Origin of the sequence: Frankia sp. KB5 (assembly GCF_002099325.1) — a bacterium.
In the GTDB taxonomy this organism is placed as follows: Bacteria; Actinomycetota; Actinomycetes; order Frankiales; family Frankiaceae; genus Frankia; species Frankia casuarinae.
On record NZ_MRUJ01000029.1, the window covers coordinates 1 to 57,671 of the forward strand.

At 68.5% G+C, this 57,671-nt stretch carries 63 protein-coding genes and 4 tRNA genes (1 of these 67 running past the window's edge); 9 read left to right on the forward strand and 58 right to left on the reverse strand.

All coding sequences use genetic code 11. From position 1 onward, the window contains the following. Positions 1–65: 65 nt before the first annotated feature. From truA to rpsL, 36 genes are all read right to left on the reverse strand, one after another. Positions 66–896 carry a tRNA pseudouridine(38-40) synthase TruA gene (gene truA, locus KBI5_RS03370; protein ID WP_035940875.1) on the reverse strand — a complete coding sequence of 277 codons (831 nt, stop codon included), beginning with the start codon at positions 894–896 and terminating at the stop codon, positions 66–68. 208 nt (positions 897–1,104) lie between these two features. After that, positions 1,105–1,725 carry a 50S ribosomal protein L17 gene (rplQ, locus tag KBI5_RS03375; RefSeq protein ID WP_085014284.1) on the reverse strand — a complete coding sequence of 207 codons (621 nt, stop codon included), beginning with the start codon at positions 1,723–1,725 and terminating at the stop codon, positions 1,105–1,107. Between the two features lie 132 nt (positions 1,726–1,857). Then, entirely contained in the window at positions 1,858–2,907 is a 1,050-nt protein-coding gene (locus KBI5_RS03380; RefSeq protein WP_085014285.1) for a DNA-directed RNA polymerase subunit alpha, read from the reverse strand. A 175-nt stretch (positions 2,908–3,082) separates the two neighbouring features. Continuing rightward, a complete protein-coding gene (rpsD, locus tag KBI5_RS03385) occupies positions 3,083–3,712 on the reverse strand; it encodes a 30S ribosomal protein S4 (protein ID WP_011435062.1) in 630 nt (209 codons plus the stop codon). Positions 3,713–3,807: 95 nt separating this feature from the next. After that, the gene (gene rpsK, locus KBI5_RS03390; RefSeq protein ID WP_011435061.1) at positions 3,808–4,212 is read right to left on the reverse strand and encodes a 30S ribosomal protein S11; all 405 of its coding nucleotides are present in this window, start codon (positions 4,210–4,212) and stop codon (positions 3,808–3,810) included. A 78-nt stretch (positions 4,213–4,290) separates the two neighbouring features. Further along, positions 4,291–4,671, reverse strand: a complete 381-nt coding sequence (gene rpsM, locus KBI5_RS03395) for a 30S ribosomal protein S13 (RefSeq protein ID WP_011435060.1) — start codon at positions 4,669–4,671, stop codon at positions 4,291–4,293. A gap of 200 nt (positions 4,672–4,871) precedes the next feature. Then, entirely contained in the window at positions 4,872–4,985 is a 114-nt protein-coding gene (gene rpmJ, locus KBI5_RS03400; protein ID WP_003956441.1) for a 50S ribosomal protein L36, read from the reverse strand. Positions 4,986–5,064: 79 nt separating this feature from the next. Next, a complete protein-coding gene (infA, locus tag KBI5_RS03405) occupies positions 5,065–5,286 on the reverse strand; it encodes a translation initiation factor IF-1 (RefSeq protein ID WP_085014286.1) in 222 nt (73 codons plus the stop codon). 300 nt (positions 5,287–5,586) lie between these two features. Next, positions 5,587–6,423: a type I methionyl aminopeptidase gene (gene map / locus KBI5_RS03410; RefSeq protein WP_085014287.1), complete on the reverse strand. Its 837-nt coding sequence runs from the start codon at positions 6,421–6,423 to the stop codon at positions 5,587–5,589. A 141-nt stretch (positions 6,424–6,564) separates the two neighbouring features. Further along, on the reverse strand, positions 6,565–7,218 hold the full coding sequence (locus KBI5_RS03415) for an adenylate kinase (protein WP_085014288.1): 654 nt from the start codon (positions 7,216–7,218) through the stop codon (positions 6,565–6,567). Next, positions 7,218–8,510, reverse strand: a complete 1,293-nt coding sequence (gene secY, locus KBI5_RS03420; protein ID WP_085014289.1) for a preprotein translocase subunit SecY — start codon at positions 8,508–8,510, stop codon at positions 7,218–7,220. The genes KBI5_RS03415 and secY overlap by 1 nt, the downstream gene beginning before the upstream one ends. A 261-nt stretch (positions 8,511–8,771) precedes the next feature. Continuing rightward, entirely contained in the window at positions 8,772–9,302 is a 531-nt protein-coding gene (rplO, locus tag KBI5_RS03425) for a 50S ribosomal protein L15 (protein WP_241882641.1), read from the reverse strand. Between the two features lie 2 nt (positions 9,303–9,304). Continuing rightward, positions 9,305–9,490, reverse strand: coding sequence for a 50S ribosomal protein L30 (gene rpmD / locus KBI5_RS03430; RefSeq protein ID WP_011435055.1), 186 nt, complete (start codon positions 9,488–9,490; stop codon positions 9,305–9,307). Then, positions 9,490–10,098: a 30S ribosomal protein S5 gene (rpsE, locus tag KBI5_RS03435; protein ID WP_085014290.1), complete on the reverse strand. Its 609-nt coding sequence runs from the start codon at positions 10,096–10,098 to the stop codon at positions 9,490–9,492. Before rpsE ends, rpmD begins: the two co-directional genes overlap by 1 nt. Positions 10,099–10,169: 71 nt before the next feature. Beyond that, the gene (rplR, locus tag KBI5_RS03440; protein ID WP_085014291.1) at positions 10,170–10,544 is read right to left on the reverse strand and encodes a 50S ribosomal protein L18; all 375 of its coding nucleotides are present in this window, start codon (positions 10,542–10,544) and stop codon (positions 10,170–10,172) included. 10 nt (positions 10,545–10,554) lie between these two features. Further along, complete coding sequence (rplF, locus tag KBI5_RS03445; protein WP_011435052.1) at positions 10,555–11,091, reverse strand: 50S ribosomal protein L6; 537 nt, start codon at positions 11,089–11,091, stop codon at positions 10,555–10,557. Between the two features lie 12 nt (positions 11,092–11,103). Continuing rightward, on the reverse strand, positions 11,104–11,514 hold the full coding sequence (gene rpsH / locus KBI5_RS03450; protein WP_011435051.1) for a 30S ribosomal protein S8: 411 nt from the start codon (positions 11,512–11,514) through the stop codon (positions 11,104–11,106). A 153-nt stretch (positions 11,515–11,667) separates the two neighbouring features. Then, entirely contained in the window at positions 11,668–11,853 is a 186-nt protein-coding gene (locus tag KBI5_RS03455; RefSeq protein WP_011435050.1) for a type Z 30S ribosomal protein S14, read from the reverse strand. A 4-nt stretch (positions 11,854–11,857) separates the two neighbouring features. Continuing rightward, the gene (gene rplE / locus KBI5_RS03460) at positions 11,858–12,457 is read right to left on the reverse strand and encodes a 50S ribosomal protein L5 (RefSeq protein WP_011435049.1); all 600 of its coding nucleotides are present in this window, start codon (positions 12,455–12,457) and stop codon (positions 11,858–11,860) included. A gap of 41 nt (positions 12,458–12,498) precedes the next feature. Further along, on the reverse strand, positions 12,499–12,825 hold the full coding sequence (gene rplX, locus KBI5_RS03465) for a 50S ribosomal protein L24 (protein WP_116289835.1): 327 nt from the start codon (positions 12,823–12,825) through the stop codon (positions 12,499–12,501). 2 nt (positions 12,826–12,827) lie between these two features. Then, the gene (gene rplN / locus KBI5_RS03470) at positions 12,828–13,196 is read right to left on the reverse strand and encodes a 50S ribosomal protein L14 (RefSeq protein WP_009740518.1); all 369 of its coding nucleotides are present in this window, start codon (positions 13,194–13,196) and stop codon (positions 12,828–12,830) included. A gap of 59 nt (positions 13,197–13,255) precedes the next feature. Next, a complete protein-coding gene (gene rpsQ, locus KBI5_RS03475; RefSeq protein ID WP_011435047.1) occupies positions 13,256–13,564 on the reverse strand; it encodes a 30S ribosomal protein S17 in 309 nt (102 codons plus the stop codon). A gap of 5 nt (positions 13,565–13,569) precedes the next feature. Further along, positions 13,570–13,836 (reverse strand): 50S ribosomal protein L29, encoded by a 267-nt coding sequence (gene rpmC, locus KBI5_RS03480; protein WP_011435046.1) that lies wholly within the window; start codon positions 13,834–13,836, stop codon positions 13,570–13,572. Next, positions 13,836–14,252: a 50S ribosomal protein L16 gene (rplP, locus tag KBI5_RS03485; protein WP_085014292.1), complete on the reverse strand. Its 417-nt coding sequence runs from the start codon at positions 14,250–14,252 to the stop codon at positions 13,836–13,838. Before rplP ends, rpmC begins: the two co-directional genes overlap by 1 nt. Positions 14,253–14,254: 2 nt before the next feature. Continuing rightward, a complete protein-coding gene (gene rpsC, locus KBI5_RS03490) occupies positions 14,255–15,202 on the reverse strand; it encodes a 30S ribosomal protein S3 (protein WP_085014293.1) in 948 nt (315 codons plus the stop codon). Beyond that, on the reverse strand, positions 15,202–15,627 hold the full coding sequence (gene rplV / locus KBI5_RS03495; RefSeq protein ID WP_011435044.1) for a 50S ribosomal protein L22: 426 nt from the start codon (positions 15,625–15,627) through the stop codon (positions 15,202–15,204). The genes rpsC and rplV overlap by 1 nt, the downstream gene beginning before the upstream one ends. Then, entirely contained in the window at positions 15,620–15,901 is a 282-nt protein-coding gene (gene rpsS, locus KBI5_RS03500) for a 30S ribosomal protein S19 (protein ID WP_011435043.1), read from the reverse strand. Before rpsS ends, rplV begins: the two co-directional genes overlap by 8 nt. Before the next feature lie 93 nt (positions 15,902–15,994). Beyond that, positions 15,995–16,828, reverse strand: coding sequence for a 50S ribosomal protein L2 (gene rplB, locus KBI5_RS03505; protein ID WP_085014294.1), 834 nt, complete (start codon positions 16,826–16,828; stop codon positions 15,995–15,997). A gap of 46 nt (positions 16,829–16,874) precedes the next feature. Then, entirely contained in the window at positions 16,875–17,171 is a 297-nt protein-coding gene (rplW, locus tag KBI5_RS03510; protein ID WP_011435041.1) for a 50S ribosomal protein L23, read from the reverse strand. Beyond that, on the reverse strand, positions 17,168–17,905 hold the full coding sequence (gene rplD, locus KBI5_RS03515; RefSeq protein WP_085014295.1) for a 50S ribosomal protein L4: 738 nt from the start codon (positions 17,903–17,905) through the stop codon (positions 17,168–17,170). The genes rplW and rplD overlap by 4 nt, the downstream gene beginning before the upstream one ends. Continuing rightward, a complete protein-coding gene (gene rplC / locus KBI5_RS03520) occupies positions 17,902–18,609 on the reverse strand; it encodes a 50S ribosomal protein L3 (protein WP_085014296.1) in 708 nt (235 codons plus the stop codon). Before rplC ends, rplD begins: the two co-directional genes overlap by 4 nt. Positions 18,610–18,626: 17 nt before the next feature. Further along, positions 18,627–18,935 carry a 30S ribosomal protein S10 gene (rpsJ, locus tag KBI5_RS03525; protein ID WP_007514815.1) on the reverse strand — a complete coding sequence of 103 codons (309 nt, stop codon included), beginning with the start codon at positions 18,933–18,935 and terminating at the stop codon, positions 18,627–18,629. 298 nt (positions 18,936–19,233) lie between these two features. Next, complete coding sequence (gene tuf, locus KBI5_RS03530) at positions 19,234–20,427, reverse strand: elongation factor Tu (protein WP_011435038.1); 1,194 nt, start codon at positions 20,425–20,427, stop codon at positions 19,234–19,236. A 73-nt stretch (positions 20,428–20,500) separates the two neighbouring features. After that, complete coding sequence (gene fusA, locus KBI5_RS03535) at positions 20,501–22,597, reverse strand: elongation factor G (protein WP_085014297.1); 2,097 nt, start codon at positions 22,595–22,597, stop codon at positions 20,501–20,503. Positions 22,598–22,603: 6 nt separating this feature from the next. Beyond that, positions 22,604–23,074: a 30S ribosomal protein S7 gene (gene rpsG, locus KBI5_RS03540; RefSeq protein ID WP_011435036.1), complete on the reverse strand. Its 471-nt coding sequence runs from the start codon at positions 23,072–23,074 to the stop codon at positions 22,604–22,606. Continuing rightward, positions 23,074–23,448 carry a 30S ribosomal protein S12 gene (gene rpsL, locus KBI5_RS03545; RefSeq protein ID WP_085014298.1) on the reverse strand — a complete coding sequence of 125 codons (375 nt, stop codon included), beginning with the start codon at positions 23,446–23,448 and terminating at the stop codon, positions 23,074–23,076. The genes rpsG and rpsL overlap by 1 nt, the downstream gene beginning before the upstream one ends. A 553-nt stretch (positions 23,449–24,001) precedes the next feature. Between rpsL and mug the strand changes: the two genes are divergently transcribed. After that, positions 24,002–24,589, forward strand: coding sequence for a G/U mismatch-specific DNA glycosylase (gene mug, locus KBI5_RS03550; protein WP_085014299.1), 588 nt, complete (start codon positions 24,002–24,004; stop codon positions 24,587–24,589). On the opposite strand, the gene KBI5_RS03555 is transcribed toward mug, so the two are convergent. The 10 genes from KBI5_RS03555 to KBI5_RS03600 form a co-directional block, all read right to left on the reverse strand. Then, a complete protein-coding gene (locus KBI5_RS03555; protein ID WP_085014327.1) occupies positions 24,566–25,510 on the reverse strand; it encodes an RNA pseudouridine synthase in 945 nt (314 codons plus the stop codon). The two genes, mug and KBI5_RS03555, sit on opposite strands and share 24 nt — an antisense overlap. Positions 25,511–25,858: 348 nt before the next feature. After that, positions 25,859–29,746, reverse strand: a complete 3,888-nt coding sequence (locus KBI5_RS03560) for a DNA-directed RNA polymerase subunit beta' (RefSeq protein WP_085014300.1) — start codon at positions 29,744–29,746, stop codon at positions 25,859–25,861. A 105-nt stretch (positions 29,747–29,851) separates the two neighbouring features. After that, positions 29,852–33,277: a DNA-directed RNA polymerase subunit beta gene (rpoB, locus tag KBI5_RS03565; protein ID WP_085014301.1), complete on the reverse strand. Its 3,426-nt coding sequence runs from the start codon at positions 33,275–33,277 to the stop codon at positions 29,852–29,854. A gap of 883 nt (positions 33,278–34,160) precedes the next feature. Further along, positions 34,161–34,553: a 50S ribosomal protein L7/L12 gene (gene rplL, locus KBI5_RS03570; RefSeq protein ID WP_011435031.1), complete on the reverse strand. Its 393-nt coding sequence runs from the start codon at positions 34,551–34,553 to the stop codon at positions 34,161–34,163. 103 nt (positions 34,554–34,656) lie between these two features. Continuing rightward, positions 34,657–35,220, reverse strand: a complete 564-nt coding sequence (gene rplJ, locus KBI5_RS03575) for a 50S ribosomal protein L10 (RefSeq protein WP_011435030.1) — start codon at positions 35,218–35,220, stop codon at positions 34,657–34,659. 386 nt (positions 35,221–35,606) lie between these two features. Next, positions 35,607–36,323: a 50S ribosomal protein L1 gene (gene rplA / locus KBI5_RS03580; RefSeq protein ID WP_085014302.1), complete on the reverse strand. Its 717-nt coding sequence runs from the start codon at positions 36,321–36,323 to the stop codon at positions 35,607–35,609. 137 nt (positions 36,324–36,460) lie between these two features. Next, positions 36,461–36,895 (reverse strand): 50S ribosomal protein L11, encoded by a 435-nt coding sequence (gene rplK, locus KBI5_RS03585; protein WP_011435028.1) that lies wholly within the window; start codon positions 36,893–36,895, stop codon positions 36,461–36,463. Positions 36,896–36,930: 35 nt separating this feature from the next. Continuing rightward, the gene (nusG, locus tag KBI5_RS03590; RefSeq protein ID WP_085014303.1) at positions 36,931–37,746 is read right to left on the reverse strand and encodes a transcription termination/antitermination protein NusG; all 816 of its coding nucleotides are present in this window, start codon (positions 37,744–37,746) and stop codon (positions 36,931–36,933) included. Positions 37,747–37,901: 155 nt separating this feature from the next. Then, complete coding sequence (secE, locus tag KBI5_RS27535) at positions 37,902–38,150, reverse strand: preprotein translocase subunit SecE (RefSeq protein ID WP_011435026.1); 249 nt, start codon at positions 38,148–38,150, stop codon at positions 37,902–37,904. Positions 38,151–38,211: 61 nt separating this feature from the next. Next, positions 38,212–38,284, reverse strand: a tRNA-Trp gene (locus KBI5_RS03600). Between the two features lie 311 nt (positions 38,285–38,595). Here KBI5_RS03600 and KBI5_RS03605 point away from each other — a divergent pair. Further along, positions 38,596–39,804 (forward strand): pyridoxal phosphate-dependent aminotransferase, encoded by a 1,209-nt coding sequence (locus tag KBI5_RS03605; RefSeq protein ID WP_011435025.1) that lies wholly within the window; start codon positions 38,596–38,598, stop codon positions 39,802–39,804. A gap of 44 nt (positions 39,805–39,848) precedes the next feature. Here KBI5_RS03605 and KBI5_RS03610 read toward each other — a convergent pair whose 3' ends face one another. The 5 genes from KBI5_RS03610 to KBI5_RS03630 all read right to left on the reverse strand — a co-directional run bounded on the left by KBI5_RS03610 (position 39,849) and on the right by KBI5_RS03630 (position 41,589). Further along, a complete protein-coding gene (locus KBI5_RS03610; protein ID WP_011435024.1) occupies positions 39,849–40,277 on the reverse strand; it encodes a MaoC family dehydratase in 429 nt (142 codons plus the stop codon). Between the two features lie 109 nt (positions 40,278–40,386). Then, positions 40,387–40,848, reverse strand: a complete 462-nt coding sequence (locus KBI5_RS03615; protein ID WP_011435023.1) for a MaoC family dehydratase N-terminal domain-containing protein — start codon at positions 40,846–40,848, stop codon at positions 40,387–40,389. Between the two features lie 230 nt (positions 40,849–41,078). Then, positions 41,079–41,210 carry a 50S ribosomal protein L33 gene (rpmG, locus tag KBI5_RS03620; RefSeq protein WP_070131962.1) on the reverse strand — a complete coding sequence of 44 codons (132 nt, stop codon included), beginning with the start codon at positions 41,208–41,210 and terminating at the stop codon, positions 41,079–41,081. A 127-nt stretch (positions 41,211–41,337) separates the two neighbouring features. Continuing rightward, positions 41,338–41,414 (reverse strand) — tRNA-Met (locus KBI5_RS03625). Positions 41,415–41,513: 99 nt separating this feature from the next. Continuing rightward, a tRNA-Thr gene (locus tag KBI5_RS03630) sits at positions 41,514–41,589 on the reverse strand. A gap of 417 nt (positions 41,590–42,006) precedes the next feature. Between KBI5_RS03630 and KBI5_RS03635 the strand changes: the two genes are divergently transcribed. Next, on the forward strand, positions 42,007–43,497 hold the full coding sequence (locus tag KBI5_RS03635; protein WP_085014304.1) for a GH25 family lysozyme: 1,491 nt from the start codon (positions 42,007–42,009) through the stop codon (positions 43,495–43,497). A 178-nt stretch (positions 43,498–43,675) separates the two neighbouring features. Beyond that, positions 43,676–44,233, forward strand: coding sequence for a hypothetical protein (locus KBI5_RS03640; RefSeq protein ID WP_085014328.1), 558 nt, complete (start codon positions 43,676–43,678; stop codon positions 44,231–44,233). Between the two features lie 33 nt (positions 44,234–44,266). Here the strand turns inward: KBI5_RS03640 and KBI5_RS03645 are convergent, their stop codons facing one another. After that, on the reverse strand, positions 44,267–44,719 hold the full coding sequence (locus KBI5_RS03645; RefSeq protein WP_085014305.1) for a gamma-glutamylcyclotransferase family protein: 453 nt from the start codon (positions 44,717–44,719) through the stop codon (positions 44,267–44,269). A gap of 91 nt (positions 44,720–44,810) precedes the next feature. Here KBI5_RS03645 and pyrE point away from each other — a divergent pair, with 91 nt between their 5' ends. Further along, entirely contained in the window at positions 44,811–45,347 is a 537-nt protein-coding gene (gene pyrE / locus KBI5_RS03650; protein WP_011435019.1) for an orotate phosphoribosyltransferase, read from the forward strand. 110 nt (positions 45,348–45,457) lie between these two features. Here pyrE and KBI5_RS03655 read toward each other — a convergent pair. Continuing rightward, positions 45,458–45,542, reverse strand: a tRNA-Tyr gene (locus KBI5_RS03655). A gap of 186 nt (positions 45,543–45,728) precedes the next feature. Between KBI5_RS03655 and KBI5_RS03660 the strand changes: the two genes are divergently transcribed. Continuing rightward, on the forward strand, positions 45,729–46,217 hold the full coding sequence (locus tag KBI5_RS03660; protein WP_085014306.1) for a YajQ family cyclic di-GMP-binding protein: 489 nt from the start codon (positions 45,729–45,731) through the stop codon (positions 46,215–46,217). Positions 46,218–46,431: 214 nt separating this feature from the next. On the opposite strand, the gene htpX is transcribed toward KBI5_RS03660, so the two are convergent. Both htpX and KBI5_RS03670 read right to left on the reverse strand, forming a co-directional pair. Next, positions 46,432–47,304, reverse strand: a complete 873-nt coding sequence (gene htpX / locus KBI5_RS03665; protein ID WP_085014307.1) for a zinc metalloprotease HtpX — start codon at positions 47,302–47,304, stop codon at positions 46,432–46,434. A 40-nt stretch (positions 47,305–47,344) separates the two neighbouring features. Continuing rightward, the gene (locus tag KBI5_RS03670) at positions 47,345–48,421 is read right to left on the reverse strand and encodes a DUF2520 domain-containing protein (protein ID WP_085014329.1); all 1,077 of its coding nucleotides are present in this window, start codon (positions 48,419–48,421) and stop codon (positions 47,345–47,347) included. A gap of 561 nt (positions 48,422–48,982) precedes the next feature. Between KBI5_RS03670 and KBI5_RS03675 the strand changes: the two genes are divergently transcribed. The 3 genes from KBI5_RS03675 (at position 48,983) to KBI5_RS03685 (ending at position 53,531) form a co-directional block, all read left to right on the forward strand. Then, on the forward strand, positions 48,983–50,869 hold the full coding sequence (locus KBI5_RS03675; RefSeq protein ID WP_085014330.1) for a 2-oxoacid:acceptor oxidoreductase subunit alpha: 1,887 nt from the start codon (positions 48,983–48,985) through the stop codon (positions 50,867–50,869). Then, positions 50,866–51,927 carry a 2-oxoacid:ferredoxin oxidoreductase subunit beta gene (locus KBI5_RS03680; protein ID WP_085014308.1) on the forward strand — a complete coding sequence of 354 codons (1,062 nt, stop codon included), beginning with the start codon at positions 50,866–50,868 and terminating at the stop codon, positions 51,925–51,927. The genes KBI5_RS03675 and KBI5_RS03680 overlap by 4 nt, the downstream gene beginning before the upstream one ends. Before the next feature lie 407 nt (positions 51,928–52,334). Beyond that, a complete protein-coding gene (locus tag KBI5_RS03685; protein WP_116289834.1) occupies positions 52,335–53,531 on the forward strand; it encodes a hypothetical protein in 1,197 nt (398 codons plus the stop codon). Between the two features lie 89 nt (positions 53,532–53,620). On the opposite strand, the gene KBI5_RS03690 is transcribed toward KBI5_RS03685, so the two are convergent. The 3 genes in view from KBI5_RS03690 to KBI5_RS03700 are tightly spaced (at most 41 nt apart) and all read right to left on the reverse strand, a layout consistent with a single transcriptional unit that may run on beyond the window. Then, a complete protein-coding gene (locus tag KBI5_RS03690; RefSeq protein ID WP_085014310.1) occupies positions 53,621–54,637 on the reverse strand; it encodes a polyprenyl synthetase family protein in 1,017 nt (338 codons plus the stop codon). Positions 54,638–54,644: 7 nt separating this feature from the next. After that, positions 54,645–56,180 (reverse strand): NADH-quinone oxidoreductase subunit NuoN, encoded by a 1,536-nt coding sequence (gene nuoN / locus KBI5_RS03695; protein ID WP_198537493.1) that lies wholly within the window; start codon positions 56,178–56,180, stop codon positions 54,645–54,647. 41 nt (positions 56,181–56,221) lie between these two features. Continuing rightward, positions 56,222–57,671, reverse strand: the 3' portion of a protein-coding gene (locus tag KBI5_RS03700) for an NADH-quinone oxidoreductase subunit M (protein WP_085014312.1). Its footprint extends 209 nt past the window's final position; only the last 1,450 of its 1,659 coding nucleotides appear in the window; the start codon falls outside the window, past its right edge; its stop codon occupies positions 56,222–56,224.

The following is a 57,671-nucleotide window of genomic DNA, read 5'->3' on the forward strand; positions in this document are numbered from 1 at the left end:
CCACTGACTCACCGGCGACCACTGACTCACCGGCGACCACTGACTCACCGGCGACCGGGGCCCCCTCAACCGGACGGCGTGGGGGGAATCCGGACGGCCCGGGTGACCTCGGCCCGGGCGGCCAGCTCAGGATCGGGCGGGTAACGCACGTCCACCAGCGTCAGGCCGTGTGCCGGCGCCACGGTGACGGCGGGGTCCCGGACACCTCGGTGCAGCACCGCCGCGGGCCATTGGGGCGGCTTGCGGCCCTCCCCGACGGCGAGCAGGGCGCCGACCAGCGCCCGGACCATGGAGTGGCAGAAGGCGTCGGCCTCGACGTCGGCCACGACGACCCCCTCAGGCCGGCGGAGCACATCGAGGCGCAGCAGCGTACGGACGGTCGTCGCGCCTTCCCGGCGCCGGCAGAACGCGGCGAAGTCATGCTCGCCGACCAGGAACAGCGCCGCCGCCGCCATCGCGGGCACGTCGAGCGGACGAGGCCAGGCCAGGGTGTCGAAGCGCCGCAGGGGTTCGGCTCCATACGGAGCGTCGGTGATCCGATAGACGTAGCGGCGGGAGAGCGCGGAGAATCTGGCGTCGAAGCCGGGCGGTGCCGGGGCGAGCCCGATGATCCGCACGGCCCGGTCCAGGACACCGTTCAGCCGCCGCGCGAGGCCGCCGAGCGGCACGTCGTCCGGGAGATCAACGTGCGCTACCTGACCGACGGCGTGGACACCCGAATCGGTCCGTCCGGCGACGGTGAGCCGTACCGCCGGCAACCGCGCCACCCGCATGAGGGCGTCCTCCACATCGCCCTGCACGGTGCGTTGGCCGGGCTGGCGGGCCCATCCCGCGAACGGCGTCCCGTCATAAGAGAGGTCCAGCCGCAGCCGAACCAGCCCGTCGGTCATCATCATCACCGGCGGGCAGCCGCCTCGCGACCCGCGGGACGACGTCCCGCGGAAACTCCCGGATCGGACATCTGCCTCTCCCCCGTGCAAGCGACGACGCGGCGGTGCGGCGGCACTAAAACGAAAGCCCGCCGCCCATGATGGGCGGCGGGCCTGCGCGGATCTACTCCAGGACGCGAGATTCGGCCAAAGATTTCGGCCTTCGGCCCGGATCTCAGTTTGCGGAGTTCTGCTCCCCGGCGCCGGAGTCGTCCCCGATGCCGGAGTCGTCCGTCTGCGCGGTCGTCGGCTTGCCGGCGGCCCCTTCGGCGGGGGTCTCCGCCGGCTCCGCGGCCTCGACTGCCACAGCAGCCGCGGTTGGCGACTCCTGGGCCAGCTCCTCCGCAGCCTCCACGGTGGCACCGGTGGGCTTGCGACGAGCCTCGAAACGGGTGCCCCGCGCCCGCTCGGCCTCACTGACGGCCTGCTGGCCGACGGTCAGCGCCTCGACCAGCTCGATCCGGGCCAGCGGGGCGTTGTCACCCTTCCGGTTGCCGATCTTGACGATCCGGGTGTAGCCACCGTTCCGGTTCGCGTAGCGCGGACCGATCTCGGTGAACAGGGTGTGCACGACCGAGTTGTCGCGTACCTGGCGCATGACACGCCGGCGGGCGTGCAGGTCCCCCCGCTTGGCGWAGGTCACCAAACGCTCGGCGTACGGACGCAGCCGCTTGGCCTTCGCCTCGGTGGTGGTGATGCCGCCGTGCTCGAACAGCGCGGTGGCGAGGTTGGCCAGCAGCAGCCGCTCATGTGCGGGGCTGCCGCCGAGCCGGGCGCCCTTGGTTGGCGTGGGCATGATGAGTGCTCCTCGTTCCTTTCACTGTCCTGCTGGTCACCGGCCTAGCCAGGCTGCCCGCCCGAAGGACGCGGCTCTCGCCACCGGAGGGTCGCCGAGGGCCCCCGCCGGAAGCGGAGGCCCTCGTGGAGATCAGTACTGCTCGGTCTCGATGAACTCCGCGCCGTCGTCGGACGGGTCGGAGAACGACGGGCTGTACGCGTCGGTGCCGTAGGTGTCCACCGCCTGGCGCGGGTCGAACCCGGGCGGGGAGTCCTTGAGCTGCAGGCCCATCGCGCCCAGCTTCGTCTTGACCTCATCGATCGACTTCTGCCCGAAGTTACGGATGTCGAGCAGGTCGGCCTCGCTACGGGAGACCAGCTCGCCGATCGTGTGGATGCCCTCGCGCTTGAGGCAGTTGTAGGAGCGGACGGTCAGGTCCATCTCCTCGATGGGCAGCGCAAGGTCGGCCGCCAGCGCCGCGTCCGCGGCGGACGGGCCGATGTCGACGCCCTCCGCCTCGGCGTTGAGCTCCTGAGCCAGCCCGAACAGGCCGACCAGGGTCTTGCCGGCGCTGGCCATCGCATCTCGCGGGGAGATCGACGGCTTGGTCTCGACGTCAACGATGAGCCGGTCGAAGTCGGTCCGCTGCTCGACGCGGGTCGCCTCGACCTTGTAGGTCACCTTCAGCACCGGCGAGTAGATCGAGTCGATCGGGATCCGCCCGATCTCCTGGCCGGCCTGCTTGTTCTGGGCCGCGCTGACATACCCGCGCCCCCGCTCGACGGTCAGCTCGATCTCAAGCTTGCCCTTGTCGTTCAGAGTGGCGAGCCGCAACTCGGGGTTGTGCACCTCGACGCCCGCCGGCGGGGCGATGTCCGCCGCCGTGACCTCGCCGGGGCCCTGCTTGCGCAGGTACATCACGGTCGGCTCGTCGTTGTCGGAGCTGACGACCAGTTCCTTGAGGTTCAGGATCAGGTCGGTCACGTCCTCCTTGACGCCGGGCACGGTGGAGAACTCGTGCAGCACGCCGTCGATGCGGATGCTGGTGACCGAGGCACCTGGGATGGAGGACAGCAGGGTCCGGCRCAACGAGTTACCGAGGGTGTAGCCGAAGCCCGGCTCCAGCGGCTCGATCACGAAGCGTGAACGGAACTCGGAGATCGGGTCTTCGATGAGGGTGGGACGCTGAGCGATCAGCATGAGAACGTCCTTCCGACCACGGCGACCGCCATATGACGCCGTGTGGTGCGGGCCCCCTGACGGGAGCCGGTGGGCGGAACATCGGTCCATTCCACCCACGGGTGGTGTCCGGGCGGAGGCCCGCCCGGACTCCAGTGTGCTCCGCCCCTGGCTGCGGGGACGACGCCGGTAGATTTTACTTGGAGTAAAGCTCGACGATCAGCTGTTCCTGCACCTGGGTATCGATCACCTGCCGCGCCGGCAGYGAGTGCACCAGGATCCGCAGCTGGCTCGGGATCACCTCCAGCCAGGCTGGAACGGCCCGACCCTGACCCGCGGTCTCCCGGGCCACGATGAACGGGGTGAGCTCCCGGGCCTTCGGCGCGATCTCGACGATGTCGTTCTCGCTGATCCGATAGCTGGGGATGTCGACCTTGCGGCCGTTCACCTGGACGTGGCCGTGCCGGACAGCCTGACGGGCGGCGTCCCGCGAGGGTGCGAAGCCACCCCGGTACACGACGTTGTCGAGCCGCGACTCAAGGATCTTCAGCAGCTCGTCACCGGTCTTGCCGGCCCGGCGATTCGCCTCGTCGTAGTAGCCCCGGAACTGCTTCTCCAGCACGCCGTAGATCCGGGCGCACTTCTGCTTCTCGCGCTTCTGCAGCAGGTACTCGGAGTCCTTGGTGCGGCCACGGCCGTGCTCGCCCGGCGGGTAGGGCCGGATCTCGATCGGGCACTTCGGGGTGTCGCACTTGCTGCCCTTGAGGAACAGCTTGGTCTTCTCGCGGCGGCAACGCTTGCAGTCCGCGCCGGTGTAACGGGCCATCTAATCCTTCTCTCTCGTTTCCTGGCGCGAACTCGAACACGACGCCACGACACCGGCCGGCGTGGAGCCCCGGCCACGGCCGCCTCGCCGCATGGTCACACCCTGCGCCGCTTGGGCGGGCGGCAACCGTTGTGCGGGGTCGGGGTGACGTCCTGGATCGCACCGACCTCGAGCCCCGCGGCCTGCAGGGAACGGATCGCGGTCTCCCGGCCGGAACCCGGGCCCTTCACGAAGACGTCGACCTTGCGCATCCCGTGCTCCTGCGCCTTGCGGGCCGCGTTCTCGGCCGCCATCTGGGCGGCGAAGGGCGTGGACTTGCGGGAGCCCTTGAAGCCGACATGACCCGCCGAAGCCCAGGAGATCACGTTCCCGGACGGGTCGGTGATGGAGACGATCGTGTTGTTGAACGTGCTCTTGATGTGAGCGTGTCCGTGGGCGACGTTCTTCTTTTCCTTGCGCCGGACCTTCTTGGCGCCGGCTGCGCGCGTCTTGGGAGGCATATTCGCGTGTGGTCTCCGTGTACGAGGTCGTCGATCAGTGGTCGGCGGCGGACCCGAACGGTCYGCCGGGGACCCTGACTACTTCTTGCCAGCCTTCTTCTTGCCGGCGATGGCGCGGCGCGGGCCCTTGCGGGTGCGCGCGTTGGTGTGCGTGCGCTGGCCGTGGACGGGCAGGTTACGCCGGTGACGGAGCCCCTGGTAGCACCCGATCTCCATCTTGCGGCGGATGTCCTGCTTGATCTCCCGGTTGAGGTCACCCTCGACCCGGTAGTTCGCGTCGATCCAGTCGCGCAGCCTGACGATCTCTTCCTCGCTCAGATCACGAACACGCGTGTCCGGGTTGACCGCGGTGGCGGCGAGGGTGTCTCGGGAGCGGCTGCGGCCGATTCCGAAGATGTAGGTCAGAGCGATCTCAACCCGCTTCTCGCGGGGAAGGTCGACGCCGGAGAGGCGTGCCATGAACGGATGTTTCCTTCCTGCGGCCGGAGGTCTCGGGCGATGCCGTCCCGGCCGGCGCCGGGCCGGGCGGGCCCCGGCCTCCGACCGGGGGTGGGTCGTCCCGAAGAGGACGCCTGGCATCGCTTGGATGCGGTGGGCCRCATCTCGGCGGGCGGCACGTGCTGTGCCACCCGCCGGGATGAGGCGCACCCGTCAGGACATCAGCCCTGACGCTGCTTGTGACGAAGGTTGTCGCAGATGACCATGACTCGCCCGTGGCGACGGATCACCTTGCACTTGTCGCAGATCTTCTTGACGCTGGGCTTGACCTTCACGGCTGTTGCGGACCTCCTGCGCAGCCGCGGGCCGCGCGTGGCGATTGAGTGGAGCTACGGGCGAGTGAGAAAAGATCGACTACTTGTAGCGGTAGACGATGCGGYCGCGGGACAGGTCGTAGGGCGAGAGCTCGACCACGACGCGGTCCTCCGGCAGGATCCGGATGTAGTGCTGGCGCATCTTCCCGCTGATGTGGGCGAGAACACGATGACCGTTCTGGAGCTCCACCCGGAACATCGCGTTCGGGAGYGGCTCCACCACACGGCCTTCGATCTCGATGGCCCCGTCCTTCTTCGGCATGTCCTCCGCTGTCCTGACGTCGACTATGGGACGGCGGCTCGGCCGCGACCGGTCGGCCCCCCGAAATGTCCGGAAAAGCCCAGGTCAGAGGCTTGAACTACCCCGAGAGGAGCCCGAACCCACCAACCACACTGCCACCGACCGCAACTGCCATGGACAGGACTGCTATCGACACGGTGGAGYACACCGGCGTGAGAAGACCGCCAGCTAAAGAGTGTACGCTGCGACCCCCGTCAAGGGTCAACACGACCCCCGTCAAGGGCCGACGCGACCGACGCGACCTCAGCCGGTTCAGCCGGTTCAGGACGGGGCGTCAGCCGGCTGCCCGCAGACGACCCCGAGCTCGGCGAGTTTCGCCGCTCCGCCGTCCGGCGCCGTTAGCACCCACGGCCCACGGGGAGTGATTGCCACCGAGTGCTCGGTGTGGGCGGCGAGGCTGCCGTCGCGGGTCACGACGGTCCAGTCGTCGGGGAGCACGGCCGTGTCCGGCGACCCCATAGTGATCATAGGCTCGATGGCCAGCGCAAGGCCCTCGATCAGCCGGATGCCACGGCCAGGCCGGCCGTGGTTGAGCACGTGGGGGGGCTGGTGCATCTCGCTGCCGATGCCGTGGCCGCCGTAGTGGTCGACGATCCCGTAGCCATGTGGACGGACATGCCGCTCGACGGCGGCGCTGATGTCGGTGAGCTTTCCGCCGAGCTGGGCTGCGGCGAGGCCCGCCCACAGCGCGCCCTCGCACGTGTCGATCATCGCGAGAACCTCCGGGGCGACCTCACCGACCGGCACGGTGATCGCGGCGTCCCCGTGCCAGCCGTCCACGATCGCCCCGCAGTCGATCGAGATGATATCGCCCTCGCGCAGCACCCGCTTGCGGGTGGGGATGGCGTGCACTACCTCGTTGTTGACCGAGCTGCAGATCGAGGCCGGATACGGCGGCTGGGCATAGCCCTTGAAGGACGGGATACCGCCGTCGTCCCGGATCGTCTTCTCGGCAAGGGCGTCCAGCTCGGCCGTGGTGACCCCGGGGACGACCGCGTCACGCAGCCGCGCCAGCGTCTTCGCGACGAGCAGGCCAGCAACCCGCATCTTGGCAATCTCTGCCGCCGTCTTGATCTGGACGTGCTCTMGTCGCGCCACGCTCGTCGCCCYGGTCCGTGTTCGTGTTGTGTCCGTTTCCGATGCTAGCCGCCGACCCCGCAGGACGTGCTCCAACGATCTTCCGCGAAAAGCACGGGAGTCACGTTCGGCCTGGTCCGCGCCCGGACCAGGCCGACGGGTTCAGTCGCCGTAGTGCCGCAGGGCGTCGAGCGCGCGGTCGGTGACGTTATCCACCGGTCCGGTGGCGTCGATACCGATCAGGATGCCCTTTTCGGCGTAGTAGGCCACCAGCGGCGCCGTCTGGTCCGCGTAGACCTCGAGCCGATGGCGGACCGTCTCCGACCGATCGTCGTCGCGCTGGAACAGCTCGCCACCACACCGGTCACAGACGCCTTCGACCGACGGCGGGTCGAAGTCGATGTRCCAGATGTGACCGCAGTTCCGACAGGTGCGCCGACCGGACAGCCGGCGCACCACCTCGTCGTCGTCGACGACGAGCTCGAGCACCACGTCCAGACGGGTCCCCATGCCATCGAGCATCTGCCCGAGCACCTCGGCCTGCGGGACGTTACGAGGAAAACCATCGAGCAGGAATCCCTTGACCGCGTCGTCCTCGGCCAAGCGGTTGCGGACCATACCGATGGTGATCTCGTCCGGTACGAGATCACCGGCATCCATGAAGGTCTTGGCCTTGACGCCCAGTTCGGTTCCCTGTCGCACGTTCGCCCGGAAGATGTCCCCGGTGGAGATCTTAGGGATCGACCGCGCCTGGGCAATGAACGCGGCCTGGGTGCCCTTTCCGGCACCGGGCGGCCCGACCAGTACGAGGCGCACTACCGGAGGAAACCTTCGTAATTGCGGAGCATGAGCTGGCTTTCGATCTGCTTCACGGTTTCCAGCCCAACCCCCACCATGATCAGGACCGACGTGCCCGCGAAGGGGAACGGCTGGTCCTTGGTCAGGTTCAACAGTGCCAACGGAAGGACCGTGATCACGCCAAGGAACAGCGATCCCGGGAGCGTGATCCGGTCGAGTACATGTTTGAGGTACTCCGCCGTCGGGTTCCCCGGCCTGATCCCGGGGATGAACCCACCATACTTCTTCATGTTGTCCGCGACCTCCGTTGGGTTGAAGGTGATCGCAACATAAAAATAGGTGAAGAAGATGATGAGTGCGAAGTATGTCACCAGATAGAGTGGATGGTCTCCCCTGGAGAGATATCTTTGCTCGAAGTCCTGGAAGCTCCGGTTGCTCCATACCTGCCCGGCGAGTTGAGGGAGCTGCAGCAGCGAGGACGCGAAGATGACGGGGATGATCCCAGCCTGGTTGACCTTGATCGGCAGGTAGGTCGACGTCCCGCCGTACATCCGCCGCCCGATCAGGCGTTTGGCGTACTGGACCGGGATGCGACGCTGAGACTGCTCGACGAACACGACGAACAYGACGATCGCGAGACCGAGCAGGAGCACCAGGCTAAACACCACACCGCCGGCGACCTGGAGGATGCGTCCGCCCTCGGAGGGAAGCCTTGCCGCGATCGAGGTGAAGATCAGCAGCGACATGCCGTTACCGACCCCCCGGGTGGTGATCAACTCACCCATCCACATGATGACCGAGGTACCCGCCGTCATCGTGATGACAATCGTCGCGATCCGGAACAGGCTCGTGTCCGGGATGATGGCGGCYGAACAGCTGGGGAACAGCCGGCCGCTGCGGGCCAGCGCCACGATGCCGGTGGCCTGCAGAAGACCGAGGGCGATCGTCAGGTACCGGGTGTACTGCGTAAGCTTCTGCTCGCCCGAGCTGCCCTCCTTCTTCAGCTGCTCCAGCCGAGGGATCACCACAACGAGCAACTGAATGATGATACTCGATGTGATGTACGGCATGATGCCAAGCGCGAAGATGGACAGCTGCAGCAGAGCCCCACCACTGAACAGGTTGATCAGCGAGTAGACGTTGCTGCTGTCGGCACTCGCCGAGTCCAGGCAGGTGTTCACTGCGGACGTCGAGACACCCGGCGACGGCATGACGCTGCCGAACCGGAACAGCATCACGATACCGACGGTGAACAGCAGCTTCTTGCGCAGGTCAGGCGTGCGGAATGCCCGCGTGAAGGCGGTGAGCACGGCTCCTCCTGCTGGGATTGYGGACCGACGGGAAGTGGACATCCTGCCCGGTGCGGATCGCCTCCCCCGGCCGGTCGCCGAGGTCGGTTAGGCGACTGTAACAGGACACCCGGCCCACTCGTCCCGACATCACCATGGGTAAGCGATGGTGGACGGCAAGAGACGGCTGACGCCGAGGCGCACGGCCGTCTGGCGAGGGGTCCGGACGGGCGGGGCCGGGGTGGGAGCGGGGTGACATGGCCCACACCCCCACCCATGCTCTCAGCTCTGTGTGACGCTCCCGCCGGCAGCGGCGATCTTCTCCTTCGCGGAGGCCGAAAACGCGTCCGCGCTCACGTGCAGCGCGACGTTGATGTCACYGTTGCCCAGCACCTTCACCGGCGACTTGYCCCGCACCGCGCCCCTGGCCGCGAGGTCGGCCTTGGTGACCTCACCACCCTGCGGGAACAGTTCCGCGAGGGTGGCGACGTTCACGACCTGGTACTCGACGCGGAACCGGTTGCGGAAGCCCTTCAGCTTGGGCAGGCGCATGTGCAGGGGCATCTGGCCACCCTCGAACCGGGCGGGCACCTGCTTGCGGGCCTTCGAGCCCTTGGTGCCCCGTCCGGCGGTCTTGCCCTTGGAACCCTCACCGCGACCGACGCGGATCTTGGACTTATGGGCGCCGGGGGCTGGCCGGAGGTGGTGCACCTTCAGACCGCGGCCACGGACGACCGGCGCCGAGCCGGCCTCGGTGCCCACGCCGGTGGCGCCGGTGTCGTCACCGGCGTCGGTCTTCGTCAGTTCGGCCATGGCTAGGAGTCCACCTCCTCGACCCGGACAAGATGGGTCACAGTTCTAATCATCCCGCGAATCTCGGGACGATCATCACGGACGGTCGTCGCGTTGATCTTCCGCAGACCAAGGGTACGCAGCGTGGCCCGCTGGTTCGAGGTACCACCGATCCCCGACCGGATCTGCGTGATGCGCAGCTTGGCCATCAGACGCTGGCTCCCGCCGCACGGGCGCGCAGCATGGCCGGCGGAGCGACATCCTCCAGCGGCAGGCCGCGACGGGCGGCAATCTCCTCGGGACGCATCAGGCCACGCAGAGCGGCGACCGTCGCGTGCACGATGTTGATCGGATTCGATGAGCCGAGCGACTTCGAGAGCACGTCGTRCACACCGGCGCACTCCAGCACGGCACGGACCGGACCACCGGCGATGACCCCGGTACCGGGCGAGGCGGGCTTGAGCAGCACGACGCCGGCCGCCTCCTCGCCCTGCACCGGGTGCGGAATCGTCGAACCGATCCGGGGCACCTTGAAGAAGTGCTTCTTGGCTTMTTCGACGCCCTTGGCGATGGCGGCCGGAACCTCCTTGGCCTTGCCATAGCCGACGCCCACGGTCCCGTCCGCGTCACCGACCACAACGAGCGCCGTGAAGCTGAACCGGCGTCCGCCCTTGACAACCTTCGCCACGCGGTTGATCGCGACAACCCGCTCGACGTAGGCGTTCTTCTCCTGCGCCGGGCCGCTGCCCGACCGGTCCCGGCGTTCCCGACGGTCCGAGCCGCCGGAGCCGCCGCCGCGGCGCTGCTGGCCTGGCATCTACAACATCTCCCTGTTCTGGCTGTACTGGCGGTAAAGGCTGGACTGACTGTAAAGGCTGGGGGCAGTCATCAGAAGTCCAGCCCGTTCCCCCGCGCCGCGTCCGCGAGCGCGGCGATGCGGCCGGAGTAGGTCCGCCCGCCGCGGTCAAACACGACCGCGGCGATCCCGGCCGCCTTCGCGCGCTCGGCGACCAGGGCGCCGACCTTGCGGGCCTRCTCGGTCTTGTCCCCCTCGCCGCCGCGCAGCGACACGTCCAGGGTGGACGCCGACGCCAGCGTGTGGCCGGCGACGTCGTCGATGACCTGGGCGTAGATGTGCCGCGAGGACCGGGTGACGACGAGCCGTGGGCGAGACGGGGTGCCCGCCACCTTCTTGCGCACCCGGACGTGCCGACGGAGCTTCGCGGTCCGTCGACGCGAGCTGGCGCCGAGGCTCACTGCCATGATCTATCTCCTACTTCCCGGTCTTCCCGACCTTGCGGCGGACGACCTCGCCCTGGTAGCGCACGCCCTTGCCCTTGTACGGGTCAGGCTTGCGCAGCCCGCGGATCTTCGCGGAGACCTCACCGACCAGCTGCTTGTCGATCCCGTGGACCACGAAGCGGGTCGGGGTCTGCACCTCGAAGCGGATGCCCTCCGGGGCCTTGACCGGCACCGGGTGGCTGTACCCGAGGGCGAACTCCAGGTCGGAGCCCTTGGCCTGGACACGGTAACCGACGCCGACGATCTCCAGGGTCTTCGAGTATCCGGCGGTGACGCCGGTGACCATGTTGGAGACCAGGGTGCGAGTCAGGCCGTGCAGCGACCGGGAGCGACGCTCATCGTCGGGCCGGGTCACGAGGAGCCGACCGTCCTCCGTGTTCACCACGATCGGCTCGGCCACGACGTGGCTCAGGGTCCCTTTGGGCCCCTTGACGGTGATGGTGGCTCCCTCGACGGTGATATCGACACCGCTGGGGACGGGAATGGGCAGGCGCCCGATCCGTGACATCGCTCGCCCTCCTTACCAGATGTAGGCGAGGACTTCCCCGCCCACGCCCCGCTTGCCCGCCTGCTTGTCGGTCAGCAAACCCGACGAGGTGGAGATGATGGCGACGCCCAGGCCCCCGAGGACCTTCGGGAGGTTCGTCGCCTTGGCATAGACCCGCAGACCCGGCTTGCTGATGCGCTTGATCCCGGCGATCGAGCGTTCCCGGTTGGGGCCGTACTTCAGATCGATGACCAGGGTGTGGCCGACGCCGCCAGCCGAGGTCGCGTCCTCGACGTGCCAGCCGGAGATGTATCCCTCCTGCTGGAGGATCTCGGCGATGTGCGTCTTGATCTTGCTGTGGGGCATCACCACGCGGTCGTGGTACGCCCGGCTGGCGTTACGGACACGCGTGAGCATGTCCGCAATCGGATCGGTCATCGTCATGGCTTGACGCCTTTCTCACGGCGGTTCCCGCCAGTGCCGAGGTCGTCCTCGGYCGCCGGGCCTACCGCGATCGGGTGGAGGTGCGGTGGTGGTGCGGTGGAACCGTGCTGCCGGTGCCGCCGTTCCGGCCCCGGTCCGGGGCGCGGTACCGGCCTACCAGGAGCTCTTGGTGACGCCGGGCAGCTCGCCGCGGTGCGCCATCTGCCGCAGGCATACCCGGCAGAGCCCGAAGCCCCGGTACACCGAGCGGGAGCGGCCGCAGCGCTGGCATCGGGTGTAACCCCGGACCGCGTACTTCGGCTTACGGTTCGACTTCTCGATCAGTGCTTTCTTGGCCATCTCTCTAGTTCTCCCGGAAGGGGAAGCCCAGCGCCCGCAGGAGCGCCCGGCCCTCGTCGTCGGTGGTCGCGGTGGTGACGACCGTGATGTCCATGCCCCGAACCCGATCGATCCGGTCGATGTCGATCTCGTGGAAGATCGACTGCTCGGTCACCCCGAAGGTGTAGTTGCCGGCACCGTCGAACTGCTTCGGCGACAGCCCGCGGAAGTCACGGATACGCGGCAGCGCGATGGTGACGAGGCGGTCGAGGAACTCCCACATCCGGTCACCACGCAACGTCACCTTGGCGCCGATCGGCATCCCTTCGCGCAGCTTGAACTGGGCGATGGACTTCTTCGCGCGCCGGACCGCGGGCTTCTGGCCGGTGATGGCCGCAAGATCCCGCACAGCGCCATCGATCAGCTTCGCGTCCCGGGCGGCGTCTCCGACCCCCATGTTGACGACGACCTTGACGACGCCGGGGATCTGCATGACGTTGCGGTAGGAGAACTGCTCCCGCAGCGCCGGGGCGATCTCGTCGCGGTACCGCTGCTTGAGCCGTGGGACCGGGCGAGCGCCAATAGGCCGGCCTTCGATGGTCCGGCCCTCGGTGGTCACAGTCATGGTCTAATCTCGTTTCCCAACTGCTCGACTGCTCGCTCGGCCTACAGCTCGGTACCGGTGCGCCGCGAGACACRCACCTTGGTGCCGTCGTCGTTGATGCGGTAACCGATCCGGGTCGGCTTCCCGTCAGACGGGTCGACGATCATCACGTTGCTCACGTGGATCGGCGCCTCCTGGGTGATGATGCCCCCGGACTGCGAGCCGCGTGTGCCCTGCTGGACGCGGGTGTGCCGGGTGATCCGGTTCGCGCCCTCGACGAGGACCTTGTTCTGCTCCGGATAGGCGCGGATGACCTTACCCTTGAGCCCACGGTCCTTGCCGGTGATGATCTGGACCGTGTCGCCTTTCTTGATCTTCAAAGTGGCCACGGTCACAGCACCTCCGGCGCCAGCGAGATGATCTTCATGAACTTCTTGTCACGCAGCTCCCGGCCGACCGGCCCGAAGATGCGGGTGCCCCGAGGGTCACCACCGTCCCGGATGAGCACCGCCGCGTTCTCGTCGAAGCGGATGTAGGAGCCGTCCGGCCGCCGGCGCTCCTTGGTGGTACGCACCACGACCGCCTTGACCACGTCGCCGCGCTTCACGCCGGCGCCGGGCAGGGCGTCCTTCACCGTGCCGACGATGATGTCGCCGATCCCCGCGTAACGACGCCCAGAGCCGCCGAGCACCCGGATGCAGAGAATCTCCCGCGCTCCGGTGTTGTCGGCGACCCGAAGTCGCGACTCCTGCTGAATCACTTTCCGCTCCTGATCACCCGGTCCTGCCCGGCCCCGGCGTCCGGGCCAGAACTACTTCACTACTTCGCCTTCTCCAAGACCTGAACGATCCGCCACCGCTTGGTCGCCGACAACGGCCGCGTTTCCATCAGCAGGACGCGGTCGCCGACACCGGTGGTGCCGCTCTCGTCGTGCGCCTTGACCTTCTTGGTACGACGGATCGTCTTGCCGTACAGCGGGTGCTGCACCCGGTCCTCGACCGCGACCACGACGGTCTTGGTCATCTTGTCGCTGACCACGAGGCCCTCGCGGACCTTGCGGAATCCGCGGGCGGGAGCCGCCGCGTCCGTGCTCTGCGAAGCCTCCTGGGAGGCCGTCTCGTCTGTCACTGTCCTCACGCCCGTTCCGACTGCGTCGCGTCATCGTCCGCCGCGCCGGCCGCCACCGCCGGATCGTCGGTGATACCCARCTCCCGTTCGCGCATGACGGTGTAGATCCGGGCGATATCGCGCCGCACGGCCTGCAGCCGGCGGTTGTTCGACAGCTGCCCGGTCGCCGCCTGGAACCGGAGGTTGAACAGCTCCTCCTTGGCCTCCCGAAGCTTGTCGACGAGCTCCTCGCCCGACAGGCTCCGCAGCTCGTCCGCGGTAGCGATAGCCATTACGCACCACCTTCACGGACCACGAAACGGCACTTCATCGGCAGCTTGTGGATAGCCCGCCGCATCGCCTCGCGGGCCACCGGCTCCGCGAYCCCGGACAGCTCGAACAGGACCCGGCCCGGCTTGACGTTCGCGACCCACCACTCGGGCGAGCCCTTACCAGAACCCATCCGGGTCTCGGCCGGCTTCTTGGTCAGCGGACGGTCCGGGTAGATGTTGATCCAGACCTTTCCACCACGACGGATGTGCCGGGTCATCGCGATACGGGCCGACTCGATCTGCCGGTTCGTCACGTAGGCCGACTCCAAGGCCTGGATCCCGTACTCACCGAACGTGACCCGGGTTCCGCCCTTGGCGGCACCGGTCCGCCCGGGGTGGTGCTGCTTGCGGTGCGCGACCTTCCGGGGAATCAGCATGTCTATTCCTCCGCCTTCTCCGGAGTGTTCGCCACGGCCGCCTCGGCCGGCGCACTCGCCGCCTCGGCCGGCGCACTCGCCGCCGCGGTGGCGGGCTCCGCGACGGGTGCCGTCGGCTCGGTCGCCGCGRCCTCGCCCGCCGGAGTCTCAGCCGGGGCGTTCCCGCCGCCACCACCACGGCCCCGGCGCTCGCCGCGGGCCGCCGCCCGGCCCGCTTCGGTCCCGCCCTGGGTCGTGCCGGACGAGCCGGAACGCGGCCCGCGGCGCGGGCGCTCCCGGCGGGTCTGGCGCTGCAGCGCCTCCTGCGCCTCACGCTCGGCCCGGCTCTGGACGATGTCGCCCTTGTAGATCCAGACCTTCACGCCGATGCGGCCGAAGTTCGTCCGAGCCTCATAGAAGCCGTAGTCGATGTCCGCGCGAAGGGTGTGCAACGGCACCCGACCCTCGCGGTAGAACTCCGACCGGCTCATCTCGGCGCCGCCGAGACGACCCGAGCACTGCACCCGGATCCCCTTCGCGCCGCCCTTCATCGCGGTCTGCATGGCCTTGCGCATCGCCCGGCGGAAGCTGACCCGGCTGGAGAGCTGCTCGGCCACCCCTTGGGCGACGAGTTGGGCGTCGACCTCGGGGTTCTTCACCTCGAGGATGTTGAGCTGCACCTGCTTGCCGGTGAGCTTTTCCAGGTCGCCACGGATGCGGTCGGCCTCGGCGCCACGGCGACCGATGACGATGCCCGGGCGCGCGGTGTGGATGTCCACCCGCAGCCGCCCCTGGGTCCGCTCGATGTCGACCCGGCTGATGCCGGCCCGCTCCATGCCCCGCGACATCATCTTACGGATCTTCACGTCCTCGCCGACGTACGCCTTGTACTGCTTGTCGGCGTACCAACGGGAGGTGAACTCCGAGGTGATGCCAAGCCGGAACCCGTGCGGGTTGACCTTCTGCCCCACTACCGGGCCCTCCTTGTCGTCTTCGCGCCCCGGCCGGCCGCGGAGACCGGCTCCCGGCTCTCCACCACGACGGTGATGTGGCTGGTGCGCTTGCGGATCCGGTAGGCCCGGCCCTGAGCTCGGGGCCGGATGCGCTTGAGCGTCGGCCCCTCGTCCACGTAGACCTCGCCGACCCACAGGGTGGCCGGATCGAGGCTGTGGTTGTTCTCGGCGTTCGCCGCAGCGCTGGCGACAACCTTGTACACGTCCTCGCTGGCCGCCTGCGGAGCGAACCGGAGGATGTCCAGCGCCTCGCCGACCGAGCGCCCGCGCACCAGGTCGACGACCCGGCGGGCCTTCGTCGGCGAGACCCGGACATAGCGGGCCGAGGCCTTCGCCCCGGGAAGACCGGCCCGGGTCAGGCCGTCAACGAGATCGTCAGCCACGGCGTGACCTCCGGTCCTCCTTGACGTGGCCACGGAAGGTCCGGGTCGGGGCGAACTCGCCGAGCTTGTGCCCGACCATGCCCTCGGTGATGAAGACCGGGACGTGCTTGCGGCCGTCGTGCACGGCGATCGTGTGCCCCAGCATGTCGGGGATCACGGTCGACCGGCGCGACCAGGTCTTGATGACGTGCTTGGTGCCCTTGGAGTTCTGCAGATCCACCTTCTTGAGCAGGTGGTCGTCGACGAACGGGCCCTTTTTCAGACTGCGTGGCATGGCTGTGTCTCCTCCTTCCTGCTCAGATCCGATGGGTACGGCTGGTCGGCGGCGCGCTGGTGGCCGACGCGGCCCGGGGCCTGGAGATCACCATTACCGCCGCCTGTTCTGCTTGCGACGACGCACAATGAGCGCGTCGGACGACTTGSGGGTCGCCCGGGTCCGCCCCTCCGGACGGCCCTTGGGATTGACGGGGTGACGACCGCCGGAGGTCTTACCCTCACCACCACCGTGCGGGTGGTCGACCGGGTTCATCGCGACACCGCGCACGGTGGGTCTGCGACCCTTCCAGCGCATCCGGCCGGCCTTACCCCAGTTGATGTTGCTCTGCTCCGCGTTGCCGACCTCGCCGACCGTCGCGCGGCAGCGCACATCCACGTTGCGGATCTCACCGGAGGGCATCCGCAGCTGAGCGTAGGGGCCGTCCTTCGCGACGAGCTGCACACTCGTGCCGGCGCTACGGGCGATCTTCGCACCACCGCCGGGACGCAGCTCGATGGCGTGCACCACCGTGCCGGTCGGGATGTTGCGCAGCGGCAGCGCGTTGCCGGGCTTGATGTCGGCGCCCACGCCGGAACTGACCGTGTCGCCCTGCCTGAGCTTGACCGGCGCGAGGATGTAGCGCTTCTCGCCGTCGAGGTAGTGCAGCAGCGCGATCCGGGCGGTGCGGTTGGGGTCGTACTCGATGTGCGCGACCTTGGCCGGCACCCCGTCCTTGTCCCGCCGGAAGTCGATGACCCGGTACGCCCGCTTGTGCCCGCCGCCCTGGTGCCGGGTGGTGATCCGGCCGTGGACGTTGCGCCCGCCCTTGGAGTGCAGCGGGCGGACCAGCGACTTCTCCGGGTGGTCACGAGTGATCTCGACGAAGTCGGCCACGCTCGCACCACGACGCCCCGGCGTCGTCGGCTTGTACCTACGAATACCCATGGCTTCCTACCGTCCTGGACCCACCGCCGCCGCGGAGCGCACGCGCTCAGGCACCGGGGCCTCCGAAGATCTCGATCGTGTCACCGGGAGCCAGGCTCACCAGGGCCCGCTTGGAGGCGGACCGGTGTCCCCAGCCGTGCTTGGTCCGCTTGCGCTTGCCCTGCCGGTTGATGGTGTTCACCCGCAGGACCCGCACATTGAAGATCTGCTGGACCGCGAGCTTGATCTGGGTCTTGTTCGCGTCCGGACGCACGATGAAGGTGTAGACGTTCTCGTCGAGCAGGCCGTAGCTCTTCTCGGAGACGACCGGCCGCAGGATCACGTCACGCGGGTCGGGAATCACTTGTTCTCCTCCGCCCCGGCCACACCTTCGGTGCCCGCGGCAGCCTCGGTCCCGGCGGTGGAGGTTGCCGGACGGGTGTCACGAGCAAGGAACGCGGCCAGCGCATCCTCGATGAAGACCACGTCGTCGCTCACCAGCACGTCATAGGTATTGAGCTGGCCCGGGTCGAGCAGGTGCACCGCCGCGACGTTGCGCAGGCTCTTCCAGGTCAGCTCGTCCGAACGGCTCGCCACCACCAGCACCCGGCGGGTGTCGGCGATCGTCCGCAGCGCGGTGACCGCGCTCTTCGTCGACGGCGTCTCGCCGGAGACCAGCGAGGACACCACGTGCACCCGGTTGTTGYGGGCCCGGTCGGACAGCGCGCCGCGCAGCGCGGCGGCCTTCATCTTCTTCGGGGTCCGCTGGTCGTATCTGCGCGGTGTGGGGCCGTGTACGGTGCCACCGCCGGTGAACTGCGGAGCCCGCAGCGATCCCTGCCGGGCCCGGCCGGTGCCCTTCTGCCGATACGGCTTGCGGCCACCGCCGCGGACCTCGCCGCGGGTCTTCGTGTCGTGCGTGCCCTGGCGGGCCGCCGCGAGCTGCGCCACCACGACCTGGTGGATCAGCGGGATGTTGAGCGGCACGTCGAACACGCCACCGGGCAGCTCGACGCTGCCGCCTTCGCCCCCGTTCGGCGCGTGCACCGCGACGGTGCGCGCGGTGACGCTCGGGTCGGATGTGGCCACCCGGCTCATGCCGAGACCTCCTCACCGGTACCGGCCAGCTCGGCCGCCGGGGCGATGGCCTCGGGCGCCGGGCGCTTGGCCGCGCTGCGCACGAGGACCAGACCACCATCCGGGCCGGGCACCGCACCCCTGACCAGCAGATAGCCACGCTCGGTGTCGACGGCGTGGATCGTCAGCCCCGAGGTCGTGGTGCGCACGTGACCCATCCGGCCGGCCATGCGCAGGCCCTTGAACACGCGACCGGGCGTGGCGCAGCCGCCGACCGACCCCGGCGAGCGGTGCTTGCGCTCGACGCCGTGCCCCGCGCCCAGACCCTTGAACCCGTGACGCTTCATGACACCGGCGAACCCCTTGCCCTTCGAGGTGCCGGTGACGTCAACGACGGTCCCGGCGGAGAACACCTCGCCGGTCAGCTCCTGGCCGGGCCGGTAGTTGCCGGCATCGGCGGTCCGCAGCTCGACGAGGTGGCGCCGGGGCGTCACCCCGCTGGTGGCGAAGTGGYCGCGGGCGGGTTTGTTGATCTTACGCGGGTCGACCTCGCCGTAACCGAGCTGAACGGCCGAGTAGCCGTCCGAGTCAGGCGTCTTGACCTGCGTGACGACGTTGGGTCCGGCCTTGATGACGGTGACCGGCACGACGCGGTTGTTCGCGTCCCATACCTGGGTCATCCCGAGCTTGGTGCCCAGGAGCCCTCTGTAGTTGCGGATGAGCATGACTGCGCCGGCCCCTCTTACAGCTTGATCTCGATATCGACGCCGGCGGGCAGGTCGAGGCGCATAAGCGAGTCGACCGTCTTGGGCGTCGGGTCAAGAATGTCGATCAGCCGCTTGTGCGTCCGCATCTCGAAGTGCTCGCGGCTGTCCTTGTACTTGTGCGGCGACCGGATGACGCAGTAGATGTTCTTCTCCGTCGGCAGCGGCACCGGTCCCGCGACCTGCGCGCCCGTCCGCGTCACCGTCTCGACGATCTTCCGCGCCGAGCTGTCGATGACCTCGTGGTCATAGGCCTTGAGCCGGATGCGGATCTTCTGTGCCGCCATGGTGGGCTTCGCCTGTCCTGTCTGTCTCGTCCGGCCGGTATCGCTACCGGGTCACCGCCCGTAGATCCTCACCGCCGGCCGCGCGGCGAGCCTGGCGCCCCGCCGCCGGCGGAAAGAACCTGCCGGTTGTACCGCTGTCTCGTGCCGGTCCCGCTCGACGTGTCGACCGGGACCGGGCTGCGTCCCTTGCCGGCGGCCGGTTGTCCTCGGCAGCCGAGTCTCGCGAGAGCCTTGCCTGGTCAGGCAGCGCAGTGGGCGGTGGGTCCGTACACACGCCCGGACCCACCGCCCACGGCTACTACTTGAGAACCTTCGTAACCTGGCCCGCGCCGACGGTCCGGCCACCCTCGCGGATGGCGAAGCGCAGACCCTCCTCCATGGCGATCGGCTGGATCAGCTCGACCGTCATCTCGGTGTTGTCCCCCGGCATGACCATCTCCGTGCCCTCGGGGAGGGTCACGACGCCGGTCACGTCGGTGGTGCGGAAGTAAAACTGCGGGCGGTAGTTCTTGAAGAACGGCGTGTGCCGTCCGCCCTCATCCTTGTTGAGGATGTAGACGCGAGCCTCGAACACCGTGTGCGGGGTGATCGACTTCGGCTTGACGATGACCTGGCCGCGCTCGACGTCCTCCCGCTTGATACCGCGCAGGAGCAGACCGACGTTGTCGCCGGCACGCCCCTCGTCGAGCAGCTTGCGGAACATCTCGACACCGGTCACGGTGGTGGAGGTGGTCTCCGGCTTGATACCGACGATCTCCACGGTCTCGTTGACCTTGACGATTCCGCGCTCGACGCGACCGGTGACCACGGTGCCACGACCGGTGATCGTGAAGACGTCCTCGATCGGCATGAGGAACGGCCGGTCGATGTCACGCTGCGGCTCGGGGATCGACTCGTCGACCGCCGCCATGAGCTCGAGGAGCTTGGCGCCCCACTCCTTGTCGCCCTCCAGCGCCTTGAGCGCGGAGACCCGGACGACCGGAACGTCGTCGCCCGGGAACTCGTACGAGCTCAGCAGCTCCCGGACCTCCAGCTCGACGAGCTCGAGGATCTCCTCGTCGTCGACCATGTCGGCCTTGTTCAGGGCGACGACAATGTAGGGCACGCCGACCTGGCGGGCGAGGAGCACGTGCTCCTTCGTCTGCGGCATCGGGCCGTCGGTGGCGGACACGACCAGGATCGCGCCGTCCATCTGAGCGGCACCGGTGATCATGTTCTTGATGTAGTCAGCGTGTCCCGGGCAGTCGACGTGCGCATAGTGCCGGGTGTCGGTCTGGTACTCGACGTGGGCGATCGAGATCGTGATGCCGCGGGCCTTCTCCTCCGGCGCCTTGTCGATCTGGTCGAACGGCGTGAAGGGGTTGAGGTCTGGGTAGGCGTCGTGCAGGACCTTGGTGATCGCCGCGGTCAGGGTCGTCTTGCCGTGGTCGATGTGACCAATGGTGCCGATATTGACGTGCGGCTTCGTCCGCTCGAACTTCTGCTTCGCCACGGGTGTCCCTCCAAGGACGGGTGGTGTCGTGCTGTGTAGTCAGGTAGGGGTATTGCTCACGCCGTGAGGGCGCTCACTCTCCCCGGGCCTTGGCGATGATCTCCTTGGCGACGTTCGCGGGAACCTCGGCGTAGGAGTCGAACTGCATGGAGTAGCTCGCCCGGCCGGAGGTCTTCGAGCGAAGATCACCAACGTAGCCGAACATCTCCGACAGTGGCACCAGCGCCCGTACGATCCGGGAGCCCCCCCGCTCCTCCATCGCCTGGATCTGCCCACGGCGGGAGTTCAGGTCGCCGATCACGTCACCCATGTGGTCCTCGGGGGTGGTGACCTCGACGGCCATCAGGGGCTCGAGCAGCACCGGGTCGGCCTTGCGGGCCGCGTCCTTGAACGCCATCGAACCGGCGATCTTGAATGCGAGTTCGGACGAGTCGACGTCATGGAAYTGGCCGTCGAGCAGGGTGACCTTGACGTCCACCAGCGGATAGCCRGCGAGCACGCCGAACTCCATGGCCTCCTGGCAGCCCGCATCCACCGAGGGGATGTACTCCCGGGGGATGCGACCACCCGTGACCTTGTTCTCGAACTCGTAGCCACCGCCGTCGCCGCCGGAGGGCTCCAGGTTGATGATCACCCGGGCGTACTGGCCGGATCCACCCGTCTGCTTCTTGTGGGTGTAGTCGACCTTCTCCACCTTGCGGCGGATCGTCTCCCGGTAGGCCACCTGCGGCTTGCCGACGTTCGCCTCGACACCGAACTCGCGGCGCATCCGGTCGACCAGCACATCCAAGTGCAGCTCGCCCATGCCGGCGATGATCGTCTGACCGGTCTCCTCGTCGGTGCGGACCTGGAAGGTCGGGTCCTCCTCGGCGAGCCGCTGGATGGCGGTGCCCAGCTTCTGCTGGTCGGCCTTGGTCTTCGGCTCGATCGCGACGTGGATGACCGGCGCCGGGAACGTCATCGACTCCAGGATCACCGGGGCGTTCGGGTCGCAGAGCGTGTCACCCGTGGTGGTGTTCTTCAGCCCCACCACGGCCACGATCTGTCCCGCGCCGACGCCCTCCCGGTCCTCCCGGTGGTTGGCGTGCATCTGCAGGATGCGGCCGACACGCTCCTTGCGGTCCTTCGTCGAGTTCAGCACCGGCGAACCACCAGTCAGCTTGCCGGAGTACACCCGGATGTAGGTCAGCTTACCCACGTACGGGTCACTCATGATCTTGAAGGCGAGCGCGGAAAACGGCTCGTCCTCGCTCGGCTCCCGGCGGACCTCGGTCTCCTCGTCACCGACCGCATGGCCGACGGTGACGCCGATGTCCAGCGGGTTCGGCAGGAAGTCGACGACGGCGTCGAGCATGGGCTGGACGCCCTTGTTCTTGAACGCCGAACCGCACAGCACCGGGTTGACCTTGCTCGCCAGGGTCGCGCGGCGCAGGGCTGCGACGAGCTGCTCCGTGGAGGGCTCCTCACCCTCGAGGTAGAGCTCCATGAGCTCGTCGTCGTTCTCAGCGACGGTCTCGAGGAGCTTGTCGCGCCACTCCTGCGCGGCCTCAAGGTGATCCCGCGGGATGTCGACGGTCTCGTAAGAGGCGCCCTTGTCCTCGGTCTTCCAGAGGAGGCCCTTCATGCGGACCAGGTCGATGACACCGCGGAAGTCGGCCTCCACGCCCCACGGGAGCTGGATCACGGCCGGCGTCGCGTCGAGCCGGTCGATCATCATCTCCACGCAGCGGTGGAACTCGGCACCGACCCGGTCCATCTTGTTGACGAAGGCGATACGCGGGACGTTGTAACGGTCGGCCTGCTTCCAGACCGTCTCGCTCTGCGGCTCGACTCCGGCGACCGCGTCGAAGACCGCGACCGCACCGTCAAGGACCCGCAGCGAGCGCTCCACCTCGACGGTGAAGTCGACATGGCCGGGGGTATCGATGATGTTGATGGTGTGGTCGCGCCAGAGACAGGTGGTGGCCGCGGAGGTGATGGTGATCCCCCGCTCCTGCTCCTGCTCCATCCAGTCCATCGTGGCGCCGCCCTCGTGGACCTCACCGATCTTGTAGTTCACACCGGTGTAGAAGAGGATGCGCTCGGTGGTGGTGGTCTTGCCCGCGTCGATGTGGGCCATGATCCCGATGTTGCGGGTCCCGGCCAGCAAGGAACGTACGTCAGATGGCATGTCGGATCACCAGCGGTAGTGGGCGAAGGCCTTGTTGGACTCCGCCATCTTGTGGGTGTCCTCCCGGCGCTTCACGCTGGCGCCGAGGCCGTTGCTTGCGTCGATGAGCTCGTTCATCAGCCGCTCGGTCATCGTCTTCTCGCGACGAGCCCGGGAGTAGCCGACGATCCAGCGCAGCGCGAGGGTAGTGCTCCGGCCGGCGCGAACCTCGACCGGAACCTGGTAGGTGGCACCACCCACCCGGCGGCTGCGCACCTCCAGCGTCGGCTTGACGTTGTCCAGCGCACGCTTGAGCGTGACGACCGGGTCGTTGCCGGTCTTGTTCTTCGCACCCTCGAGTGCGCCGTACACGATGCGCTCCGCGACCGACTTCTTACCGCTCAACAGCACCTTGTTCACCAGCGCGGTCACCAGCGGCGACCCGTACACCGGGTCGACCACCACGGTGTGCTTGGGCGCAGGCCCCTTGCGCGGCATCAGCCCYTCTCCTTCTTCGCGCCGTAGCGGCTACGAGCCTGCTTACGGTTACGGACGCCCTGCGTGTCGAGAGCGCCTCGGACGATCTTGTACCGGACACCCGGAAGATCCTTCACTCGGCCACCGCGAACCAGGACGATCGAGTGCTCCTGCRGGTTGTGGCCGACCCCGGGGATGTAGGCGGTRACTTCGATCCCGCTGTTCAACCGGACCCGGGCCACCTTGCGCAGGGCCGAGTTCGGCTTCTTCGGGGTGGTCGTGTAGACGCGGGTGCACACACCACGACGCTGAGGGCTTCCCTTGAGTGCCGGGGTCTTGGTCTTCTCGACCTTGTCCTGCCGGCCCTTGCGGACCAGCTGCTGGATCGTGGGCAACGCCGCTCCCGTTCCTGTCACGCCTCGTCGTACTGCCTTGGGCAACCAGACCGGTACGCCGGCCTACCTGCTGCTGTGGTCCGCACCCGATCCACCGGAGTGTCCTCGAGCGGCTTCTCCGACCCACGCGGTCGGGCGTGTCGCGCCATTCGACCGAAACCTCGATGCGATGATCCAGTTCCGGTGAGGAGCACGCCAGCCCGCCCGTCCGCTTTGCGGAACCGAGCTCGACAGTCGCCGACGGATACCCGAACAGTGACTTTACGTCAACCTAGCGAGCACCACGGCGCCACATCGAAGTGCAGGACGCACGCCGGAGCCACGTGGACTCCGACCACAGGGCTCAACAGTACTCCACGCCCGCGCCAGGTGTCGAACGGGGGTGTCCGGCGAAATCCCACGCAGACCCCACGCGCACTATGCACTCGACGGGCGTACGCACTCGACGGGCGGCACAGGCGGGCACCAGCACGGCCCCCCGTACTGGCACGCTGTACCTACTGGCACGCTGTACGGGACAGCACGATACCGGCATCGGAGGGCCCGCGAGGACATGTCTGACRCAGCCGGCGCACGATTCGCGGCCGCCCCCACCCGACGCCGGCCGAGCCGGGACGCGCTGCTCGCGGCCTACGGGACCACCGTCCCGGACCTGGTCGCCCCGGCCACCGTCGTGCTGCTCTGCGGGATCAACCCGTCCCTCGAGTCCGGGGCCACCGGCTTTCACTTCGGCACGCCGAGCAACCGGCTGTGGCCGGTGCTGCACCTCGCCGGCTTCACCCCACGCCGGTTGCATCCCAGCGAGACCGACGAACTGGTCCGCCGGGGCATCAGCATCACCAATCTCGTCCACCGCTCCACCGCGCGCGCCGACGAGATCAGCGATGACGAGGTCCGCGCCGGCGTGCCCCGGCTCACCGAACTCGTCGAACGGGTCGCACCCCGGTGGGTGGCCTTCCTCGGCTTGGCCGCCTACCGGATCGGGTTCGGACGCCGCGGCGCGAAGGTCGGCCGCCAGGCGGAGACCCTGGGATCCGCCGGCGTCTGGCTCCTGCCCAATCCGAGCGGCCTGAACGCGCACTACCAGCTGCCCGACCTGGTCCGGGTCTACGGCGAGCTACGCGAAACCGCCTATTCCTGACCCACCCGCCACGTTTCCGAGGAGGGTCGCCGCCAGGCCGGCCGGCAGATGCGTGCGTACCGGGGCCCAGAAGTCGGCTCCGGGGGGCGCCTCGACCTCGATGCGGGAGCCGCCGGCCCAAGCCGCATCGAAGGCGAGYCGCCACGAGTGCAGCAGGGTGCGGGCGGTGGCATCGCGGCCGAACAGCGGATCGCCCTCGATCGGGTGCCCGATCCAGGCCAGATGCACCCGGATCTGGTGGCGCCGCCCGCTGACCGGCGTGACCGCGAGCAGGGTGTACTCACCGCCCTCCCACACCCGGATGAAGGTCGTGACGGACGGGTATGTCCGGACGTGGGGAAACACCGCGGCGGGCGGAACCGTCCAGCGTCCGACGCCGGCGCCGGCGCCGGTCGGGCCAACCTCTGCCCGGGCCGCCTCCGCCAAGGGGGCCGCCTCCCCCAGGTCGGCCACCTCCGCCAAGGGGGCCGCCTCCCCCAGGTCGGCCACCTCCGCCAAGGGGGCCACCTCCGCCAAGGGGGCCACCTCCCCCAGGTCGGCCACCTCCGCCAAGGGGGCCACCTCCGCCAGGTCGGCCATGATGTCGGCCCGGTTCGCCGCCACCCGGACCCGACTCTTGCGCCCCACACTCAGCGGCAGGTCGACGGTCCCCGAGGCGGGCAGTCCGCGGGTGCGGGTCAGGACGAGGTAGCGCTTGTCCACCGTGCGGCGCTGGAACTGCCGGGTGAGATCACCGTGGAACCGCAACTGCCGGGCGAAGAGCACCAGGCCCGAGGTGACCTTGTCGATGYGGTGCACCGGGAACAGCTCCTCGCCGTCATCCCCGGCGAGGGTGACGAGATCGGTGTCGTGCCGCTCTCCCATGACCGAGATGCCGACGGGTTTGTCGAGCACGAGAATGGCCTCATCCTCGTAGATCATTCGTTCCCGGCGAATCTCGGTCCACTCGCGGTCAGCCCCGGTCACGTCCACTGCCGGGGAGCGCTTCGATGACCACTGTCCGATAAGGCGCGGCCAACCGACTCAGGTCGTCGTGGTCGCCGGTCAGAATCACGCCGCCGCCACCTTCCACCGCCACCGCATGTACCTGCCCCTGTCCTGCCGATTTTCGCCTCTGCGCGCTGTCCCACCAGCGGGCTTCGGACCTGGACGCGCAACCGGCCCGGCACCCTGGTGAGGGCGCCGGGCCGGTCCTGATCGATCGGGCTTCGGTCGGGCTCTGGTCAGCTCCGCTCGGTCAGCCTCGCGACCTGCTTACGCGCGGCCTGCTCAGCGGAAGTCTCCCGAGCTGCGGTAGTCGAACTCGTCCAGCGGGACCGCCTGGCCGGAGCCCGTGCCGAACGCACCGTACTCGACGCCGCCGTCCTCGTAGGCACCGACGGAGTACATCGCCGCACGTGCCTCCTCGGTCGGCTCGACCCGGATGTTGCGGTACCGGGAGATCCCGGTGCCGGCCGGGATGAGCTTTCCGATGATGACGTTCTCCTTCAGGCCGACGAGCGAGTCCGACCGGGCGTTGATCGCCGCGTCGGTGAGCACCCGAGTCGTCTCCTGGAAGGAGGCCGCCGACAGCCACGACTCGGTCGCCAGCGACGCCTTGGTGATTCCCATGAGGACCGGGCGGGCCGAGGCCGGCTGGCCACCGGTTTCCACCACCCGACGGTTCTCCGCCTCGAACCGGGCCCGCTCGCAGAGCTCACCGGGCAGCAGGGTGGTGTCGCCCGACTCGAGAACGTTCACCCGCTTGAGCATCTGGCGGATGATGATTTCGATGTGCTTGTCGTGGATCGACACACCCTGCGACCGGTAGACCTCCTGGACCTGGTCCACCAGGTGGAGCTGGACCTGGCGCGGCCCGAGGATGCGCAACACCTCGTGCGGGTCGACGGCACCGTCGACAATCTGGCTGCCGACCTCGATGTGGTCGCCCTCGCGGACCCGCAGGCGCGAACGCCGCGAGACCGGGTAGGCGATCTCGTCGCTGCCGTCGTCCGGCACCACCACGACCTTGAAGGTCTTCTCGGTCTCCTCGATCTTCACCCGGCCGGAGACCTCGGTGATGGGGGCCTTGCCCTTCGGGCTGCGCGCCTCGAACAGCTCGACGACACGCGGCAGACCCTGGGTGATGTCGTCGCCGGCGACGCCACCGCTGTGGAAGGTACGCATCGTCAGCTGGGTGCCGGGCTCACCGATGGACTGCGCGGCGACGATGCCGACGGCCTCACCGACGTCAACCAGCTTGCCGGTGGCGAGCGAGCGCCCGTAGCACTGGGCGCACACCCCCATCCGGGACTCGCAGGTCAGCGCCGAGCGGACCCGCACCTGCTCGATGCCGGCCTCGATGATCTGGCTGATCGCGACGTCCCCGGCGTCGGTGCCGGCGGGCACGATGACCTCGCCGTTCGCGTCGATCGCGTCGGAGGCCAGCGTCCGCGCGTACGCCGAGGTCTCGGCATACCGGTCCCGGACCAGCACCCCGTCGGCGCCCTTGCGGGCGATCCGAGTGAGGATGCCGCGCTCGGTGCCGCAGTCCTCCTCGCGGACGATGACATCCTGGCTGACGTCGACGAGCCGCCGGGTCAGGTACCCCGAGTCCGCGGTGCGCAGGGCGGTGTCGGCGAGTCCCTTACGGGCACCGTGGGTGGAGATGAAGTACTCCAGCACGGTCAGGCCCTCGCGGAAGTTCGCCTTGATCGGCCGCGGGATGATCTCACCTTTCGGGTTGGAGACCAGACCACGCATGCCGGCGAGCTGCCGGATCTGCATCATGTTTCCAGCGGCTCCGGAGTTGACCAGCACGTAGACCGGGTTGGTCTCCGGGAAGTTCTCCTCCATCGCCTCGGCGATCTTGTTGGTCGCCTCGGTCCAGATCTGGACCAGCYCGCTGCGGCGCTCCTCGTCGGACAGGAAGCCGCGGTCGAACTGCTTCTGGACCCGGTCGGCACGCTGCTCGTAGTCGTCGAGGATCTCGGCCTTGTTCGGCGGCGCGACGACGTCCTCGATCGCGACGGTGACCCCGGACCGGGTGGCCCAGTAGAAACCGGCGCTCTTCAGGGCGTCCAGGGTCGCCGCTACCTGGATCTTCGGGTACCGCTCGGCCAGGTCGTTGACGATCGCGGCCTGGGCCTTCTTGTTCAGCTGGGCGTTGATGAAGGGGTAGCCCTCCGGCAGCGCCTCGTTGAGCAGGCAACGACCGAACGTGGTCTCCAGGGTGAACACGTCCCCGGTGACCCAGTCGGCGGGCGGGACCCAGTCCGACGGCGGGGTGGTGTCCCGCAACCGCACCCTGATCTTCGCCTGAAGGGCGACCTCCCGGGCGTCGAAGGCCATCTGCGCCTCGGCGACGCTGGAGAACGACCGCCCCTCGCCGAGCGCCCCCTCGGCCAGGCGGGACAGGTGGAACACCCCGGTCACCATGTCGAGGCTCGGCATCGCCAGCGGCCGGCCCGATGCGGGCGAGAGAATGTTGTTGCTCGACAGCATCAGGATCCGCGCCTCGGCCTGCGCCTCGGCGGACAGCGGCAGGTGCACCGCCATCTGGTCACCGTCGAAGTCGGCGTTGAACGCCGTGCAGACCAGCGGGTRGATCTGGATGGCCTTGCCCTCGACGAGCTGCGGTTCGAAGGCCTGGATGCCGAGGCGGTGCAGGGTCGGCGCCCGGTTGAGCAGCACGGGGTGCTCGGTGATGACCTCCTCGAGCACGTCCCACACGACCGGGCGGGCCCGCTCGACCATCCGCTTCGCCGACTTGATGTTCTGCGCGTGGTTGAGGTCCACCAGGCGCTTCATCACGAACGGCTTGAACAGCTCCAGCGCCATCTGCTTGGGCAGACCGCACTGGTGCAGCTTGAGCTGCGGACCGACGACGATGACCGAACGGCCGGAGTAGTCGACCCGCTTGCCCAGCAGGTTCTGGCGGAACCGGCCCTGCTTGCCCTTGAGCATGTCGGACAGCGACTTCAGCGGGCGGTTACCCGGGCCGGTGACCGGCCGGCCGCGGCGGCCGTTGTCGAACAGCGCGTCGACGGCCTCCTGCAGCATCCGCTTCTCGTTGTTGACGATGATCTCGGGCGCGCCGAGGTCGAGCAGCCGCTTCAACCGGTTGTTCCGGTTGATCACCCGGCGGTACAGGTCGTTGAGGTCCGAGGTGGCGAACCGGCCACCATCGAGCTGCACCATCGGGCGCAGATCGGGTGGGATCACCGGGACGCAGTCGAGCACCATCCCCATCGGGGAGTTGCGGGTGTTCAGGAACGCGGAGACGACCTTGAGCCGCTTGAGCGCGCGGGCCTTCTTCTGCCCCTTGCCGCTGCGGATGGTCTCGCGCAGCGACTCGGCCTCGGCGGCCAGGTCGAAGTCGGCCAGCCGCCGCTGCAGCGCCTCGGCGCCCATACCGCCGTCGAAGTACGCACCGAAGCGGTCGCGCAGCTCGCGATAAAGCAGCTCGTCCGGCTCCAGGTCCTGGACCTTCATGTTCTTGAACCGGTCGAAGACGCGGTCGAGATCGTCGATCTTACGCTGCACCCGGTCCCGGAGCTGGCGCATCTCGCGCTCGGCCGACTCGCGGACCTTGCGTCGCGCGTCACCCTTGGCGCCCTCGGCCTCGAGCTGTGCGAGGTCGGCCTCGAGCCGCTTCTGCCGGACTTCCACGTCGGCGTTCTTCTTGTCCTCGAGCTGCTGCTTCTCGACGCCGATGCGGGCCTCGAGGGTCGGCAGATCGCGGTGGCGGGCGTCCGTGTCCACCTTTGTGATCATGTACGCGGCGAAGTAGATGACCTTCTCGAGGTCCTTCGGCGCGAGGTCCAGCAGGTAGCCGAGGCGGCTCGGGACACCCTTGAAGTACCAGATGTGGGTGACCGGCGCAGCCAGCTCGATGTGGCCCATGCGCTCACGGCGGACCTTGGCCCGGGTCACCTCGACGCCGCAGCGCTCACAGATGATGCCCTTGAACCGGACCCGCTTGTACTTGCCGCAGTAGCACTCCCAGTCCCGGGTCGGACCGAAGATCTTCTCGCAGAAGAGCCCGTCCTTCTCCGGCTTCAGGGTGCGGTAGTTGATCGTCTCGGGCTTCTTGACCTCACCGTGCGACCACTGGCGGATGTCATCCGCGGTGGCGAGACCGATGCGCAGTTCGTCGAAGAAGTTGACGTCCAGCAAGACTGTCGCCTGCTCTCTCTTTCTCGGTCGGGACGCTGGAGTCGGATGGAGCCRCCGGGGGCCTCGCCGCCCATCAGGGCGGGTGCGTCGGACCCCCGGCGTCCGTCAGACCTCCTCGACGCTGCTCGGCTCACGCCGGGACAGGTCGATCCCGAGTTCCTCCGCCGCACGGAAGACGTCCTCGTCGGTGTCACGCATCTCGATCTGCACGCCATCGCTGGAGAGCACCTCGACGTTGAGGCACAGCGACTGCATCTCCTTGATGAGCACCTTGAACGACTCCGGGATACCGGGCTCCGGAATGTTCTCGCCCTTGACGATCGCCTCGTAGACCTTGACCCGGCCCACGACGTCGTCGGACTTGATGGTCAGTAGTTCCTGCAGGGCGTAGGCGGCGCCGTAGGCCTCCAGCGCCCACACCTCCATCTCGCCGAACCGCTGGCCACCGAACTGCGCCTTACCACCCAGGGGCTGCTGGGTGATCATTGAGTAGGGACCGGTCGACCGAGCGTGGATCTTGTCGTCGACCAGGTGCAGCAACTTGAGGATGTAGATGTAGCCGACCGCCACCGGGTAGGGGTACGGCTCACCGGTCCGGCCGTCGAACAGCTTGGCCTTGCCGGAGGAGCCGATCAGCTGGATGCCGTCGCGGTTGGGCAGGGTGGAGTCGAGCAGACCGGTGATCTCCTCCTCGCGGGCACCGTCGAAGACGGGGGTCGCCACATTGGTGCCGGCCGAGGCGGCGTCCGCGCCGATGCCACGCAGCCGCTCCTTCCAGTCCTCGGTGCCGGAGTCGACCTGCCAGCCGGTCTTGRCCACCCACCCGAGGTGGGTCTCCAGGATCTGGCCGATGTTCATCCGCCGAGGCACACCATGCGGGTTGAGCACGACGTCGACCGGGGTCCCGTCCTCGAGGAAGGGCATGTCCTCGGCCGGGAGGATCTTCGCGATGACACCCTTGTTGCCGTGCCGGCCGGCAAGCTTGTCCCCGTCGGTGATCTTTCGCTTCTGGGCGACGTAGACCCGGACCAGCTCGTTGACCCCGGGCGGGAGCTCGTCGCCGTCCTCGCGGGAGAACACCCGCACRCCGATGACCTTGCCGGACTCACCGTGCGGCACCTTCAGCGAGGTGTCACGGACCTCCCGGGCCTTCTCCCCGAAGATCGCGCGCAACAGGCGCTCCTCGGGGGTCAGCTCGGTCTCGCCCTTGGGCGTGACCTTGCCGACCAGGACGTCGCCGGGCGAGACCTCGGCGCCGATCCGGATGATCCCCCGCTCGTCGAGGTCGGCGAGAACCTCCTCGGCGACGTTCGGGATGTCCCGGGTGATCTCCTCCGGGCCGAGCTTGGTGTCGCGGGCGTCGACCTCGTGCTCCTCGATGTGGATCGAGGACAGCACGTCGTCCTGGACGAGACGCTGGGACAGRATGATCGCATCCTCGTAGTTGTGCCCCTCCCACGGCATGAAGGCGACCAGCAGGTTCTTGCCGAGCGCCATCTCACCGTTGTCGGTGCACGGGCCGTCCGCGATGACCTGGCCGGCCCCGACCCGGTCGCCCTCGTTCACGATCGGCTTCTGGTTGATGCAGGTGCCCTGGTTCGACCGGCGAAACTTCGCCAGCCGGTAGGTGCGCCGGGTGCCGTCGTCGTGCATGACGGTGATGTAGTCGGCCGAGAGATCCTCGACCACCCCCGCCTGGGCGCAGACGACCACGTCGCCGGCATCCTTGGCCGCGCGGGCCTCCATCCCGGTGCCGACCAGCGGCGCCTCGGAGCGCAGCAGCGGCACCGACTGGCGCTGCATGTTGGAGCCCATCAGCGCGCGGTTGGCGTCGTCATGCTCGAGGAACGGGATCATCGCGGTCGCCACGGACACCATCTGCCGCGGCGAGACGTCCATGTAGTCGACCTCGTCCGGCGGGATGAACTCGACCTCACCGCCCTTGCGGCGGACCAGGACACGGTCCTCCGCGAACGAGCCGTCGGGCCGCAGCGGGGTGTTCGCCTGCGCCTTGACGTGCCGGTCCTCCTCGTCCGCGGTCAGCCAGTCGATCTGGCCGGTGACCCGGCCGTTCTCCACCTTGCGGTACGGGGTCTCGATGAAGCCGAACGGGTTGACCCGCGCGAACGTCGACAGCGAGCCGATCAGGCCGATGTTCGGGCCTTCCGGCGTCTCGATCGGGCACATCCGGCCGTAGTGGCTGGGGTGCACGTCACGGACCTCGAAGCCGGCCCGCTCCCGGGACAGACCACCGGGGCCGAGCGCGTTCAGGCGGCGCTTGTGGGTCAGACCGGCGAGCGGGTTGGTCTGGTCCATGAACTGCGAGAGCTGGCTGGTGCCGAAGAACTCCTTGATGGAGGCGACGACCGGCCGGATGTTGATCAGGGTCTGCGGGGTGATCGCCTCGACGTCCTGGGTCGTCATCCGCTCGCGGACGACACGCTCCATCCGGGCCAGGCCGAGGCGGACCTGGTTCTGGATAAGCTCGCCGACGGTGCGTATGCGCCGGTTGCCGAAGTGGTCGATGTCGTCGACCTCGTACTCGGCCGGGTCGGCACCCGCGTGCAGCTTGACGACGTACTCGATCGTGCGCACGATGTCGTTCTCGGTGAGGACACCGACGTCGTGGGCAACACCCAGGGAAAGCTTCTTGTTGACCTTGTAGCGACCGACCTTGGCGAGGTCGTAACGCTTCGGGTTGAAGAAGAGGTTCTCCAGCAGGGTCTGCGCCGACTCCCGTGTCGGCGGCTCACCCGGGCGCAGCTTGCGGTAGATGTCGAGCAGCGCATCGTCCTGGCCGGCGGTGTGGTCCTTCTCCAGGGTGATCCGCATCGACGGGAAGTCACCGAACCGCTCGAGGATGCGGGCCTCGTCCCAGCCGAGCGCCTTGAGCAGCACCGTGACGGACTGACGGCGCTTGCGGTCGATCCGCACGCCCACGGTGTCGCGCTTGTCGATCTCGAACTCCAGCCAGGCTCCCCGGGAGGGGATCACCTTGCAGGAGTACAGGTCCTTGTCGGAAGCCTTGTCGAGGCTGCGCTCGAAGTAGACCCCCGGAGAGCGCACGAGCTGACTGACCACCACGCGCTCAGTGCCGTTGATGACGAAGGTGCCCTTCGGGGTCATGAGCGGGAAGTMACCCATGAACACCGTCTGGCTCTTGATCTCGCCGGTGTTGTTGTTGGTGAACTCGGCCGTGACGAACAGCGGGGCCGAGAAGGTCATGTCCTTGTCCTTGCACTCCTCCACGGAGTACTTGGGCGGTTCGAACCGGTGGTCCCGAAAGGACAGTGACATCGAGCCGGAGAAGTCCTCGATCGGGGAGATCTCCTTGAAGACCTCCTCGAGACCCGAGGTGATCGGAACGTCGTCACGGCCGGAATCGATGGCCTCCTGCACCCGCTCCGCCCAGGCGTCACTACCGATCAGCCAATCGAAGGACTGCGTCTGAAGAGCAAGGAGATCCGGGACCTCGAGGGGCTCGATGATCTTAGCGAACGAGATGCGGGAGGAAGAGCGCGAGGCGGCCAAGGTGGTCCTTCCGGTGGCCTGATCGTCGGGCTGGCGTCGCGGACGTCAAGTATCCGTCGGGGAATGGTCAGGTGATCAGTGTCTCGCTACGGTTGTCAGGAACGGCGGCGGGGGGTGCCCCACCGGTGAGATGATGGCCGCGGGACGTGGAGGCCGACCCCCGGGCKTCCTGCGTAGCGGATGTGCGGCCGACAAGCCGACAACGGGCACGCGGAAGCCTCGCCACGGCATGTGCGCGCGGCGACACGAGTGTCCGCTGAGAACAACGGATCGGTGTATGGGCAAGGGWCTCGCTCAGGGTCCTCGGTGTGGCAGCCGTACAGCCGTGCCACACTCCGGCACGACCAGCGCGCCCCCACATCGTCCCGGACTGACCGCGAGTACCGCTCCGGACCACGTAACCGGAACCGCCTCGCGGTGCATACCAGCCCCCGAACAGGGCCGACCATCACCAACGGCACGACGTCGACGAGGCCGATACAACGAGAAGGGCAGCGCAAACTAGCAGTGTAGCCGAAGGGCACACCGCTGGCAAGGACCTGCGTGATGGGACCACGCAGGGAGGACGTAGCGCACCGCATCCGCTCCCGACGAGGGTTCGCAAACTTGATGGAACTCCGATCCACAGAGGCCGTCAACCCCCTTCGGAAAACGTCACGAACGGACCCGACCTGCCCATCTGTGCATCGGGCCGCCTGCGGTGGACCTTTCGGGCCTTCCAGACAGCACGTGCCGGGGCACCGCAGAGGGGTGCCCCGGCACGGGGGTGTCCGCCACGGCCACGCCGGGTGGCCGCAAGGGACGCCCCGTCCGGCGACGGGCATCGCCGGACGGGGCGTCCAGGGCAGCGGGGTGCTGCCAGTACTGCTCGGACTGCCGGTACTTACTTGACGGTGACCGTGGCGCCGGCGCCCTCGAGGGCCGCCTTCGCCTTGTCCGCCGCCTCCTTGGCGACCTTCTCCAGGACTGGCTTCGGAGCCCCGTCGACGAGGTCCTTGGCCTCCTTCAGCCCGAGGCTGGTCAGCGCGCGGACCTCCTTGATGACCTGGATCTTCTTGTCACCGACGGATTCAAGGATGACGTCGAACTCGTCCTGCTCCTCGGCGGCCGGCGCCTCGCCGCCCGCACCACCGGCGGCCGGAGCGGCGGCCACGGCGACCGGAGCCGCGGCGGTGACACCGAAGGTCTCCTCGAACTGCTTCACGAACTCCGAGAGCTCCAGCAGGGTCAGTTCCTTGAAGGCGTCCAGCAGCTCTTCGGTCGACAGCTTCGCCATGGTGGCGGTTCCTTCCTCGTCATGCCTGATTCGGGGTGGCCTGCTCGTGACTGCGAGCGACCTGATTGTGATCTCGGAGCGGCACCATGGTGGCGCCGCTCGGCTATTCGGCGGCAGCCTCGGCGGCCGGCTGCTCGGCGACGCCGGCGGACTGGCCTTCGCGCTGCTCGCGCAGCGCCTCGGCGAGCCGGGCCACCTGGGACAGCGGAGCGGCGAAGAGCCCGACGGCCCCGGCCAGCGTGCCCTTCATCGCCCCGGCCAGCTTCGCCAGCAGGACCTCGCGGGACTCAAGATCCGCAAGCTTGCGAATCTCGTCGGCGGTCATCGGCTTGCCCTCGACGAAGCCGCCCTTGAGCACCAGTGCCGGGTTCGCCCGAGCGAAGTCGCGCAGGCCCTTGGCCGCCTCGACCGGGTCGCCGCTGACGAAGGCGACGGCGGTCGGCCCGACGAACAGGTCGTCGAGTCCGGTGACCCCGGCCTGCTCCGCCGCAATCTTGGTCAGGGTGTTCTTGACCACGGAGTAGCGCGTGCCCTCGCCGAGGGCACGCCGCAGCTCGGTGAGCTGGCTCACCGTCAAACCGCGGTACTCCGTGAGCACCGCAGCGGTCGAGCCACGGAACTCCTCGACGATCTCCGCCACCGCGGCGGTCTTCTCAGCTTTCGCCATGGGGCTCCTTCGGGGTGTCGGCTGGTCATACGGAAACGCCCCTGGAACATGACGAACGCCCCGGCGCAGGCGCACGGGGCGTGAAGGGCGGCGGTGGCGCTACCGGGTGTGTCACCCGGCTGCGTGCATCCGTCACGGAACTTCCCGTCCGTCACCTGYGCGGGCCGCCCGGGGAACCCGGGGCCYTCGGCCGTCGGTCGAACCGGACGAGGAGTGGCCCTCGACGGGAACGGAGACGGCAACCAGCGGTCTTCGGTGTGGAACTGGATATCAGTGTACGCGACTGTTCGTCGCTGTTCTCGCCCCTGTTCGCTCGCCCGGCGGCCGCACGCATGGCTTCGTGCGGCGATGCCTCCGGACGAGCGAGAGCCGCCGGACGGCTCGGATCAGGCGGCGGCACCCTCGTCGAGAAGGTTGYGGGTGCGGTTCGGGTCGACCGGGATACCCGGGCCCATGGTGGTCGTGAAGGTGATCTTCTTCAGATACCGGCCCTTGGCCGCGGACGGCTTCACCCGGACGATCTCATCCAGGGCAACCGTGTAGTTCTCGATCAGCTGGGTGTCGGTGAAGTTCGTCTTCCCGATGACGATGTGCAGGTTACCCTGCTTGTCCACCCGAAAGTTGATCTTTCCGCCCTTGATGTCGGAGACGGCCTTGCCGATGTCCAGCGTCACGGTGCCGGTCTTAGGGTTCGGCATCAGGCCGCGGGGGCCCAGGACCCGAGCGATCCGACCAACCTTCGCCATCTGATCGGGCGTCGCGACGGTCGCGTCGAACTCCAGGAAGCCCTCCTGGATCCGGGCGACCAGGTCATCGCTACCGACGATGTCGGCCCCGGCCGCGCTCGCCTCAGCGGCCTTCTCCCCGGCTGCGAAGACAGCGACGCGGGGGGACTTCCCGGTGCCGTGCGGCAGGTTGACCGTGCCACGGACCATCTGGTCGGCCTTGCGAGGGTCGACCCCGAGCCGGATCGCAACCTCGACCGTCGCGTCGTACTTCGTCGTCGAGGTCTGCTGCGCGAGGCGGACCGCCTCCAGCGGGCTGTAGAAGTTCTCCGGGTTGATCTTCTCGGCCGCGGCACGGTAGGCCTTGCTGCGCTTCATACTGTCTGTCTCCTCGTGGTGATGGCGGACGGCCGTCGAAGGGACGCGGCGACGTGGACACATCCTGTCCACCCGGCACCTGCGCCCGGCCGCCCTCCCACTGGTCGGTCCGGTGGTGGGGGGAACGCGAGGGCGTACTACTCGCCGACCGTGATACCCATGGATCGAGCGGTGCCGGCGATGATCTTCTCGGCGGCCTCGATCGAGGTGGCGTTGAGGTCCGGGAGCTTGGTCTGGGCGATCTCGCGGATCTGCGCCGTGGTGAGCTTGGCAACCTTGTCCCGGTGCGGGGTGCCACTGCCCTTCTCCACGCCCGCGGCCTTGAGGATGAGCCGCGCGGCCGGCGGGGTCTTCGTGACGAAGGTGAAGGACCGGTCGTCGTAGACGGTGATCTCGACCGGCACGACGTTGCCGGCCTGCGACTCGGTCGCCGCGTTGTACTGCTTGCAGAACTCCATGATGTTCACGCCATGCTGACCCAGCGCGGGGCCGACCGGCGGCGCCGGGGTGGCCTTGCCGGCGTTGATCTGGAGCTTGATGATCGCAGTGATCTTCTTCTTCTTGGGAGGCATGTGCTCGTCTTCCTACCGGGGTTCTACGGAGCGGATCAGATCTTCGCGACCTGATTGAACTGCAGCTCGACGGGCGTCTCCCGACCGAAGATCGAGACCAGCACCTTCAGTCGCTGGGCGTCGAGGTTGATCTCGCTGATGGTCGCCGGGAGCGTGGCGAAGGGGCCGTCCATGACGGTGACGGACTCGCCGACCTCGAACTCCTGCACCCGGACGGTCTCGACCTTCTTCTCCTTCGGCACAACCGGGGCGAGGATCGAGAGGACCTCCTCCCGGCGCAGCGGGGAGGGCCGGTTGGTGAGCCCGACGAACCCGGTCACACCCGGGGTGTTACGGACCGCCGACCACGACTGATCGGTCAGATCCATCCGGACGTAGATGTAACCCGGGTACTTCTTCTGCTGGACAAGCTGCCGCTTGCCGTTCTTGACCACCGGGACCTCCTCGGTGGGCACCTCGATCTGGAAGATGTAGTCCTCCATGTTGAGGCTGGAGATCCGGGTCTCGAGATTGGTCTTGACCTTGTTCTCGTACCCCGCATAGGAGTGCACGACGTACCACTCGCCAGGCGCGTCCTCGATCGCCCGCCGCAGGTCGGCATYGTCGTCGTCGGCATCGTCGTCGGTCAGGGCCGGCGGCACCGTCCCGACCGCCGGGGAGACCGGGAAAGCACCCTCGGGGGTGGGATCGGCCTCGGCGGTGGGATCGGCCTCGGCGGTGGCGTAGACGTCGCCGAGCTCGGCGCCGGCGTCCGTGCTCGCCACCTCGTCGTGCTCGAACGCCGCGAGGGGATCGAGACGGGCGAGGGCCTCCCCCTGCTCGGAGGAGGCGTGCTCGGGCGACTGGGACACGCGGACGATCCTTACTCTCGTGAACACTTCTGCTGCTGTGGACCCGCGAAGCGGCGCTGCGCGGGCGTGGGGCCGGACGGGCAGCCAGCTCGCCGATGGGCAGCTCCAGCGACCACCGCCTGCTTCGGCCCCGGCCTGTCCGGCGGTGGGACCCGTCAGCCGAAGATCGCGAGGACCGCCTTCGTGAGGCCGAAGTCGAGGGTAGCCACGAACGCCGTCATCACGCTGACGAAGACAAGCACGACCAGCACATAGGTGATCAGCTCACTCCGCCCGGGGTAGACGACCTTCCGCAACTCCGCCATGACCTCGCGGATGAACACAAGTGGCCGATACCGACGTCGACCCGCGGCACGCGTAGCCCGCTTGGGGCGCGGTGCCGCGTCACGGGTATCGGTCGCCACTCAACTCCACCCACTCCGTCATCGAACCAGCGTCATCGAACCAGCCAACTGTCGAACAGCGCAGGGGCGACAGGACTCGAACYTGCAACCGCCGGTTTTGGAGACCGGTGCTCTACCAATTGAGCCACGCCCCTAGACACACACCCGGATCCTTGCGACCGCTACGCCACCATACCCCGGCTATGCGCTACGTAGCRCATAGCCCAGCCGCACGGCGATGTACCGGAATGGGTACCCGAGCGGATCGARCATACCCCTTTGCCGCCTGGACTCCGCGTACGGCGATCGCGTCGAGGGGGTAGCGGGGGGCGAGGGGRCTGGCAGCCTGTCACGGAGGTTCGAATGGATGCGGCCGGACGGGCCGGAGGACCGTTGCCGGAGGGTCCGGACGGATCCCACGGTACGTCCGACGTGCATCCGACACGCGTGTGACAGCCGTGGCAGCATGGCGGCCATGAGCAGGATCTCGCACCGCATCGGGGGAATCGCCCCCTCCGCAACGCTCGCCGTCGACGCCACCGCCAAGGCGATGCGCGCCGCGGGCCGCGACGTGATCGGGTTCGGCGCCGGGGAGCCGGACTTCCCAACCCCGGACCACATCGTCGCCGCCGCCGAGAAGGCATGCCGTGAGCCCCGCATGCACCGCTACAGCCCGGCCGCGGGCCTGCCGGAGCTGAAGCAGGCCATCGCCGAGAAGACCGCCCGAGACTCGGGGGTGATCGTCTCGCCGAGCCAGGTCCTGGTGACCAACGGCGGCAAGCAGGCTGTCTACGCGGCGTTCGCGACGCTGCTCGACCCGGGGGACGAGGTGCTCCTGCCCGCCCCGTACTGGACGACCTACCCGGAGTCGATCCGGCTGGCCGGGGGTGTCCCGGTCGACGTCGTYACCGGTCCGGAAGCCGGGTACCGGGTGACGGTGGAACAACTGGAGGCGGCACGCACCCCGCGGACCAAGGTTCTGCTGTTCAACTCCCCGTCGAACCCGACCGGCGCCGTCCACACCCCCGAGGAGGTCCGCGCGATCGGACGGTGGGCCGAGCAGGCCGGGATCTGGGTCATCAGCGACGAGATCTACGAGCATCTGGTCTACGGCGAGACAAGGTTCGCCTCCGTTCTCGCCGAGGTACCTGAGCTCGCCGAACGCTGCATCATCGTCAACGGGGTCGCGAAGACCTACGCGATGACGGGATGGCGGGTCGGTTGGCTGGTCGGGCCGGCGGACGCCGTAGCCGCCGCGACCAACCTCCAGTCCCACGCGACGTCGAACGTCTCGAACGTCGCCCAGGCCGCCGCGCTTGCCGCGGTCGCCGGCCCGCTGGATGCGGTCGCCACGATGCGCACCGCCTTCGACCGCCGCCGGCAGACGATGCACCGCCTGCTGTCGCAGACGCCCGGGATCCGCTGCCCACTGCCCGACGGGGCGTTCTACTGCTATCCGTCGGTGCGGGACGTGCTCGGGCGCACCCTGCGCGGCCGTATCCCCACCACGTCCGCGGATCTGTGCCAGCTGATCCTCGAGGAGGCTGGGGTCGCGATCGTGCCGGGTGAGGCCTTCGGCACTCCCGGCTTCGCCCGGCTGTCCTACGCGCTGAGCGACGACGATCTCGTCAAGGGAGTCAGCCGCCTCTCCGCCCTGCTCGCCGAGGCGGCCTGAGGCCGCCGGGCGGCTCAGCGGCCGGACCTGCCGCGCGGCAGGCCTCAGCGCAGCCGGACGGTCGCCCGGGCCGCCATCAAGACCTTTTTTCCGTCGCATCGGGTGGTGAGATTCACCACCACCAGGTTGTCGTCGAGCTTCTTCTCGACCATGCCACGCACGGACACCGTCGCGCCGGCGCCGTCGTCGGGCACGATCACCGGGGAGGAGAACTTCACCCCGAACTCGACCACGGCGCCCGGGTCCCCGAGCCAGTCCGTGACCAACCGCGCGGCCGTCGCCATGGTCAGCATGCCGTGCGCCAGCACTCCCGGTAGGCCGGCCTCGGCGGCCGCCCGATCGCTCCAGTGAATGGGGTTGAAGTCGCCGGACGCACCGGCATACCGGACAAGATCATCCCGACGCAACGGGAAAAGTCGCTCCGGCAGCTCGGTGCCGACCTCGACGTCGTCGTAGCTCACCGTGGCGGTCATCGTTCTCMAGATCGTGAGGACGCCCGGGGTCGCCCGGAACGTGCGCAACGCGCGGTCGCCGGAGCCGAGCGGGGCCGGTGGGACTCCGACAACCCTGTCGGCAAAGGTGTCATTGGCGCCTCGGCGGRGCCGTCCCGCGCGAGACCAGCCCACACACGCCGGTGGCGACCTGCTCTCCGTAGATCGTGGCGAACTGGTAGTTGACGACGAGCACCTCGTTGGTCCCCACGGACCGGATGCCGGTCAGGGTCGAGGTGCAGATCAGCTCGTCGCCGGCCACCACCGGCCGAAGCAACACGAAACGTTCCTCGCCGTGGACGACCAGAGAGAAGTCGAGGCCGAGCTCCGGATCGTCGGTGGGCACCCCGAGGGTTCCGGGGATCACTGTGATGAGGAACGTGGGTGGAGCCACGAGATCGGGATAACCAGCGGCCTTCGCGGCCTCCAGATCGTGGTACAGCGGGTTGTCGTCCCCGATCGCTTCGGCGAACCTCCGGATGTGCTCGCGCCCGACCTGGAACGGGGCGGGGGAAACCGAGCTTCGTCCCACGAAGTCCTGATTGAGCGGCATCGCAACTCCGATCGCGCCATCAGCGGGATGACCAGGGTGTCTCTACGTGGTTACCACATCGCCCGCCATCGGTCGATAATCTTGGCTGGCATGCCAGGAAGCCGGCCAAGGACTTCCCTGACCGGCTACCGGTGCGGAACGTAGATACGTGCACGGAGGATTCAGCGACCCCGCCCGTCCAGGTGGGGACGGGCGCCCGGACGCGCCGATGGGCAGCCGCCGGAGCAACGTCAGCGCGTCTCGCGGTGCTCCGTGTGCTTGCCGCAGTTCGGGCAGAACTTCTTCAGTTCGAGGCGGTCCGGGTCGTTGCGACGGTTCTTGCGCGTGATGTAGTTCCGGTGCTTACACACCTGACACGCCATCGTGATCTTCGGGCGTACGTCAGTGGCGGCCACGGCGTGATGCCTCTTCCTAAGTCGGTTGCTGAACAGGTCAGGCGGCGCGGCGAACCGCGATCCCGCACGGGCTCCGCGGTAGGCCGCACACTGCTGGTAGCGGTGGCCGGACTTGAACCGGCGACACAGCGATTATGAGCCGCTTGCTCTGCCAGACTGAGCTACACCGCTAGGATGGTCCACCTGCTTGCGGCGGCCCGACCAACATCTTACCCCGCGGGAGGACCGGCGGACATCCCCCCGGACACGAACCCACCCGAAGGCGGAACGTGGAGCCCCTTTACGGAATCGAACCGTAGACCTTCTCCTTACCATGGAGACGCTCTGCCGACTGAGCTAAAGGGGCGAGGCCGCGGAGCTCAGGTTACACGACGACAGGCGGGGTTGGGTGACCCCCTCACCCACTTCGTCCCCGAACCCGCCGGTCCTCCCGGCGACCGGTCCTCCCGGCGACCGGCGTGAGGGCCCCCGCTGGCCCCGTCGGCGCTACGCCGGCCGGAAACGACCCCCCTGCCCTGACCGCCAGGTCCGCCCCATGACACGCCAGTACGCCCGACCCTCACTCCGTTCCATCGAAACATGCGGAGATTGCCGACGGGAACAACTATCCGTAGCGACCTACCTGGACGCCACTCACACTGATAGCTGTAAGTAATCTCTTCGATGCTTAGCGTGTGGAGCACCCGTTGGTGCGCCGCTGCCGGCGTGGCCAACCGCCTGGCGAGCCTCCCCAGCATCGCCTCCCGAGCATCGAGGGTTGCCCATGCGTCCTATGCACCGTTCCAGCCGGTATCCGACGACACGCGAGGTCCGGCCCGGTCCCACCGCCGGCGACACCGTGCCTACGACCACCACCCTGCCGACCACCACCCCCACGTCTGGCCACCCGGATGAAGAAGGCCACGGCCCTCCTCCGGGGTCGACGCGGCGGCGGGTCGACACCCGCCCGTCCCTGCTGCCAATCCCCCTCCCCCGGCGGGTGACGAGCATCGCGGCGCTGGCCATCACCGCGGGGGCGTTGACCGCGACCACCGGAGTCGCCCAGGGCGCGGTGYCGTCCCCGACCTGGCCACGGGGGATCGACGTGGCCTCCTGGCAGCATCCCGGCGGCGGCCCCATCGACTGGACCGCAGCGCGCGGCTCCGGCCTGAGCTTTGCGATCATTAAGGCCACCGAAGGACCGAACTACACCAATCCGTACTTTGCCGCGGACCGGGACGCGGCCGCCAAAGCCGGTCTGGTGGTCGGGGCCTATCACTACGCGCGGCCGGCGCGGCCGATCTCGACCGCGGTGGACCAGGCACAGCGCTTCATCACGGTGAGCGGGCTGACCCGCGCCGCCGGGCAGCTGGCCCCCGTGCTCGACCTCGAGGACGACGGAGGACTCGATCCCGCCGCGCTGRCCGCCTGGACGCGGGCGTTCCTCGAGAAGATCGAGACCGAGACCGGCCGGGCGCCCATCCTCTACACGTACCGCTCGTTCTGGACCAAGAAGCTGGCGGACAACCACAGCTTCGCCCGGTATCCGTTCTGGTTCGCCATCTACAACAACAAGGCGACCCCGGGCTGGCTGCCCGGCGGCTGGACCAAGTGGGCGCTGTGGCAGTACACCTCGAGTGGAAATGTCCCGGGGATCATGGGAAATGTCGATCTGAACGTGCTGTGCTGCACGCTGACCGCGCTCGCCGCACAGGCCGACGGCACCCGCAGCGAGATCGAGAAGTGGTACGCGACCGCCGGGCTGACCYGCCTGGCCGTTGGGACGCCCGTCGACAGCGAACTGCCCGCCGGCGGTGGCGGTCGCTGGCAGCGTTACTCCAACGGCCTGGCCTTCTGGTCCGTGGCGACCGGCGTACAGGCCCTGCACGGATCCATCGCGACGAAGTTCCTGGAGCTGGGCGGAACGAACAGCTTCCTGCGCCGGCCGGTGAGCGGTGTCGAGTACGCCACGGCCCCGGAGACGCTTCAGGCGAAGTTCCAGGGTGGCTGGATCTACTGGCACCCGGCCATCGGCGCGCACGAGGTCCACGGCCGCATCCTGCGGACCTATCTGGGCCTCGGTGGCACGACGTCGAGCCTCGGGCTTCCGATCACCGACGAGTACTCGGTCCCGGGCGGACGGGAGAGCACCTTTCAGTTCGGCAAGCTCCGCTGGAGCGCGGCGACGAACGCGGTCACGACACTGCCGGCCGGCAAGAACGGCACCGGCAAGAGTGGCGTGGGTGTGGCGGGTGGCGCCGRCACCGCTCCCTGATCGTGTCCCGGGCCGGAGAGAACCGCCTCCGGCCCGACGGACACAACGATGGGTGACGGCGGCCTACCGTGGGTATCGCACCTACGCGGCGGAGAGGTGGTCGTATGACTACCGAACAACGACGGACCGCACCATGCGGGCAGAGCGATCCGCCGCGAGTACGACCGGGGAGGATGAGATGGCAGGAACACGGGTGGCACGCCCGCTGAACGGATGGCTCACCTTCGCCGCCGTCATCATGTTCATCGTCGGCTTCCACAACCTGATCTACGGCATTGCGTCCCTGCGCGACTACACCGTCGTGGTGAACAACCTCAACGGCGGGACCAGCGTGATCTACGCCGACACCACCTTCTGGGGCTGGTTGTGGATCGTGGTCGGCGTCGTCGAGATACTGATCGCCTTCGGCATCGCGGCCCGTAACGAGGCCGCCCGCTGGGGAGGGGTCRCAATCGCGACGATCAACGCCATCGGGCAGCTGGCGTTCCTTGCGGCGTTCCCGGTCTGGTCCGTCGTCATCATCGCGATCGACGTAGTCGTCATCTACGTACTGTGCACCTACGATGCTCCTCGGGCCAGAGCCGGGTACGAGGAGCCGTATCCGAGCGACCAGGCCGGGGTCTCCGCCGGGCGTGAGGCCGGAGTCGGTCGCCTCACCGAGACCGGTGGCACCCGGGTGACCTCCGGGGGCGGCGTCCGGCGCGAAGAGGGTCCGCGGCCGCCCACCACCGGCTGAACGGCGGCTCGCGGTCAGGCGGTCAGCTCGCGGTTAGGGTGCCGGATCGGCCAGCCCCGCCCGCCAGGTGGCGCACCGCAGGGCGTAGTCGGTGAGATGACGGTCGGCGAAGACCCGGGCGTCCCAGTTCTCCGGCATCGCCTCGGCGAGATCACGCCAAAGGTAGGCCATGGCGGGTAKCCCGTCGGTCAGGAGCAGCGGACGGGTCTCGTAGGCCTCGCCTTCGAAGGCATCGAGGATCGCCCGTTCCCGTGCGGCAAGCCCCAGGAGGACGAGGCCGGCGGTGGCCCGATCCGGCCCGTCCGCCTCGGCCGTGGGCACGAGGCCCGGATAGAGCCGACCACGCAGCCGGGCGGCCCGCCAGCCGGTGACCGTGGCGGGCCCCACCTCGGGTACGCGTCCGATGAGCGCCCGCACGACCTCGGGGAACAGCAGCGTCCCGTAGACGAACAGCGGGACCGCGCGCTCCGCCTCAGCYGATGACATGAGGCAACGGTAGTGCCCCGGCCATGGCGGCCCATGGGTGACCGTCCACGGCCGGCATCCCGGCGGGGAACCGGTCCTAGAGTGAGCAGACGTGAACGACAACGCGGCGCTGGCCGCCCAGGTTCGGACTGCTTCCCAGCTGACCGGGACATTCCTGCTCCGGTCGGGCCGGACAAGCACCGAGTACTTCGACAAGTACCTCTTCGAAGCCGACCCGGCGCTGCTCGCTGCGGTGGTGGCCGGGCTCACCGAACTGGTGCCGCCCGGCGCGGAGATCCTCGCCGGACTCGAACTCGGCGGAGTGCCCCTCGTGACTCTGCTCTCCCAGCGCACCGGTCTGCCCGCCCGGTTCGTCCGGAAGAAGGCCAAAGAATACGGCACCCGACGCATCGCGGAGGGCGGCGACGTCACCGGACGCCACGTCGCCCTCGTCGAGGACGTGGTCACCTCCGGTGGTGCCGTGCTCGACGCGACCCGGGTACTGCGGGATGCCGGAGCGGTCGTGGAACACGTGCTCTGTGTGATCGACCGGCAGGAGGGCGGCCGGGAGAGACTCGCCGAGCTCGGTCTGACGTTGCATCCCGTCCTGACCCGGGCGGACCTGGAGGCCGCAGCCGCGGACACCTGACCGCCCGGYGACGAGGACCATCCGCGGCCGCACATCCACAGGCCCGGAGCGATGCTCCGGGCCTGTGGATCCGAGCCTGTGTAGAAGCATGATCCCCGGGAACTCCGGGATGGTGGCAGGTGATGGATTCGAACCATCGTAGGCTGAGCCGACGGTTTTACAGACCGCTCCCTTTGGCCGCTCGGGCAACCTGCCGTCGTAGAGGAGCATACCGGTCCCGACGGAGCATCGTGATGCCGCACCGCCCCGCTGCGRCCGCCGACGATCGATTACAACGGTGAGTAGCGGCTCACGAAACGAAGGCCGCGCACCACGATCACGCACAGCACTCGACTCCACACGATCCTCACCCACATCGAACCGACCAGGAGGTCCGCACACGTGGCAGATCCATCCTTCGACATCGTCAGCAAAGTTGACGCCCAGGAGATAGACAACGCCGTCAACCAGACGGTCAAGGAAATCCGGACCCGCTTCGACTTCCGTGACAYCGGCGCATCCGCGACGCTGTCCGGCGAGTCGATTCTGCTTGTAGCGAACACGGACGAGCGGGTCAAGGCGGTGCTCRACGTACTGCAGGAGAAGTTCGTCAAACGCGGCATTTCCCTCAAGGCCCTGACCTTCGACGAGCCCAAGCCGTCGGGCAAGGAGTTCCGGTTGCCMGTCACCGTTCAGCAGGGCATCGCGGAGGACAAGGCCAAGGCCATCGCCAAGAAGATCCGGACGGATGGCCCGAAGGGGGTACAGGCCCAGATTCAGGGTGATCAGCTACGGGTGACCGGGAAGAAGCGCGATGACCTGCAGCGCGTGATCCAGATACTCAAAACCGAGGACTTCGAAGTTCCCCTCCAGTTCGTCAACTACCGCTGACGCGACGGAAAAGCTGGAGACAGGGTGCACCCCGCCCGATGGGGGGTTTCGGGCGGGGTGCTTGCGGCGGAACCTGGGGGGTTTGCTCCGCCGCGGTCCTGGTTGTGAACCGACGCCGTTTCGGCCGGCAGTTCGCGGTTAAAGCGTACTCCGAGTACTTCGGGGTGTTACCGCGACGACGCGCCGCGGACAACATCGTGGCCATCGGGCCCGGTCACCGATACGGATTCATGCGTGACATCTGTTCGAGACGCTCGATCCGCTCGTTCATGGGCGGATGGGTGGAGAACAGCTTCCCGACCCCCCCACCCCGGAACGGATTTGCAATCATGAGCGCGGCGGCGGGACCGAGCTTGGAGGTCTGCGGCAGGGGCCGCGCCGCGGTGCCGGCGTCCAGCTTGCGCAACGCGTTCGCCAGCCCGATCGGGTCACCGGTGAGCGTCGCGCCGGACTCGTCGGYCTGGTACTCCCGGGACCGACTGATCGCGAGCTGGATGATCGTCGCCGCGACGGGACCCAGGATCATCAGCAGCAGAAGCTCGAAGATGCCGGGACCGTCCTCATCGTTCCGCCCACCGAAAATAGCCAGGAACTGGGCCATGTTCGCCAGATAGACGATAACACTGGCGAGGGCACCGGCCACCGATGCGATCAGGATGTCCCGGTTGTAGACGTGGCTGAGCTCGTGACCGAGAACGCCGCGTAGCTCACGATCGTCCATAATCTCCATGATGCCCTCAGTGCAACAGACCGCCGCGTTTCGCGGGTTACGGCCGGTAGCGAAGGCGTTGGGCGCCCGGGTCGGGCTGAGGTACAGCCGCGGCATGGGCATCCGGGCATTGCGGGCGAGATCCCYGACGATCGCGTAGAGCCGGGGCTGCTCGACCTGCGTCACGGGATAGGCCCGCATGGCCCGCAGGGCTATCCGGTCAGAGAAGAAGTAGGCGAAGCCGTTCATACCGACCGCGAGCACGAGCGCGATGACCAGACCTCCGCGCCCGAACAGCGAACCCACCACGATGATGGCGGCGGACAGCACGCCCAGCAGCAGCGCGGTCTTCAGACCGTTGAAGTGGCGGTGTGGCATGGCGATCGAGTGTCCGTCCTGTCGAACCGGTACACCTGTCTCAACGCGACGGCGCTGGCCGAACGTTCCCGTCGGACGTGTGGCCGCYGCCCCCGACCCGTACGGCTGCCGGCCCGCGGCGGGCCTCGCCCGGTCGGTCGCCGGGCTCGTCCGGGACGGCTTCGCGCAGGCGTGCGACCACGGCCGGGGCGAGCAGCCCGACCCGTTCGAGCTCCTCCGCGGTGAAGATCGCCAATCGTCGGTACACGGCGGCGATCTGTGGATCCAGCCGGTCGAGCGCGGTCAGATGTGCCACGACGGTGCCGAGATCACCGCGTCGCACCGGTCCGGTCGACGCCGACCAGCCGTCGGTCAGGGTGTTCGCCAGCGATGCCCGCAGCAGCGGACCGAGCGCCGCGGCCGGATCCGGCACGCCCGCCGCGGCCAGCACCTCGCCGGCAGCTGCCACCAGGGTGGTCAGGAAGTTCCCGCCGAGCACGAGAGAGGCGTGGTAGAGATCCCGCCGGTCATCCGCGACGGGCAGAGCGATGCCGCCGACGTCGGTGACCAGGCGGCGGGCCAGCCCCTCGGCCACGGGATCGGCGGTGATCCCGAACGGGACACCGACGAGGAGACCGGAGTCCTCGATGATCCCCGGCAGGGTCATGATCGGATGAAGCGCGATACGGGCCGCGCCCACGTCACCGCCTGCCGCCAGGACGCCCAGGCCGTGGCGCCCACTGAGATGCACGAGTGTCCGGCCGGGTCCGACGGCTCCCGCCGCGACCAGGTCCGTGACGACCGGCCCGATCGCGTCATCGGGCACGGAGACGAGGAGGACCTCGGCCCGCCCGGCGACCTCGGCCACCCCGCCGACCCCCGCGTCCGGAAACAGGTTCACGGCCCTCGATCGGTGCCGCGGCGAGCGCACTCCCACGGCCACCACCGGATATCCGGCCGCTGCCAGAGCGAGGCCCAGCGCCGTGCCGGCCCGGCCCGGCCCGACGATTCCCACCTTCTCCCGCGGCCCGGCCTCCCGCGGCCCGGCACTCGCCGCCGTGGACGAAGGTGCGGCGTCGGGTCGACCGTCATCCGGGCCGCTCGCGGCATCCGACTGCTCGTGCGGGCGATGCGTCATGTCCCGATGCTCCCCGTTCCGGAGCCGGCCGMTTCCGAGGGGGCCGCCCCTGATACCTGACCACCCGCCGACCCCGGCCGCCCGCACAGCCAGCATGCCCCGATGCCGGGCCTCACCGGACATACAGCCACAAGCCACCAAATAGCTACAATCGGTAACATCGCGGATCGGGCCAGGTCGCCGGCAAGAGCGAGCTCACCACTCCGGGCGCCCKACGTAAAGATCACCCTGTCGATTCCCTGACAGGCCGGGCCTCCCCTGAAATTGTGGAAAGCATTACCGGAAGCGCATTGAACCGGATCCGGCCGATCACCTCCATCGGGCGGTACACCCCTTCTGACCRGCGATATCAGGGTCAAGACACGCCAGCCGGACGATCGCAACGACAAAGACTATATACGTAGAGTTGGCAAACAATCACCATACGGCGCGACGGCTACGGAGACCGAGGTCGATCGTCGATCGTCGACGAGGATGGAGCGATCGAACTCGGCGGCACGGTGCGCGCGCATCATTGATACGGCCGGTAGGCTGGAACGGTACCCGAGGAGGTCACTGAAGGTGTCAGAGCAGGTCAGGGAGAGGGAGACCCGCCGGCTCGACCGGGTCGTCRTGCGCTTCGCGGGYGACTCCGGCGACGGTATGCAGCTCACCGGAGAACAGTTCRCCAGCGAGACGGCAGCATTCGGCAATGACCTGTCGACGCTTCCGGACTTCCCTGCCGAAATCCGCGCCCCAGCCGRCACGCCGGCCGGTRTGTCCGGCTTCCAGCTACATTTTTCCGATCACGACATTCTCACCCCGGGTGACGCACCGGACGTACTGGTTGCAATGAACCCGGCGGCCCTGAAGGCGAATCTGAAGGATCTGCCGCCGGGGGCCAATCTCATTGTCAACACCGATGCATTCACCGGCGGCAACCTCAAGAAAGCCGGCTATACGACGGATCCGCTGACCGACGGCACGCTGGATGCCTACACGGTGCATCGGGTGCCGCTCACCTCGATGACCATCAACGCGGTGCACGCCGCCGAGGGTGTCGGCGCCGGGGTCAACAAGAAGGAGGCCGAACGAGCGAAGAACATGTTCGCCCTGGGCCTCATGAGCTGGCTGTACCACCGGCCGACCGAGAGCACCGTCGGCTTCCTGGAGAAGAAGTTCGCCAAACGGCCCGAGATCGCCGCGGCGAACGTCGCGGCCTTCCGTGCCGGCTTCAACTACGGCGAGACCACCGAGTCCTTCTCGGTCACCTACGAGGTGGCGCCGGCCCGGATGAAGGCTGGTACCTACCGACGGATCACCGGGAACACGGCATTGTCCTACGGTCTGATCGCCGCCGGCGAGCTGACCGGCCTGCCGGTGTTCCTCGGCTCCTACCCGATCACCCCGGCCTCGGACATCCTGCACGAGCTGAGCCGGCACAAGCGGTTCGGCGTGCGGACCTTCCAGGCCGAGGATGAGATCGCCGGCATCGGCGCCGCGCTCGGTGCCTCCTTCGGCGGATCACTCGGCGTGACGACGACCTCCGGCCCGGGTGTCGCGCTCAAAAGCGAGACCATCGGCCTCGCGGTCAGTCTCGAACTGCCGCTCGTGATCGTCGACATCCAGCGCGGCGGCCCGTCCACCGGCCTGCCCACCAAGACCGAACAGGCCGATCTACTCCAGGCGATGTTCGGCCGCAACGGCGAGGCTCCGGTTCCGATCGTCGCGCCGCGCTCCCCGGCGGACTGCTTCAACGCCGCGATCGAGGCCGCCCGCCTGGCTACCAAGTACCGCACGCCGGTGTTCCTGCTCTCCGACGGCTACCTGGCGAACGGCTCGGAGCCGTGGCTGCTGCCGACCCGCTCGGAGCTGCCGGACCTGAGCGTCGCCTTCGCCACCGAGCCGAACCACACCGGGCCGAAGGGGCCGGAGTTCTGGCCCTACCTGCGTGATCCGGAGACCCTCGCCCGGCCGTGGGCAGTCCCCGGCACGGCGGGCCTGGAGCACCGCATCGGCGGCATCGAGAAGTCGGACGGCCAGGGTGCCATCTCCTACGATCCGGCCAACCACGACCGGATGGTGCGGCTGCGCGCGGCGAAGATCGACGGTATCGCGAACGATGTCGCGCCACTGGAGGTGGAGGACCCGTCCGGGCAGGCCCGGCTGCTCGTCCTCGGCTGGGGCTCCACCTACGGCCCGATCGCGGCCGGCTGCCGCCGGGTCCGCGCCAAGGGCATGCACGTCGCTCAGGCACACCTGCGTCATCTCAACCCCTTCCCCGCCAACACCGGGGACATCCTGCGGTCGTATGACAAGGTGCTGATTCCCGAGATGAACCTCGGGCAGCTAAGGACCCTGATCCGGGCCGAGTACCTCGTCGACGCGATCGGCTACAACCAGGTTCGCGGGCTGCCCTTCAAGGCCGCGGAGCTGGCGGGCGTCTTGGAGGACGTGATCAACCAGTGACCGTCACGACGAATCGCAGCGRCATCAGTAACCGGCTGCTCGACCTGGTGCCGGCCGCGCCGGCCCAGCAGAGCCGCAAGGACTTCACCTCCGACCAGGAAGTGCGGTGGTGCMCGGGATGTGGCGACTACGCCATTCTCGCCACCGTCCAGGGGTTCCTGCCTGATCTCGGGGTGGCCCGGGAGAACATCGTCTTCATCTCCGGAATCGGCTGTTCCTCACGGTTCCCGTACTATCTGCAGACGTACGGGATGCACTCCATTCACGGCCGGGCACCGGCGATCGCCACCGGGCTCGCCGCCTCCCGTCCCGACCTRTCGGTCTGGGTCGTCACCGGGGACGGCGACGCCCTGTCGATCGGTGGGAACCACCTGCTGCACGCGCTGCGCCGCAACGTCAACCTGAAGATCCTCATGTTCAACAACCGGATCTACGGACTGACGAAGGGGCAGTACTCCCCCACGTCCGAGATCGGCAAGATCACCAAGTCGACGCCGTTCGGCTCGCTGGACCGGCCGTACAACCCCGTGTCGCTGGCGCTGGGGGCGGAGGCCACGTTCGTCGGACGGTCCATCGACTCCGACCGGGCGCACCTGACCTCGGTGCTGCGCGCGGCCGCGGAGCACCCCGGCACCGCCTTCGTGGAGATCTTCCAGAACTGCAACATCTTCAACGACGGCGCCTTCGACCCGCTCAAGGACCGGACCAGCCGGGACGACGTGACGCTGAAGCTGGCCCACGGCGAGCCCCTCGTCTTCGGCACCGAGGGCGACAAGGCCATTCGACGGGCGCCGGACGGCAGCCTCGAGGTGGTCCCGGYGGGCAGCCCGGACGTCCTCGTCCACGACGCCTGGGCGGCCGATCCGAGCCAGGCGTTCGCGCTGTCCCGGCTCACCGGTGACTCGCACGGCGTCACCCCGATCGGCATCTTCCGCGACGTCGACGCGCCGACCTACGACGAGGCGTTGAACGCCCAGATCGCCGACGCCAAGACCCGCCAGGGCGACGGGGACCTGATGTCGCTGGTCGCTGGTGGGGAGACCTGGACCATCGAGTGATCTGAAAGCCGTCCGCTGATCTGATCAGCACTCCACAGCCCGTGGCCCGGCCGGCCGGGGCGTGCGCGCGGCCCCGCGCCCCAGACGGCCGGGCAGAGCCCGCATTACCACAGAACTATGTCATTGATAATGCTGCTTGGCAGCTATCTGCCGGGGAGTGCGCCACTCCGGCACCTTCCGGTAAGGTGACATCGCGCGTGGGGGTGCCGTGTGGCCCGGGGGGGCTCACAACACCGATGCAGCCGGAGGCGCAGTGCGGGTTCATCGAGMCCTATGCCCGCGGTCCGTGGCGAGTCCGCGTTCGCCCAGGGGCACCATCAACATGACCGTTCCGATCACGGCCGGTCGCGCCGGGCAACCCCGCGGCTCGGTCGGCGTCGTCGTCCGGACCGCTCCCGGAGGTCGCCGTGGGTAATCATTCGGCCGGTCGGCATTCACGCCAGCGCCAGGGAGCCGCCAGGCAGGCCACCGGCCGCCATTCGGCCGCGGCGCCGACGACCTCCACCGCGGCGGCCGCGTCGTTCCCACCGCCGACCCCGCCACGGCCCCCGGTCGCCCCACCCGGCGAGCTCGACACGATTACCGGCCCGCTGTCGGTGAGCACCTCCGCCCGCCGGGCCCGGGAGGCCACGGCCAGYCGGGTCGGCGATGCCGCCCAGCGTCGCCGGCCGCTGGACACGCTGTCCCGGACCGGCCGGCCACGGTTCGCCACGACAGCCACGACAGCCGCCGCCGGGGTGCAAGCCGGCGGCACCCTCGGCACCCTCTACAATCCCTTCCACGTTCCCGGGCCCGCCTCCCCCGCCGCGAGCCACCGGCCCGCCGACGTCCATCCGACGAACCCGTCCGCCGGGAGCCCCGGCCGGATGCCCGGCGCGCACCGGGCACCAGCCGATCGGCGAAGCAGCGGGCGGGTGCGGCTCGCCGCGGCGGGAACCGTCTCGCTCGCCGGGCTGTCCGCGCTGGTCGCCGGCGTAGCCCTGGGCGGCGATCCGACGGGCGCCACGACCGGCCCGAACGCCGGCGAGGCGCCTCGGGTCCAGTACACGGGCGGGACCGCCTTCGGTTCCTCCCAGACGCAGGCCTCCCGCGACCGTCCGCAGGCCGCCTTGCCCACTCCGTCCCAGGCGCTGCTGGCGCCGAGCACGAGCCAGTCCGGCCTGGGCGCCCACCCCGGTAGTCCGTCCGGGCGGTCAGGTTCCTCCCACGCCACCGGCGAGGCCTATCTGGGCCCCGGCACCTCGCCGATCCCGATCGTGCCACTGACGCCGCGGGACGAGCTCAGCTCACCCAGCACGAGCCCCACCGACCTGCGTACCATCGCGCCCAGTCCGACGGAGAGCGCCGGCGCGGCCACGACATCGCCGTCGCCGACCGACTCGTGGCCGTGGGGCGACCCGACCCCCTCAACGAGCCCGACGCCGACTTCGGCCGGTGGCTCCCTGCCGTTCCATCCAACGCCGATCGACGTCACTCCGCTGCTCGAGACATTCTTCGATACGCAGACCGGTGCCACGAAGGGCCACGCCGACCCAGYCAGAACCACATACACCTGTACGCAGTCCGCGAGCACCGCCACGGCGGCGGTCGCGTCGGGACACTGACCCAGGACGACCTGGCGACCTCGCGACCTGGCCGGATCTCACCAGATGCGGCCAGGTCGCCGGATTTCCGGGCGCTCCCCACACCACGCTCAGCCGGTGCGGTCAACCACGAAGTCCGCGAGGGACTCCAAGGCGGTCTTCGCCGGGTTGTCCGGCAACGACGCGAGGCATTCCCGCGCCCGGCTCGACCAGGAGATAAGTTCCGCCCGGGCCCGGGCCATGCCCACGTGGCCGCGTAGCAGATCGAGAGCCTCGCCCACCCGGTCCTCCGTGTTCCCGTCGCCGGGGGCGAATCCGGTGGTGRTGAGCTCCCGGAGCCGTCCCGCCGCCCGGTCGTCGGCCTGCAGCGCGTAGAGCACCGGCAGGGTCGGGATTCCCTCCCGCAGATCCGTGCCGGGCGTCTTGCCGGAGTCCACCGGGTCCGAGGCAACGTCGATGATGTCGTCGGACAGCTGGAAAGCCACCCCGAAAAGCTCCCCGAAGGTCGCGAGGGTATCGACGGTGATCGGGTCCGCGCCCGCCAGCATGGCACCGAGCCGACCCGAGGTCGCGATCAGCGAGGCGGTCTTGTCCGTGATGACCCGCAGATAGTGCTCGACCGGGTCCTGCCCGGGCGCCGGGCCCACGGTCTCCCGGATCTGCCCCTCGCACAGGGTCGCGATCGTCCGGGCGAGGATGCGGGTCGCCTCCGGGCCGAGGTCCRCCGTGATGTCGGAAGCGCGGGCGAACAGGTAGTCCCCGGTGAGGATGGCGACCGTGTTCGTCCACCGCGTGTTCGCGGAGGCCGCTCCCCGCCGCCGCGGCGCCTCGTCCATCACGTCGTCGTGGTAGAGCGTCGACAGATGGGTGAGTTCGATCGCCACCGCCGCCGGCACCACGCCGACGGCCTCGGGATCGGCGAACTGCGCCGCCAGCAGCACGACGATCGGACGGAAACGTTTCCCCCCCGCGTCGACAAGATGGCGGGAGGTCTCGGTCACGAAGGCGGATTCGCTGCGCACCGACTCGCGCAGCAGATCCTCCACCCGGGCGAGACCCACCCGCACGGCCTTTTCCAGATCAGGATCGGTCCTGATCCCCACGACGTCCAGCCCGATRGCGCTCATACCACCGTCAGCGTACGAAGCCGGACGTCGCGGCGGTCGTCGCGAGGTCCAGGAGTGGCTGTGGCGCTACTCCCAGTACAAGAGTAGCCACGGTACCGATGGCGACCGCGGCGAAGGTCAGCGTCGGGCGGGTCACCACCACCGGTCCCTCGGCAAGCGGCTCGGAGAAGAACATCAGCACGATGACCCGCACGTAGAAGAAGGCGGCGATGGCGCTGCACACCAGTGCAACGACTACCAGCGGGGTGGCGTCCCCGGCGATCGCGGCCTGGAACACCGCGAACTTCCCGGTGAACCCGCTCGTCAGCGGGATCCCCGCGAGCGCGAGCAGCAGGAACGAGAACGTCCCGGCCAGCAGGGGCGAGGTCCTGYCGAGCCCCCGCCACTGGGACAGGTCGCCGGCCTCGCCGTCGCCGGTACGGACCAGGGAGACCACGGCGAAGGCGGCGATCGTCGTGAAGCCGTAGGTCACCAGGTAGAACATCGAGCCGCGCAGGCCGTCGGTGTTGGTGCCGGCGAGGCCCACCAGCAGGAACCCGGCGTGCGCGATCGCCGAGTAGGCCAGCATACGCTTGATGTCACGCTGGGTCAGGGCGAGCACCGCGCCGACCACCATGGTGAGGATGGCGATCGTCCACAGGATTGGTCGCCAGTCCCAGCGCAGCCCTCCGAAGGCGACGTAGAAGACCCGCAACAGGGCACCGAACGCGGCGACCTTCGTCCCCGCCGCCATGAACGCGGTAACCGGCGTCGGCGAGCCCTGGTAGACGTCCGGCGTCCAGGAGTGGAACGGCACGGCGCCGATCTTGAAGAACAGCCCCACCGCCAGCAGCGCGAGCGACAGATAGAGGTAGGTGTCGTTCGCACCGGCGTTGCTGACCGCGTCCGCGACCGCCCCGAGCTCCACGCTRCCGGCAAATCCGTAGGCGAACGCGACGCCGTAGAGGAAGAAGGCCGAGGAGAACGCCCCGAGCAGGAAGTACTTCATCGCCGCTTCCTGCGACAGCAGCCGACGGCGCCGGGCGAGCCCGGCCAGCAGGTACAGCGGCAACGAGAGGATCTCCAGCGCCACGAACATCACTAGCAGGTTGTTCGAGGCGACGAAGAGCATCATCCCGGTGACCGAGAAGACCATCAGCGGATACGCCTCGGTCTGCACGTCTGCCGAGGTCTGCTGCGCCGTCGATCCCTTCGAGCCCGGGGTGATCGCGGCCGAGGCCACAATAGCCCCGCCGGACGAGTCAAGCTGGCGTTCGGCCACCAGCAGCACCGACAGCAGGGCGAAGACCAGGATCGTGCCCTGCATGAACAAGGTCGGCGCGTCGATCGCCAGCGCACCGGAGGCGAGGATGGCCTGCCGGCCGTGCAGCACCGCCACGGCCACGAGCGCGGCGACGAAGCCCGCACCCGCCAGGATCGGTTGGAAGGTCCGCCGGGCCCGCTTCGTGGCGAAGGCGTCGACGAGCACCCCGACGAGCGCGACCCCGAACACGATCAGGATCGGGCTGAGCGAGGAGTACTCGATCGACGGCGGTGTGATCATCGGGTTCGATCCCTGCGCCAGGAGAAGGTCGGGTGTGGCGCTCACGAGTGGCCTCCGGACTCCGCGGCCACCGAGTGCGTCGGAGCCGGGTCAGACTTGCCGATATCGGCGTAGGTCGCCGTCACCGTCGGCGTGATGATGTCGAGCAGCGGCTTGGGGTAGACCCCGAGCGCGACGATGAGCGCGACCATCGGGGCGACGACGAGCTTCTCGCGCAGGCTGAGGTCGACCAGGACCTTGTTCTCCTCGTGCACCACCGGTCCGGTCATCGTCCGCTGGTAGAGGTACAGGATGTAGATCGCGGCCAGCACGATGCCGGTGGTCGCGACGATCGCCAGCGGCCTGTTCCGGGTGAACGTCCCCACCAGCACCAGGAACTCGCTGACGAAGCTGTTCGTTCCAGGCAACGCCAACGACGACAGTCCGGCGACGAGGAACACCCCGGCAAGCACCGGCGTCACCCTGGCCAGGCCGCCGTAAGCACCGACGTCACGAGTGCCGCGGCGCGCCACCAGGAAGCCCACGACCATGAAAAGCAGGCCGGTGGACAGGCCGTGGTTGACCATGTAAAGCACCGCGCCGCTGCCCGCCTGGGAGGTGAAGGCGAAGGTGCCCAGCGCGATGAAGCCGAAGTGGGCCAGCGAGGTGTAGGCGACCAGCCGTTTCATGTCCCGCTGCCCGATGGCGAGCAGGGCGCCGTAGAAGATGCCGATCACCGCCAGACCAAGCACCAGCGGGGCGAAGTAGTCGGCCGCGTCGGGAAACAGCGGGATGCAGTACCGGATCAGTCCGAACGTGCCCACCTTGTCCAGCACCCCGACCAGCAGCACCGCGCCGCCGGTGGGCGACTGCGCGCCGGCGTCGGGCAGCCAGGTGTGGAACGGGAACAGGGGGGCCTTGATGGCGAACGCCAGGAAGAAACCGAGGAACAGCAGCTTCTGCACCCCGGGGGTGATGTCCATCTGCCGCAGGGTGGCGAAGTCGAAGGTTCCGCTGCCGAGGTTGTCGGCGGAGACGACGTACAGTCCGATCACGGCAGCGAGCATCAGCAGGCCGCCAAAGAGGCTGTAGAGCAGGAACTTGACCGCCGCGTAGGAGCGCTGGGCCTGCTCCCGGACCGGGCCGTAGCTCCCGATGAGAAAGTACATCGGGATGAGCATCGCCTCGAAGAAGACGTAGAACAGGAAGACGTCGGTAGCGGCGAACACGCCGATCATCCCGGCCTCCAGCGCCAGCAGCAGCGCGAAGAACGCCGGGACCGACCGCCTGCTCCGCGTCCCGGCGCCGTCCACCCCGGCGCCGTCCACCCCGACGGCGGCCGCGCCGACGGCGGCCGCGCCGGTCGGATCCGTCGCACCGGTCGTCCCGCCATCCGCGCCTGCCTCGTCCCAGGACGCCAGGACCACGACCGGCACCAGCAGCGCGGCAAGCAGGATCAGCACCAGCGAGATGCCGTCGGCCCCCACCGAGTAGGAGATGCCGAAGGTTTTG

Coding starts and splice junctions, on each gene's coding strand:
- truA (WP_035940875.1), bottom strand. CDS start 896: ATGATGATGACCGACGGGCTGGTTCGGCTGCGGCTGGACCTCTCTTAT.
- rpsK (WP_011435061.1), bottom strand. CDS start 4,212: ATGCCTCCCAAGACGCGCGCAGCCGGCGCCAAGAAGGTCCGGCGCAAG.
- rpsM (WP_011435060.1), bottom strand. CDS start 4,671: ATGGCACGCCTCTCCGGCGTCGACCTTCCCCGCGAGAAGCGGGTTGAG.
- rpmD (WP_011435055.1), bottom strand. CDS start 9,490: ATGGCCAAGCTGCGCATCACGCAGATCCGGTCGGGGATCGGTGGTACC.
- rplF (WP_011435052.1), bottom strand. CDS start 11,091: ATGTCACGGATCGGGCGCCTGCCCATTCCCGTCCCCAGCGGTGTCGAT.
- rpsH (WP_011435051.1), bottom strand. CDS start 11,514: ATGACGATGACCGATCCGATTGCGGACATGCTCACGCGTGTCCGTAAC.
- KBI5_RS03455 (WP_011435050.1), bottom strand. CDS start 11,853: ATGGCCAAGAAAGCACTGATCGAGAAGTCGAACCGTAAGCCGAAGTAC.
- rplE (WP_011435049.1), bottom strand. CDS start 12,457: ATGACTGTGACCACCGAGGGCCGGACCATCGAAGGCCGGCCTATTGGC.
- rpsS (WP_011435043.1), bottom strand. CDS start 15,901: ATGCCACGCAGTCTGAAAAAGGGCCCGTTCGTCGACGACCACCTGCTC.
- rpsJ (WP_007514815.1), bottom strand. CDS start 18,935: ATGGCGGCACAGAAGATCCGCATCCGGCTCAAGGCCTATGACCACGAG.
- rpsG (WP_011435036.1), bottom strand. CDS start 23,074: ATGCCGCGCAAGGGGCCTGCGCCCAAGCACACCGTGGTGGTCGACCCG.
- rplL (WP_011435031.1), bottom strand. CDS start 34,553: ATGGCGAAGCTGTCGACCGAAGAGCTGCTGGACGCCTTCAAGGAACTG.
- rplJ (WP_011435030.1), bottom strand. CDS start 35,220: ATGGCGAAAGCTGAGAAGACCGCCGCGGTGGCGGAGATCGTCGAGGAG.
- rplK (WP_011435028.1), bottom strand. CDS start 36,895: ATGCCTCCCAAGAAGAAGAAGATCACTGCGATCATCAAGCTCCAGATC.
- KBI5_RS03610 (WP_011435024.1), bottom strand. CDS start 40,277: ATGACCGCCACGGTGAGCTACGACGACGTCGAGGTCGGCACCGAGCTG.
- rpmG (WP_070131962.1), bottom strand. CDS start 41,210: ATGGCGTGTCAGGTGTGTAAGCACCGGAACTACATCACGCGCAAGAAC.